This is a genomic window from Cupriavidus sp. 01T418, assembly GCF_056398885.1.
The window spans coordinates 1-49,279 of record NZ_JBFTQG010000050.1 but is presented as its reverse complement, the minus strand read 5'-3'; the positions used below and the strand labels follow the sequence as shown (position 1 = coordinate 49,279).

The 49,279-nt window shown below is 65.1% G+C and carries 48 protein-coding genes and 1 pseudogene; 25 read left to right on the top strand and 24 right to left on the bottom strand.

The features are described 5' to 3' along the window. A complete protein-coding gene (locus tag AC1DQ3_RS30845; RefSeq protein ID WP_477123918.1) occupies positions 1–1,785 on the top strand; it encodes an acyl-CoA dehydrogenase in 1,785 nt (594 codons plus the stop codon). A 96-nt stretch (positions 1,786–1,881) separates the two neighbouring features. Here AC1DQ3_RS30845 and boxA read toward each other — a convergent pair whose 3' ends face one another. The 4 genes and pseudogenes from boxA to AC1DQ3_RS30825 all read right to left on the bottom strand — a co-directional run. Beyond that, positions 1,882–3,162: a benzoyl-CoA 2,3-epoxidase subunit BoxA gene (gene boxA / locus AC1DQ3_RS30840; RefSeq protein ID WP_477123917.1), complete on the bottom strand. Its 1,281-nt coding sequence runs from the start codon at positions 3,160–3,162 to the stop codon at positions 1,882–1,884. 99 nt (positions 3,163–3,261) lie between these two features. Continuing rightward, positions 3,262–4,689, bottom strand: coding sequence for a benzoyl-CoA 2,3-epoxidase subunit BoxB (gene boxB, locus AC1DQ3_RS30835; RefSeq protein ID WP_477123920.1), 1,428 nt, complete (start codon positions 4,687–4,689; stop codon positions 3,262–3,264). Positions 4,690–4,795: 106 nt separating this feature from the next. Continuing rightward, positions 4,796–6,454 (bottom strand): 2,3-epoxybenzoyl-CoA dihydrolase, encoded by a 1,659-nt coding sequence (boxC, locus tag AC1DQ3_RS30830; protein ID WP_477123916.1) that lies wholly within the window; start codon positions 6,452–6,454, stop codon positions 4,796–4,798. A gap of 116 nt (positions 6,455–6,570) precedes the next feature. Further along, positions 6,571–6,690 (bottom strand): annotated as a pseudogene (locus AC1DQ3_RS30825) (transcriptional regulator); the annotation flags it as partial. Between the two features lie 245 nt (positions 6,691–6,935). Between AC1DQ3_RS30825 and AC1DQ3_RS30820 the strand changes: the two are divergent. The 6 genes from AC1DQ3_RS30820 (at position 6,936) to AC1DQ3_RS30795 (ending at position 14,020) form a co-directional block, all read left to right on the top strand. After that, positions 6,936–7,400: a DUF4863 family protein gene (locus tag AC1DQ3_RS30820; RefSeq protein WP_477123915.1), complete on the top strand. Its 465-nt coding sequence runs from the start codon at positions 6,936–6,938 to the stop codon at positions 7,398–7,400. Positions 7,401–7,410: 10 nt separating this feature from the next. Continuing rightward, positions 7,411–8,955, top strand: coding sequence for a 3,4-dehydroadipyl-CoA semialdehyde dehydrogenase (locus tag AC1DQ3_RS30815; RefSeq protein ID WP_477123914.1), 1,545 nt, complete (start codon positions 7,411–7,413; stop codon positions 8,953–8,955). Between the two features lie 56 nt (positions 8,956–9,011). Continuing rightward, positions 9,012–10,583 (top strand): benzoate-CoA ligase family protein, encoded by a 1,572-nt coding sequence (locus AC1DQ3_RS30810; RefSeq protein WP_477123913.1) that lies wholly within the window; start codon positions 9,012–9,014, stop codon positions 10,581–10,583. 381 nt (positions 10,584–10,964) lie between these two features. Further along, on the top strand, positions 10,965–12,200 hold the full coding sequence (hpnI, locus tag AC1DQ3_RS30805) for a bacteriohopanetetrol glucosamine biosynthesis glycosyltransferase HpnI (RefSeq protein ID WP_477123912.1): 1,236 nt from the start codon (positions 10,965–10,967) through the stop codon (positions 12,198–12,200). Between the two features lie 10 nt (positions 12,201–12,210). Then, a complete protein-coding gene (locus AC1DQ3_RS30800; RefSeq protein WP_477123911.1) occupies positions 12,211–13,197 on the top strand; it encodes a lysylphosphatidylglycerol synthase domain-containing protein in 987 nt (328 codons plus the stop codon). A gap of 31 nt (positions 13,198–13,228) precedes the next feature. Continuing rightward, complete coding sequence (locus tag AC1DQ3_RS30795) at positions 13,229–14,020, top strand: hypothetical protein (protein WP_477123910.1); 792 nt, start codon at positions 13,229–13,231, stop codon at positions 14,018–14,020. A 214-nt stretch (positions 14,021–14,234) separates the two neighbouring features. Here the strand turns inward: AC1DQ3_RS30795 and AC1DQ3_RS30790 are convergent, their stop codons facing one another. After that, positions 14,235–15,488, bottom strand: coding sequence for an MFS transporter (locus AC1DQ3_RS30790; protein WP_477123909.1), 1,254 nt, complete (start codon positions 15,486–15,488; stop codon positions 14,235–14,237). Between the two features lie 96 nt (positions 15,489–15,584). Between AC1DQ3_RS30790 and AC1DQ3_RS30785 the strand changes: the two genes are divergently transcribed. Then, entirely contained in the window at positions 15,585–16,547 is a 963-nt protein-coding gene (locus AC1DQ3_RS30785; protein ID WP_477123908.1) for a LysR family transcriptional regulator, read from the top strand. Positions 16,548–16,597: 50 nt separating this feature from the next. Here the strand turns inward: AC1DQ3_RS30785 and AC1DQ3_RS30780 are convergent, their stop codons facing one another. Together AC1DQ3_RS30780 and AC1DQ3_RS30775 are read right to left on the bottom strand one after the other, a co-directional pair. Further along, positions 16,598–18,652 carry an NAD(+) synthase gene (locus AC1DQ3_RS30780; protein WP_477123919.1) on the bottom strand — a complete coding sequence of 685 codons (2,055 nt, stop codon included), beginning with the start codon at positions 18,650–18,652 and terminating at the stop codon, positions 16,598–16,600. A 443-nt stretch (positions 18,653–19,095) separates the two neighbouring features. Then, the gene (locus AC1DQ3_RS30775) at positions 19,096–19,419 is read right to left on the bottom strand and encodes a hypothetical protein (protein WP_477123907.1); all 324 of its coding nucleotides are present in this window, start codon (positions 19,417–19,419) and stop codon (positions 19,096–19,098) included. A 102-nt stretch (positions 19,420–19,521) separates the two neighbouring features. Between AC1DQ3_RS30775 and AC1DQ3_RS30770 the strand changes: the two genes are divergently transcribed. The 3 genes from AC1DQ3_RS30770 (at position 19,522) to ada (ending at position 21,940) form a co-directional block, all read left to right on the top strand. Continuing rightward, entirely contained in the window at positions 19,522–19,740 is a 219-nt protein-coding gene (locus tag AC1DQ3_RS30770) for a hypothetical protein (protein ID WP_477123906.1), read from the top strand. A 174-nt stretch (positions 19,741–19,914) separates the two neighbouring features. Further along, positions 19,915–20,673, top strand: coding sequence for a 2OG-Fe(II) oxygenase (locus AC1DQ3_RS30765; RefSeq protein WP_477123905.1), 759 nt, complete (start codon positions 19,915–19,917; stop codon positions 20,671–20,673). A gap of 166 nt (positions 20,674–20,839) precedes the next feature. Continuing rightward, the gene (gene ada / locus AC1DQ3_RS30760; RefSeq protein ID WP_477123904.1) at positions 20,840–21,940 is read left to right on the top strand and encodes a bifunctional DNA-binding transcriptional regulator/O6-methylguanine-DNA methyltransferase Ada; all 1,101 of its coding nucleotides are present in this window, start codon (positions 20,840–20,842) and stop codon (positions 21,938–21,940) included. Here ada and AC1DQ3_RS30755 read toward each other — a convergent pair. The 4 genes from AC1DQ3_RS30755 to AC1DQ3_RS30740 are packed head-to-tail and all read right to left on the bottom strand — an operon-like array spanning position 21,918 to position 26,230. Further along, entirely contained in the window at positions 21,918–22,784 is an 867-nt protein-coding gene (locus tag AC1DQ3_RS30755; protein WP_477123903.1) for a carbohydrate ABC transporter permease, read from the bottom strand. The two genes, ada and AC1DQ3_RS30755, sit on opposite strands and share 23 nt — an antisense overlap. A 1-nt stretch (position 22,785) precedes the next feature. Beyond that, positions 22,786–23,718 carry a carbohydrate ABC transporter permease gene (locus AC1DQ3_RS30750; protein WP_477123902.1) on the bottom strand — a complete coding sequence of 311 codons (933 nt, stop codon included), beginning with the start codon at positions 23,716–23,718 and terminating at the stop codon, positions 22,786–22,788. Then, on the bottom strand, positions 23,715–24,770 hold the full coding sequence (locus AC1DQ3_RS30745) for an ABC transporter ATP-binding protein (RefSeq protein WP_477123901.1): 1,056 nt from the start codon (positions 24,768–24,770) through the stop codon (positions 23,715–23,717). Before AC1DQ3_RS30745 ends, AC1DQ3_RS30750 begins: the two co-directional genes overlap by 4 nt. 50 nt (positions 24,771–24,820) lie before the next feature. After that, positions 24,821–26,230, bottom strand: a complete 1,410-nt coding sequence (locus AC1DQ3_RS30740; RefSeq protein ID WP_477123900.1) for an ABC transporter substrate-binding protein — start codon at positions 26,228–26,230, stop codon at positions 24,821–24,823. A gap of 327 nt (positions 26,231–26,557) precedes the next feature. Between AC1DQ3_RS30740 and AC1DQ3_RS30735 the strand changes: the two genes are divergently transcribed. Together AC1DQ3_RS30735 and tdh are read left to right on the top strand one after the other, a co-directional pair. Beyond that, entirely contained in the window at positions 26,558–27,760 is a 1,203-nt protein-coding gene (locus tag AC1DQ3_RS30735) for a glycine C-acetyltransferase (protein ID WP_477123899.1), read from the top strand. Between the two features lie 24 nt (positions 27,761–27,784). Further along, entirely contained in the window at positions 27,785–28,840 is a 1,056-nt protein-coding gene (gene tdh / locus AC1DQ3_RS30730; RefSeq protein WP_477123898.1) for an L-threonine 3-dehydrogenase, read from the top strand. A gap of 24 nt (positions 28,841–28,864) precedes the next feature. Here the strand turns inward: tdh and AC1DQ3_RS30725 are convergent, their stop codons facing one another. Continuing rightward, positions 28,865–29,302: a universal stress protein gene (locus AC1DQ3_RS30725; protein WP_477123897.1), complete on the bottom strand. Its 438-nt coding sequence runs from the start codon at positions 29,300–29,302 to the stop codon at positions 28,865–28,867. Positions 29,303–29,603: 301 nt separating this feature from the next. Between AC1DQ3_RS30725 and AC1DQ3_RS30720 the strand changes: the two genes are divergently transcribed. After that, complete coding sequence (locus AC1DQ3_RS30720) at positions 29,604–30,746, top strand: Leu/Phe/Val dehydrogenase (RefSeq protein WP_477123896.1); 1,143 nt, start codon at positions 29,604–29,606, stop codon at positions 30,744–30,746. A gap of 576 nt (positions 30,747–31,322) precedes the next feature. Here AC1DQ3_RS30720 and dgcN read toward each other — a convergent pair. The 3 genes from dgcN to AC1DQ3_RS30705 all read right to left on the bottom strand — a co-directional run bounded on the left by dgcN (position 31,323) and on the right by AC1DQ3_RS30705 (position 34,278). Continuing rightward, on the bottom strand, positions 31,323–32,588 hold the full coding sequence (gene dgcN, locus AC1DQ3_RS30715; protein WP_477123895.1) for a diguanylate cyclase DgcN/YfiN: 1,266 nt from the start codon (positions 32,586–32,588) through the stop codon (positions 31,323–31,325). A 2-nt stretch (positions 32,589–32,590) separates the two neighbouring features. Further along, the gene (gene yfiR / locus AC1DQ3_RS30710) at positions 32,591–33,181 is read right to left on the bottom strand and encodes a regulatory sequestration protein YfiR (RefSeq protein WP_477123894.1); all 591 of its coding nucleotides are present in this window, start codon (positions 33,179–33,181) and stop codon (positions 32,591–32,593) included. A gap of 191 nt (positions 33,182–33,372) precedes the next feature. Then, a complete protein-coding gene (locus tag AC1DQ3_RS30705; protein ID WP_477123893.1) occupies positions 33,373–34,278 on the bottom strand; it encodes an ATP adenylyltransferase family protein in 906 nt (301 codons plus the stop codon). A 128-nt stretch (positions 34,279–34,406) separates the two neighbouring features. On the opposite strand from AC1DQ3_RS30705, the gene AC1DQ3_RS30700 reads away from it, so the two are divergent. Next, complete coding sequence (locus AC1DQ3_RS30700; protein WP_477123892.1) at positions 34,407–34,790, top strand: hypothetical protein; 384 nt, start codon at positions 34,407–34,409, stop codon at positions 34,788–34,790. An 18-nt stretch (positions 34,791–34,808) separates the two neighbouring features. Here the strand turns inward: AC1DQ3_RS30700 and AC1DQ3_RS30695 are convergent, their stop codons facing one another. The 3 genes from AC1DQ3_RS30695 to AC1DQ3_RS30685 all read right to left on the bottom strand — a co-directional run bounded on the left by AC1DQ3_RS30695 (position 34,809) and on the right by AC1DQ3_RS30685 (position 37,051). After that, a complete protein-coding gene (locus AC1DQ3_RS30695; RefSeq protein WP_477123891.1) occupies positions 34,809–35,189 on the bottom strand; it encodes a DUF427 domain-containing protein in 381 nt (126 codons plus the stop codon). 172 nt (positions 35,190–35,361) lie between these two features. Further along, a complete protein-coding gene (gene purT / locus AC1DQ3_RS30690; protein WP_477123890.1) occupies positions 35,362–36,567 on the bottom strand; it encodes a formate-dependent phosphoribosylglycinamide formyltransferase in 1,206 nt (401 codons plus the stop codon). Positions 36,568–36,724: 157 nt separating this feature from the next. Continuing rightward, entirely contained in the window at positions 36,725–37,051 is a 327-nt protein-coding gene (locus AC1DQ3_RS30685; protein WP_477123889.1) for a hypothetical protein, read from the bottom strand. A 157-nt stretch (positions 37,052–37,208) separates the two neighbouring features. Between AC1DQ3_RS30685 and AC1DQ3_RS30680 the strand changes: the two genes are divergently transcribed. After that, a complete protein-coding gene (locus AC1DQ3_RS30680) occupies positions 37,209–38,003 on the top strand; it encodes an SDR family NAD(P)-dependent oxidoreductase (RefSeq protein WP_477123888.1) in 795 nt (264 codons plus the stop codon). Positions 38,004–38,062: 59 nt separating this feature from the next. Here AC1DQ3_RS30680 and AC1DQ3_RS30675 read toward each other — a convergent pair whose 3' ends face one another. Beyond that, positions 38,063–38,617 carry a YbhB/YbcL family Raf kinase inhibitor-like protein gene (locus AC1DQ3_RS30675; RefSeq protein WP_477123887.1) on the bottom strand — a complete coding sequence of 185 codons (555 nt, stop codon included), beginning with the start codon at positions 38,615–38,617 and terminating at the stop codon, positions 38,063–38,065. A 194-nt stretch (positions 38,618–38,811) separates the two neighbouring features. Between AC1DQ3_RS30675 and AC1DQ3_RS30670 the strand changes: the two genes are divergently transcribed. The 4 genes from AC1DQ3_RS30670 to AC1DQ3_RS30655 all read left to right on the top strand — a co-directional run bounded on the left by AC1DQ3_RS30670 (position 38,812) and on the right by AC1DQ3_RS30655 (position 42,490). Beyond that, entirely contained in the window at positions 38,812–38,979 is a 168-nt protein-coding gene (locus AC1DQ3_RS30670; protein WP_477123886.1) for a hypothetical protein, read from the top strand. Between the two features lie 422 nt (positions 38,980–39,401). Further along, the gene (locus AC1DQ3_RS30665; RefSeq protein ID WP_477123885.1) at positions 39,402–41,057 is read left to right on the top strand and encodes an AMP-binding protein; all 1,656 of its coding nucleotides are present in this window, start codon (positions 39,402–39,404) and stop codon (positions 41,055–41,057) included. A 260-nt stretch (positions 41,058–41,317) separates the two neighbouring features. Next, on the top strand, positions 41,318–42,067 hold the full coding sequence (locus AC1DQ3_RS30660; protein WP_477123884.1) for an SDR family oxidoreductase: 750 nt from the start codon (positions 41,318–41,320) through the stop codon (positions 42,065–42,067). A 99-nt stretch (positions 42,068–42,166) separates the two neighbouring features. Beyond that, positions 42,167–42,490 (top strand): putative quinol monooxygenase, encoded by a 324-nt coding sequence (locus AC1DQ3_RS30655; protein ID WP_477123883.1) that lies wholly within the window; start codon positions 42,167–42,169, stop codon positions 42,488–42,490. Positions 42,491–42,538: 48 nt separating this feature from the next. Here AC1DQ3_RS30655 and AC1DQ3_RS30650 read toward each other — a convergent pair whose 3' ends face one another. Next, positions 42,539–42,676, bottom strand: a complete 138-nt coding sequence (locus AC1DQ3_RS30650; protein WP_477123882.1) for a hypothetical protein — start codon at positions 42,674–42,676, stop codon at positions 42,539–42,541. A gap of 183 nt (positions 42,677–42,859) precedes the next feature. On the opposite strand from AC1DQ3_RS30650, the gene phaP reads away from it, so the two are divergent. Beyond that, entirely contained in the window at positions 42,860–43,402 is a 543-nt protein-coding gene (phaP, locus tag AC1DQ3_RS30645) for a TIGR01841 family phasin (protein WP_477123881.1), read from the top strand. 195 nt (positions 43,403–43,597) lie between these two features. On the opposite strand, the gene AC1DQ3_RS30640 is transcribed toward phaP, so the two are convergent. Next, the gene (locus AC1DQ3_RS30640; protein ID WP_477123880.1) at positions 43,598–43,744 is read right to left on the bottom strand and encodes a DUF3096 domain-containing protein; all 147 of its coding nucleotides are present in this window, start codon (positions 43,742–43,744) and stop codon (positions 43,598–43,600) included. Between the two features lie 119 nt (positions 43,745–43,863). Beyond that, positions 43,864–44,289: a phasin family protein gene (locus tag AC1DQ3_RS30635; protein ID WP_477123879.1), complete on the bottom strand. Its 426-nt coding sequence runs from the start codon at positions 44,287–44,289 to the stop codon at positions 43,864–43,866. Between the two features lie 285 nt (positions 44,290–44,574). Here AC1DQ3_RS30635 and AC1DQ3_RS30630 point away from each other — a divergent pair, with 285 nt between their 5' ends. The 3 genes from AC1DQ3_RS30630 to AC1DQ3_RS30620 are packed head-to-tail and all read left to right on the top strand — an operon-like array spanning position 44,575 to position 47,541. Then, the gene (locus AC1DQ3_RS30630; protein ID WP_477123878.1) at positions 44,575–45,732 is read left to right on the top strand and encodes a CaiB/BaiF CoA transferase family protein; all 1,158 of its coding nucleotides are present in this window, start codon (positions 44,575–44,577) and stop codon (positions 45,730–45,732) included. 49 nt (positions 45,733–45,781) lie between these two features. Next, the gene (locus AC1DQ3_RS30625) at positions 45,782–46,753 is read left to right on the top strand and encodes a Bug family tripartite tricarboxylate transporter substrate binding protein (RefSeq protein ID WP_477123877.1); all 972 of its coding nucleotides are present in this window, start codon (positions 45,782–45,784) and stop codon (positions 46,751–46,753) included. Between the two features lie 11 nt (positions 46,754–46,764). After that, on the top strand, positions 46,765–47,541 hold the full coding sequence (locus tag AC1DQ3_RS30620; protein WP_477123876.1) for an enoyl-CoA hydratase: 777 nt from the start codon (positions 46,765–46,767) through the stop codon (positions 47,539–47,541). A 181-nt stretch (positions 47,542–47,722) separates the two neighbouring features. On the opposite strand, the gene AC1DQ3_RS30615 is transcribed toward AC1DQ3_RS30620, so the two are convergent. Together AC1DQ3_RS30615 and AC1DQ3_RS30610 are read right to left on the bottom strand one after the other, a co-directional pair. Beyond that, entirely contained in the window at positions 47,723–47,953 is a 231-nt protein-coding gene (locus AC1DQ3_RS30615) for a hypothetical protein (RefSeq protein ID WP_477123875.1), read from the bottom strand. 59 nt (positions 47,954–48,012) lie between these two features. After that, positions 48,013–48,291, bottom strand: coding sequence for a DUF3562 domain-containing protein (locus AC1DQ3_RS30610; RefSeq protein ID WP_477123874.1), 279 nt, complete (start codon positions 48,289–48,291; stop codon positions 48,013–48,015). A 494-nt stretch (positions 48,292–48,785) separates the two neighbouring features. Here AC1DQ3_RS30610 and iscB point away from each other — a divergent pair. Beyond that, on the top strand, positions 48,786–49,279 hold a 494-nt coding region (gene iscB / locus AC1DQ3_RS30605), incomplete at its 3' end, for an RNA-guided endonuclease IscB (RefSeq protein ID WP_477123873.1).

Here is a 49,279-nt window from a genome sequence, read left to right as displayed (position 1 = left end):
ATGACCTACCGTGCCCCGCTCAAGGACATGCTGTTCGTGATGAACGAACTGGCCGGCCTTGAGGCCGTCAGCCAGTTGCCCGGCTTCGAGGACGCCACGCCGGAGACGGCGCAGGCGGTGCTCGACGAGGCCGCCAAGTTCAACGAACAAGTGGTGGCGCCGCTCAACCGCATCGGCGACACCGATCCCAGCAGCTGGAAGGACGGCGTGGTCACCACCACGCCCGGCTTCAAGGATGCGTTCCGCCAGTTCGGCGAAGGCGGCTGGCAGGGCGTGCTGCACCCGCAGGAATTCGGCGGCCAGGGCCTGCCCAAGCTGATCGCCACCGCCTGCAACGAGATGCTGAACACSGCCAACCTGTCGTTCGCGCTGTGCCCSCTGCTGACCGATGGTGCCATCGAAGCCTTGCTGACCGCGGGCAGCGACGCGCAGAAGTCCACCWTCCTGCCCAGGCTGATCTCCGGCGAATGGACCGGCACCATGAACCTGACCGAGCCGCAGGCCGGTTCGGACCTGGCCGCCGTGCGCACGCGCGCCGAGCCGCAGGGCGACGGTACCTAYAAGGTGTTCGGCACCAAGATCTTCATCACCTACGGTGAGCACGACATGGCGCRGAACATYGTCCATCTCGTGCTGGCGCGCACGCCGACGGCGCCCGAGGGCGTCAAGGGCATCTCGCTGTTCATCGTGCCCAAGTTCCTGGTGAACGAAGACGGCTCGCTCGGCGCGCGCAACGATGCGCACTGCGTGTCGATCGAGCACAAGCTGGGCATCAAGGCCAGCCCCACCGCCGTGCTGCAGTTCGGCGACCACGGCGGCGCCATCGGCACGCTGGTGGGCGAGGAGAACCGCGGCCTGGAGTACATGTTCATCATGATGAACTCGGCGCGCTTCTCGGTCGGCATGCAGGGGATTGCCGTGTCCGAACGCGCCTACCAGCAGGCGGTGGCCTTTGCCCGCGAGCGCGTGCAAAGCCGGCCGGTCGACGGCTCGGCGCGTGAAGCCGTGACCATCATCCACCACCCGGACGTCAAGCGCATGCTGATGACCATGCGCTCGCTGATCGAAGGCGCGCGCGCGGTGGCATACGTGGCKGCGGCGGCATGCGATACGGCGCACCAGCATCCGGACGACGCGGTGCGCAGGCAGAGCCAGGCCTTCTACGAGTTCATGGTGCCCATCGTCAAGGGCTGGAGCACCGAGCTGTCGATCGATGTCACCAGCCTGGGCGTGCAGGTGCAYGGCGGCATGGGCTTTATCGAGGAAACCGGCGCGGCCCAGCATTATCGCGACGCCCGCATCCTGCCGATCTAYGAAGGCACGACYGCGATCCAGGCCAACGACCTGGTCGGCCGCAAGACCATGCGCGATGGTGGCGCGGCCGCACGCGGCATCTGCGCGCGGATCGCCGAGACCGAGGCGGCGCTGGGCCAGCATGGCGGTGCCGCATTTACCGCGGTGCAGGCGCAACTGGCCAAGGGGCGCGCGGCGCTCGAAGCGGTGGTGGAGTTCGTGGTGGCCAATGCCAAGTCGGACCCGAATGCCGTGTTTGCCGGCAGCGTGCCTTACCTGAAGCTGTGCGGCATCGTGTTCTCCGGATGGCAGCTCGGCCGTGCGATGCTCGCCGCCGACGCGAAGCGTGGYGAGGATCCGTCCTTCAGCGATGCCAAGATCGCGACCGCGCATTTCTTCGCGGAGCACATCCTGTCGCAGGCATCGGGCTTGCGCGATGCGGTCGTGTCGGGCGCGGTGCCGGTCAATGCGCTGAGCGAAGCGCAATTCTGAGATCGTCCCGGTCCATGCATGAAAAGGGCGGCCCCGCGGGGCCGCCCTTTTTTCCTCCAAAAAAAGCGGGAGAGGAGAGCAAGCCGGCGGATGGAATCAATACGTCTCCAGATGCAAGCGCCCATCCTTCTTCAGCGCGGCGCCGACTATCTCCCACGACAACCCCGCCTGTTCCGCGACATCCTTCAACGCCAGCACCACGCCCTCTTCCATGCTCTTCAACCCACAGACGTAGAAGCAGGTGTTGGGATCGGCAAGCAAAGGCCCCAGGTCCGCGGCGCGCTCCCGCATCACGTTCTGCACATAGCGCCTGGGTTGCCCAGGCGTGCGCGAGAAGGCGAAATTGGTATCGATGAAATCCTTGGGCAGGCTCTGCAACGGCCCAAAGTAAGGCAGTTCCTCCTGCGTGCGCGCACCGAAGAACAACATCAGCTTCCCGCCCTCGAACTTGCCTGACTTGCGCAAGCGCCGACGCCATTCCGTCATGGCGCGCATAGGCGCACTGCCCGTGCCAGTGCAGATCATCACGATATTCGAGCGGGGGTGATTCGGCATCAGGAAGCTCGAACCAAACGGCCCGATCACCTCCACCTTGTCGCCCACCTGCAGATCGCACATATAGTTCGACGCCACGCCACGCACCGGATTGCCCTGGTGATCCTCCAGCACCCGCTTGATGGTGAGCGAGATATTGTTGTATCCGGGCCGCTCGCCATTGCGCGCGCTGGCGAGCGAGTACTGCCGCGCATGGTGCGGCCGCCCGCTGGCATCGACACCCGGCGGCACGATGCCGATCGACTGGCCTTCCAGCACCGGGAACGGCGACGTACCGAAATCCAGCACGATGTGGTGCGTGTCGTACTCGCGGCCTACCTCAGTCACGCGTACATTGCCGGTCACGGTAGCGGTGATCGAGCGGGACGCGGCCTTGGCGCCGTAAAGATTGGTGTAGGCGTGCGCGGCGGACCAGGGCGGCACGCTGGCACCATACTGCGCGCTGTCGAATACGTCCTCGCCAGTCACGGCGGCAGGCAGCGACACCGCCGCCGCTTCGAGCACCGGCTCGGCATCCGCCGCCACGCCCTCCGCGGCCAGTTGCTCGGCCGACAATTCGTCTGGCAGCGTGTCCCAGCCAAGTTGCTCCGTCATGCCGTACGCCTTGACGCGCGGCATGGTACGCCAGTTGTCGATCGACCCGGTCGGGCAGGGCGAAATGCAGGCCATGCAGGCGTTGCACTTGTCCGCATCCACCACGTAGTTGCGCGAATCGTGGGTGATGGCCGAGACCGGGCAGGTGGCCTCGCAGGTATTGCAGCGGATGCAGATCTCGGGGTCGATCAGGTGCTGCCTGATGACCTGGATGTCGGACATGTCCATGGCGAACTCCTGGTGATGCGACCCCTGTGGCCGGGGCCTTTTGCCGCGGAGCCGCGGGGCTGGCTCCTGCCTTCTTTCTAGGCTTGCCGCGCTTTAGCTTTAGTTGAAGCGCACGTATTCGAAATCCACCGGCTGGCGGTTGATGCCCATCACCGGCGGCGCGATCCAGCCGGCGAACTTGCCGGGCTCGACCACACGGCCCATCAGGCTGGCCACGAAAGCGCGGTCGGTCTCGCTCGGCAGCCACGTGTCGACGTTGGCCTTCCATTCGGCGTCCGAGATCACCCGGCCGTCCGGCGAGATCTTCACGCCGGAGAGTGCGCCGATATTGCGGTGGAAAGCCTTGTGCGGCACCTTCAGGCGGAACGGGATGCCGGCCTTGTCGAGGACCCGGTTCCAGCGCTCCACACCGGCAACGCTATCCTTGATGTAATCGTCGCGCAAGACTTCGTTGAGCGCGTTGAGCATCGGCACTTCCTTCTCGATCAGCTGGCCGCCGGTGGCCTGCAGGACCTTGTAGGTCTGGCCCTTGAGCACGTGATCGTCGGCTCGCTTGCCTTCCTCGTAGCGGCCCTTGAGGCCCGTGCTGTAGAAAGTGGCGGCGTTGCTCGACTCGTCCGCGCCGAACAGGTCGATAGTCACGCTGTAGTGGAAGTTGAGGTAGCGCTGGATGGTGGGCAGGTCGATCACGCCGGCGGCGCGCAGCCTGGCGGGATCGTCGGTCTTCAGCTCGTTCATCACCTGGCAGGTGCGCTGGATCACGCGCGACACGCCACTCTCGCCGACGAACATGTGATGCGCTTCCTCGGTCAGCATGAACCGGGTCGTGCGGGCGAGCGGATCGAAGGCGCTTTCGGCCAGCGCGCACAGCTGGAACTTGCCGTCGCGGTCGGTGAAGTAGGTGAACATGAAGAACGACAGCCAGTCCGGGGTCTCTTCATTGAACGCCTGCAGGATGCGCGGGTTGTCCTGCTGGCCGCTGCGGCGCTCCAGCAGCGCTTCGCCCTCTTCGCGGCCGTCGCGACCGAAGTACTTGTGCAGCAGGTAGACCATGGCCCACAGGTGGCGGCCTTCTTCCACGTTGACCTGGAACAGGTTGCGCAGGTCGTACATGCTGGGCGCGGTCAGGCCGAGGTGACGCTGCTGCTCCACCGATGCGGGTTCCGTATCGCCTTGCGTCACGATGATGCGGCGCAGGTTGGCGCGGTATTCGCCGGGCACATCCTGCCAGGCGTCCTCGCCCTTGTGGTCGCCGAAATGGATCTTGCGGTTGGCCTCGGCGGGATTCAGGAAGATGCCCCAGCGGTAGTCCGGCATCTTCACGTGCCCGAAATGCGCCCAGCCCTGCGGGTCGACGCTGATGGCGGTGCGCAGGTAGATGTCGAAGTTCTGCGAGCCGTCCGGACCCATGTCGTTCCACCAGCTCAGGTAGTTGGGCTGCCATTGCTCCAGCGCGCGCTGCAGGGTGCGGTCTTCGCTGAGGTTGACGTTGTTGGGGATCTTGTCGCTGTAGTTGATGCTGGACATCATGGTCTCCGAGGCTGGCTATGCGTGGGTGCAGAGAGTGCGATTCCGGGTGCGGCGCTCCACCTGGACACGCGCCGCACGACGATGCTTTGACTACGGAACAACGTCAGACGCGGTTCCAGTCGAATGCGGCCTTGTCGCCCTTGCCGTAGACCTTGAGCGCGCCCTTTTCGCCAACGGCGTTGGGACGCTGGAAGATCCAGTTCTGCCAGGCGGTCAGGCGCCCGAAGATGCGGGTGAACATGTTCTCCTGGCCGTTGAAGCGCAGGTTGGCTTCCATGCCGGTCAGGGCATCGGGGGACATGGACGCGCGCTCTTCCAGCGCGATGCGCACTTCATCGGTCCAGTCGATGTCGTCCGGATTGGCGGTGACCAGGCCAAGCGCGAAGGCGGCATCGGCATCGAGCGGCTGGCCGGCCTTGGCGCGTACCGCGTCCAGCGCGGGTTGCTCGTCGTAGAAGCGGCGGCCCAGGCGGCTTTGTCCCGTCACCATCGGGTACAGCCCGAAGTTGGTCTCGGCCACGGTGATCTTCGGGGCGCGCGCTGCGTCGTCCGGCAGCGCCAGGTGGTAGCTGCGGTCGCAGGCCAGGGCGAGTTCGAGGAAGGTGCCTGAAAAGCACGAGCCCGGCTCGATCAGCGCGAACAGGCTGCGCGAGGACACATCGAACCGCGAGAAAGTGCGGCGCAGCAGGCCGATGGTCTCGCGCACCAGCCAGTGATCCTTGTTGGCGAGCAGCGTGGCGTCCATCGCCAGCACGTTGGCGGCGTCGCCTTCCGTCTTGATCAGCCAGGTACCGATGTCGAGCTCGTTGGTGCGCATCGACAGGATGGCGTCCTCCAGTTCGCGCGCCAGTTGCAGCGGATACCAGGCGGCGCCGGCCTCGGCGATGGCGCCGACGCTTTGCGGCTGCGGGCCCGACGGCGCCTTGACGGTGAAGGTGGCTTTGCGGCCGGCGCGGTCGATCTCGACGGTGACATGGGTGTAGCGCAAGGCATCGCTCTCCACGCTGCGCTTGACCGGGGTCAGCGTCACACCGCCGGCAGCGGCCGGGCGGTCGCTCTGCGCGGCCAGGGCCAGCGCGCGCTCCTGCACTTTCTGCGCGAACACGGCGGGCTTGGCGATATCGTCCACCAGCCGCCAGTCCTTGGCGCGCTGGCCACGCACGCCTTCGGTGGTGGTGCAGAAGATATCGGCGAGGTCGTGGCGCACGTGGCGCTTGTCGGTCACGCGGGTCAGGCCCCCGGTGCCGGGCAGCACGCCCAGCAGCGGCACTTCGGGCAGGCTGACGGCGGAAGAGCGGTCGTCGACCAGGATGATCTCGTCGCAAGCCAGGGCCAGTTCATAGCCGCCGCCCGCGCAGGCGCCGTTGACCGCGGCGAGGAACTTCAGGCCGCTGTGCCTGGAGGAGTCCTCCAGCCCGTTGCGCGTTTCGTTGGTGAACTTGCAGAAGTTCACCTTCCAGGCATGGCTGCTGACGCCCAGCATGAAGATATTGGCGCCTGAGCAGAACACCTTGTCCTTCCCGCTGGTGAGCACCACGGTGCGCACCTCGGGATGCTCGAAGCGGATGCGGTTGACGGCATCGTTGAGTTCGATATCGACGCCGAGGTCGTAGCTGTTGAGCTTGAGCTTGTAGCCGGGACGCAGGCCGGCGTTCTCATCGATGTCCACCGCCAGCGTCGCAACGGGACCGTCGAATGTCAGCTTCAGGTGCTTGTATTGGGACGGGTCGGTCTGGTAGTCGACGCGGGGGGCGGTGGTCATGCGTGTCTCCTCAGCGATGAAGCACAATAGTGCATTGGTCGTGATTCAGTAAACGCACTATAGTTCATGCACTGGATTTCCGTCAAGCAGTATTGTGCATCAGACTGTTGAGAAGCTCAGAGCGGCAGTTGTAAGGCGTAACGCACCCGCTCCCTGAGTGCGAGATAGGTCGGTTCGAGCGACTCCGCACTGGTGTCCACGGAGAAATCCGCCTTGGAGTAGAAGGCCGCGCGGCCTCCGGTCTCGGCGCTGCCGCCGTTGCCGTTGCCTTGCGCGGCATCGGCATCGGCATCGGCAGCGCGACCATCCAGGGAGTCCCGCGCTAGCCCGGGTAACCCGGTTAACCCGGTTAACCCGGTTAACCCGGAATCATGCAATATAGTGCTTGACATGATTTGGTGACGGCCCTATGTTTCATTTATGCACAATAATGCATGAAACGCGGGTATGCAACCCGGCCAAGCCTAACGGAGCGTCTTTCATGTCCCCCACCGATTTCCGCGCGCAGATGGCGCGGCTCACGGCCCGCATTGCCGGCCGTCCTCTCGATGCCGCCCTGGATGCCTGGCTCAACGCCGAGCATGGCGTCGGCAGCACTACCTATGGCGAACTGAAGAACGCCTGCGAGACCGGCGTGGCCGAGGGCTGGCTGTGCGACCGCGAAGGCGGTGGCATCCGCTATGGCCGCATCTTCAAGCCGGCCGCCGACCTGCATGGCTTCTCGGTCGATGTGGTTGACATGAAAGACATCGCCGGCCCGCATCACACCCATCCCAATGGCGAGATCGACCTGATCATGCCGATCGACGCCGAGGCCGAATTCGATGGCCGCCCGGCTGGCTGGCTGGTCTGCCCGCCGGGCAGCGCGCACCGGCCCACCGTCAGCCATGGCCGCGCGCTCGTCCTCTACCTGCTGCCCGAAGGCCGCATCGACTTCACCCGCTGAGATCCGCCACATGACCGAATTGCTATCCAACTATCTCGGCGGCCGCTGGCAAGCCGGCACCGGCACTGGCGCGACGCTGTACGACCCGGTGCTCGGCAATGCACTGGTGCGCGTCGATGCCACCGGGATCGACCTCGCGTCGGGCTTTGCCTTCGCGCGGGAGCAAGGCGGTGCCGCATTGCGTGCCTTGACCTATCGCGAGCGCGCCGCCATGCTCGGTGCCGTCCTGAAGATCCTGCAAGCCAGCCGCGATGCCTATTACGAGATCGCCAGCGCTAACAGCGGCACTGTGCACAACGATTCCGCCGTCGATATCGATGGCGGAATCTTCACCCTCGGCACCTATGCGAAGCTCGGCGAATCGCTGGGCGACCGGCGCTACCTGAGCGACGGCGACGCCGCGCGCCTCGGCAAGGATCCGCTCTTCCAGTCGCGGCACGTGCTGGTGCCCACGCGCGGCGTGGCGCTCCTTATCAATGCCTTCAACTTCCCGAGCTGGGGCTTGTGGGAGAAAGCCGCGCCCGCGCTGCTGTCGGGCGTGCCCGTGATCGTGAAGCCGGCGACGGCCACCGCCTGGCTGACCCAGCGCATGGTCAGGGATGTGGTGGAGGCCGGCGTGTTGCCGCCGGGCGCGCTGTCGGTAGTGTGCGGCAGCCCGTCCGGACTCCTCGACCAGTTGCAGCCGTTCGACGTGGTCTCCTTCACCGGCTCGGCCGCGACCGCCGCGCTGATCCGCTCGCATGCAGCGGTCGCGCAGCGTTCGGTGCGCGCCAATATCGAGGCCGACAGCGTCAACTCGGCCCTGCTGCTGCCCGGCGAGGCCGCGGGCAGCGAAGCGCTCGATCTGCTGGCCAGGGAAGCCGCGCGGGAAATGACCGTCAAGTCGGGGCAGAAATGCACGGCCATCCGCCGCATCTTCGTGCCCGAGGCTTTGTACGATGCTGCCGCCGAGGCCATCGGCGCGCGCCTGCGCAAGGTGACGGTGGGCAATCCCCGCAACGCGTCCGTGCGCATGGGCGCGCTCGTCAGCCGGGCGCAACTCGCGTCCGTGCGCGAAGGGCTGGACTATCTGCAAGCCCGGACCGAAGTGCTGCACGACGGCGCCACGCACGCACTGGTCGATGCCGATCCGGCCGTGGCCTGCTGCGTCGGCCCCACGCTGCTCGGCGCGCGCGACGCCAACGCCGCGGATCGCGTCCATGACACCGAGGTATTCGGCCCCGTGGCCACGCTGCTGCCATACCGCGACGGCGCCCACGCGCTGGCCCTGGTGCGCCGCGGCCAGGGCTCGCTGGTGGCATCGCTGTATGGCAGCGATCCCGCGGCACTGTCTGCCACCGCTGTCGAGCTGGCGGACAGCCACGGCCGCGTCCACGTGATCTCCCCGGAGGTGGCCCAGTTGCAAACCGGCCACGGCAACGTCATGCCGCAGTCGCTGCATGGTGGCCCCGGCCGCGCCGGTGGCGGCGAGGAACTGGGTGGCTTGCGCGCGTTGAACTTCTATCATCGGCGCAGCGCCGTGCAGGCCAGCACCAACGTGCTGGATCGCCTGTAGACGGTCGCCGCGCGCCGCCAGCGAAATCAATAGACCACCGATACGGGGAGACAAGCATGACAGCCGAACCACAAGTCCAGCCGCCGGGAACGCCGTTCAATTTTGCCCAGCACCTGATCGCGTGCAATGCGCAGCGGCCCGGCAAGGTCGCCTATATCGACGACCATGGCCGCATGACTTACGGCCAGTTGGCCGACCGCATCCGCCGGCTCGCCGCCGCGCTGCAAGCGAGCGGCATTCACCGCGAAGAGCGCGTGCTGTTGCTGATGCACGATGGCAACGACTGGCCCGTGTGCTTCCTCGGCGCGATGTACGCCGGCATCGTGCCGGTGGCGGTCAATACGCTGCTGACCGCCGAGGACTACGCCTATATGTTGCGGCACAGCCGCGCGCAGGCCGTGCTGGCATCGGGCGCGCTGCTGCCGGTGCTGCAGGAGGCCATGGCCCATGGTGGCCATGAAGTGGGGCGCGTGATCGTCTCCCGGCCAGCCGGCGCGCTTGCCGACGGCATGATCGCGCTCGATGCGCTGATCGATAGCCACGCGCCGCTGGCGGCGCCGGCCGGCACCGGCCCCGACGACCCTGGCTTCTGGCTCTACTCGTCGGGCTCCACCGGGCGTCCCAAGGGCGTGCTGCACAGCCAGGGCAATCCTTACTGGACCGCCGAGCTTTATGCAAAGCCCATCCTCTCGCTGGGCGAGAGCGACACCTGCTTCTCGGCGGCCAAGCTGTACTTTGCCTACGGGCTTGGCAATGGCCTGACCTTCCCGCTCAGCGTGGGCGCCACGGTGGTGCTGATGGCCGAGCGGCCAACGCCGGAAGCCACCTTCAAGCGCTGGCTGGAAAACCAGCCGACCGTGTTCTTCGGCGCGCCGACCGGCTACGCCGGGATGCTCGCCGCGCCTGGTCTGCCGGCACGCAAGCAGGTTGCACTGCGCCTGTGTTCGTCCGCCGGCGAGGCCCTGCCGGCCGAAATTGGCGAGCGTTTCACCGCGCACTTCGGCTGCGAGATCATCGACGGCATCGGCTCGACGGAAATGCTGCATATCTTCCTGTCCAACCGTCCCGGGCAAGTGCGCTACGGCACCACTGGCTGGCCGGTGCCCGGGTACGCGGTCGAACTGCGCGACGAAGACGGCCGCGCCGTGCCCGACGGCGACGTCGGCGACCTCTATATCCAGGGCCCGAGCGCGGCGCTGATGTACTGGGGCAACCGCGAGAAATCGCGCGAGACCTTTCGTGGCGGGTGGACCAAGAGCGGCGACAAGTACGTGCGCAACGCTGACGGCAGCTACAGCTACGCCGGCCGCAGCGACGACATGCTCAAGGTCAGCGGCATCTATGTCTCCCCCTTCGAGGTGGAATCCACGCTGATGGTGCACCCGTCGGTGCTGGAAGCCGCCGTGATCGGCGTGCCCGACGAGGCGGGCCTCACCAAGACCAAGGCGTTCGTGGTGCTCAAGCCCGGCGCGCAGGTGAGCGAGGCGGAGTTGAAGGCGTTTGTCAAGGAACGGCTGGCGCCGTACAAATACCCTCGCATCATCGCGTTCATGGAAACGCTGCCGAAGACGGCCACGGGCAAGATCCAGCGTTTCAGGCTGCGTGAGCTCGAGGGCGTGCCGGCCTGATACGTCGCACCTGCAATCGATAAACGGCAATCATTGACAATCGCATGCATGATTTCTGCAAGCGATTGTCAAATCCCGTTTATTACTAATTTATGACGGGGGTTAGCTTACATTTACATTACAAGACATGTTTAATTTCTTGATCTGGCGGGCGCGTCTTCTTTATCCGTTGCCGTATGATTGAGCCTCATCGAAATCGGCGTACGCAGAATACGGCGATAAGCAGCGGGGGGCCATGCAGATGATTTCCCGGTTCGCCGGCCAGTAGTCACCGAAGGCTACCAGCCATCAGGGAAACTGCGGAAACTGCGGAAACTGCATTGCGCAACAAGGCTATCCCGAGTTCCGGTACGTAAGTCGCCACAAGGGTCAAACACAAACATGAAACGTGCTGCTCTGCTTGCCACGCCGTTCGCCTTGTTGCTTCTGATCGTGCTGGTATCGTCGGGAGCCATGCCGCGCAGCGCCCATGTCATCCATGAGGGATCCCTGTTTATCTGCGATGCCGGCGCGCTCTTCGGCATTTTCTATATGGTGTCGGCGGGTATCCTTGTCCGGCGGTTCTTCGCTCGCGCGCCCGCGGAGCCGGATAGCTTTCCGCCGGTTACCGTCATCAAGCCGCTCCGTGGCAACGAACGGATGCTGCTCGAAAACCTGTCGAGCTTCTGCCAGCAGGACTATCCATGCGCCGTTCAATTCCTGTTCGGAGTGCAAGACCCGGACGATCCCGCGCTGGAAGTATTGAATCAGCTTCGCCTTCTGCACCCTCGTGCTCATATCACCGTGGTGAGCGATTCCCGGTTATACGGGCCCAACCGCAAGATAAGCAACATTCTCAATATGCTGCCGCTGGCACAACATGACGTGCTGGTGTTCGCGGATAGCGATGTCGGTGTCGACCCGGCTTATCTTCGCCACGTTGTGGGCGAATTGCAGAAGCCGCGCGTGGGACTCGTGACCTGTCTCTACCGAGGGCAGCCCGACCCTGGCTTCTGGCCCCGGCTATCGGCAATGGCTACCAACTATCATTTTGTTCCGGGTGTGGTGACCGGCCTCGCGCTCGGGCTTGCGCGCCCATGCTTTGGCCAGACCATCGCAACCCGCAGGGCGACCGTGGAAAAGATCGGTGGTTTCCTGCAATTTGCGCATCACCTGGCCGAAGATCATGCCATCGGCAAAGCGGTACGGGAGGCAGGCGAGAAAGTCGCCATCCCGCCACTTGTTGTCACGCACGCGTGTGTCGAGACCGACGCCACCAAACTGATCGCACACGAATTGCGCTGGAGCCGCACGATTCGGACCATCGACCCGGTTGGGCATCTGGGCTCAGTGCTGACCTATCCTCTGATCTTCGCCGCGCTCGCCGTACTCGATTCCAGCGGCTCGGCCTGGTCATTGGCGCTGGTGCTGGCAGCGGTGCTGGCAAGGCTCCTGCTGAAGTGGCAGATCGACCGTGCCATGCGCCAGCCATGCCGGCACGCCTGGATGCTGCCGCTGTGGGATGTCTTCTCCTTCTGTATCTTCGTAGTCAGCTTTTTCTCCAGACGCGTGGTCTGGCGCGGATTCAGCTTCGAGGTCAGTGGTAGTGGCCTGCTGCATCCGGTCAAAAAGAACTGATACTCGCATCATGAGGTATCTCGGTTCTATCACAGCCTTCATTGGCCTGGTGGCGGCGCTCTGGCTCGTCTGGCATGAAAACCCCGGCCAGGTGTTCTCCCTGATGCATGCAGCGGGTGGCGGACTTGTTCTCGCCGGGCTTGCGCATCTGTTTCCCATGCTGTTCAACGCGTGCGATTGGCAAACCCTGCTTCCGGAAGCGAAGCGGCCAGGACTTGGCCCGATGCTGCGCCTGGTCTGGATTCGTGAGTCGGTGAACGGCTTGCTGCCCGTCGCACGTGTGGGGGGCGAGATTGTCTCGTTCCGGCTGATGCGGCACTGGGGACTACGTGCATCGACAGCCTCGGCGAGCATGATCGTCGATATGCAACTGACCCTGATAAGCCAACTGATTTTTACCATGGTTGGGATCGGCGTCCTGTTGACGGCACACTCTGACTCGAAAGCCCTCCAGCTCGCCGGCAATCTCGCCTGGGGCGTAGTGGCGCTCCTGCCGCTGCTGGTGCTGTTTGCCTTGGTGCAGCACGCGAGTCCGTTTGAACGGCTCGGCCGCGTGCTCAGCAGGATGACCAGCGGCAAACTTGCTGCGCTGACCGGTCAGTCGGCAAGGATCGATCAGTCGATCAAGCTGATCTGGCGCCGCCGAGCCGTCATCGCTCGCTATTTGTTCTTCTGGCAGCCGCTTCAGTACGTTGCGACTGCGCTGGAGCTATGGCTAGCCCTGTATTTCCTTGGGGCACAGGTGAGCATTTTGGATGCCCTGGTGCTCGAAGCCCTGATTCAGGCACTCAGCAGCGCGGCATTTTTCGTACCTGCGGCAATTGGGGTTCAGGAAGGGGGATTCGTCCTGATAGGCGCCGCGCTGGGTCTCGATCCCGCGACTTGCATTGCGCTGGCCGGCGCCCGTCGCATCCGCGACCTGATTATTTTCATCCCCGGGCTGCTTGCCTGGCAAATCTCGGAATCGCGCAGCCGCCCTAGCCGGCTTCGCCCTTGATGCATTCTGCGACGATTCGGAACAGCCCAGAATGCATGCCAGGTCCCACAGATCCGCCGCGCTTTGCTTGTGCTCCGCGTTGCTCGGTGTCCTGAGCACTCCAGCCTACGCAGTGCTACCGGATGAAATCCAGGTCTACACCGGCGATATCAACGCGCCGGGCGAGTTCGGACTCGAACTGCATCTCAACACCACGCCAAGCGGCCATTCGCAGCCGTCCTATCCCGGCGAAGTCACGACGCCGCACGCATGGCGCGCGACCGCCGAATTCTCTTATGGGCTGGCGCCTGCCTGGGAGCTTGGGCTCTACATCCCCACCATGCTCTCACGTGACAACAGCTACTACGTGACCGGACCCAAGATTCGCGTGAAATGGATGCCTATCCGCACTGTCGATGGCGCTGGATACTTCGCTGGCGCGAACGTTGAACTCGCACGCGTTGGTCAGAAATTCGAGAGCGCGACCAAGACCCTGGAGCTGCGGCCAATCATCGGTTATCAGGACAAGACTTGGCTCTTTGCCTTTAACCCCGTGCTGGGATGGGATCTTGCCGGCCCGGACAAAATCGGCGTACCTGGCGCAACCCCTAGCTTCAAGGCGGCCCGGACGGTATTGCCGGGGTTACGCGTGGGCGCCGAATATTATATGGATCTGGGCCGCCTCAATCATCTTGAGACCGGACCAGGGCAAGCGCAAACCGTCTACCTGGCATTCGACGTGAATCGCGGCCCGCTCGTCTTTAATTTTGGCATCGGTCGCGGGCTATCGCAGGCAGCGGACCGCTGGACGCTGAAGTGGATCTTCGAAATACCTTTTTTCTAGGCAGCTGGGCCGGAAAAGACCTCGCCAGGCTGGTGGGGAACGAGTGCACGCGAACCTGCGCACCGCAATGTGCGGCGACAGACATCCAGCAGCCGACCCCGCCTGTAAACTCGGCGCTGTACGTGAGGGGCCCCTGGGCGCCGTACTTTGGCCTCGCCATGCCCCTTCCCGAACTGGCGAGGCACCTTTCTTCCGCGTTCTCCGGCACCACCGCTCACCGGGCCAGCCGCGCCCCCGGCCACACCCGCACAACCAGCGCCCCGATCGCCGTCGCCGTGGACAACCCCGTGACGGCCATCCAGCCCCATCGCGCCAGCATCAGGCTGCCGAGCGCGGCGCCGGCCGCCATCCCCACGAACATACCCACGAACAGCACCGCGTTCAGGCGGCTGCGTGCGCCGGGCTCGATACCGTAGACAATGGTCTGGTGCGCGACCAGCGTGACCTGCACGCCGAGGTCAAAGCCCAGCGCGCTGGCCGCGATCAGCCATAGCCGTGCGTGCGGCGCCAGCAATGGCGAGATCAGCATCCCTGCGAACGAGACCGCTGCCAGTGCGGCGCCAAGGCGCGTGACCAGCTCGGGGCCCTTGCGGTCGGCGAGCCGGCCGGCCAGCGGTGCGGCGAGCGCGCCGGCGGCGCCGGCCAGGCCGAATGCGCCCGCTGCCGCGCTGCCCAGGTGAAACGGCGCGCCATGCAGCATGACGGCCAGCGTCGACCAGAACGCGCTGAAACCGATCGACAGCAGCCCCTGCGACAGGGTAGCCCGGCGCAAGGCACCGTGCTTGCGCCACAGCTTGGCCAGCGAGCCCAGCAGCGCGCTATACGACAGATGCGTGGTGGGCTTGAAGCGCGGCAGGCCGCGCCATGCCACCGCGCCGATCAGCGCGATGCTGGCTGCCGCGATCACGAACATGATCCTCCAGCCGAAATGTTCCGCCACAAAGCCGCTGAGCACGCGCGAGAGCAGGATGCCGAGCAGCAAGCCCGTCATCACCGTGCCGACGACCTTGCCCCGGTGCGACTCCGGTGCCAGCGTGGCGGCAGCCGGCACGATATCCTGTGCCATCGTGGCAGCCAGGCCGATCGCCAGGCTGGTGACCAGCAGCAGACCGATGCCGCTGGCAGCGCCACTGGCCAGCAGCGCAACGCTCAGCACGGCGGCCTTGGCCACGATGATGCGGCGGCGGTCGTAGCGGTCGCCGAGCGGGGCCAGCAGCAGGATGCCCAGCGCGTAACCCAGCTGCGTGAGCGTGGGAATCAGCCCCACCGCCGAGCCGGAAGCACCGATGTCCGAACCCAGCACGCCGAGCATGGGCTGGCTGTAGTAGAGCGATGCCACCGCAAGGCCCGCGGCGGCGGCAAGGAGCAGCACCAGCCTCGCCGGCAAGCCGGTGGCGGGTGCCTCGACTGCCGCGGCCATGGCCGGCTGCGGCGTAGCGCTTGCATGCGCAACTCGAATGGAAGACATGGCATAAACCCTGGATCGACAATGAGACTGCAGTTTGACTGCCCACCCGGCTGCACGGTAGTACTACACTTCGCACAATGACTATACGCCCGACGTATGACCGACGTGAAACCTGCCTCCCCCGCCACGCCAGCGCCCACTTCGACCGACCGCATCGAACTGATGCAGACCTTCGTGCGGATCGTCGAAGCCGGCAGCCTCTCGGCGGCGGCCGCACAGATGAACACCACCCAGCCCACCGTGAGCCGCCGCCTGCAGATGCTGGAGCGCTCGCTGGGCCTGCGCTTGCTGCAACGCTCCACGCATGCGATGAAGCTCACCGAGGATGGCGAGCGCTGCTTCGAGCGCGCCAAGGAGCTGGTAGCGGGCTGGGAGGCGTTCGAGTCGGACTTGCGGGGAGCCAGCGATGAGCCGTCAGGCACGCTGCGGGTCGTCGTGCCGCACGCGTTCGGCCAGCAGCAACTGGTCGGGCCGCTGGCCGAATTCCTGCGCCGTCACCCGCGGGTGACGGTCGAGTGGCTGCTGCACGACCGGACCCCGGACTTCATCGGCGAAGGCATCGATTGCGCCATTCATGTGGGCGAGGTCAGCGATCCGTCCGTCGTCGCAATCCGGCTTTCCGAGGTGCCGCGCATCGTGGTCGCGGCGCCATCGGTACTGGAAAACAGGGCGATGCCCGCGCACCCGAACGAGCTTGCCAGCCTGCCCTGGCTGTCACTGCGCACCTTCTACCGCAACGAAGTCACGCTCACCCATGCGGCCACGGGCGAGACCCAGCGGCTTGCCTTGCGCCCGCGCGTCGGCACCGACAGCCTGTATGCGCTGCGCAGTGCCGCGGTCATGGGCCTGGGCGTGTGCGTGGCGTCGGCCTGGCTGCTGACGGACGATATCGCGCAGGGCCGGCTGCTTCACCTGGTGCCGCAGTGGCAGGCCCCATCGCTGCCGATGCAGTTGATCTACCCCTATGCGAGCTTCTATCCTGCCAAGCTGCGGCGCTTCGTGGAGACGATGCGGCAGACGGTGCCGGCGACCACGGCGGGTGGGGGTGAAGGTCTTTGACTTCAACTTCAAATTTTTGAAGTCAGGCAGTCAAGGCTACCCCCCAATCCTCAAACCCCGTCCGGAACCCTCTCCAGATCCCGCATCCAGACAACAGACTCCGAATCACTAGGCGCCCGCCAGTCCCCCCGCGGCGACAACGATCCACCCGACCCCACCTTTGGCCCATTCGGCACGCAAGACCGCTTGAACTGGCTGGTCCGGAAAAACCTGTCAAGAAAGATCCCGAGGTTGCGCTTGATGTCCGCTACCTTGTACTCATTGCGCGCAACATGCAGCCCCTCGGGCCAGTTCCCCTTGTCGCGGTCGCCCCATGCGCTCATGGCAAGGAACGCGATCTTGCTCGGCGTAAATCCAAATCGCAACGTGTAGTACAGATTGAAATCCTGCAGCTCATACGGACCGATGAAATTCTCGGTCTTCTGCTGGGGCGCGTCGGCCGCGTCGCCCGGTACCAGCTCGGGACTGATTTCCGTCCCAAGCACGTCGAGCAATACGTCCGACCCCGCATCGCCGATCTGTCCCGTTTCCGCTACCCAGCGGACCAGATGCGAGATCAGCGTCTTCGGCACGCTGCCGTTCACGTTGTAATGCGACATGTGATCGCCAACGCCGTAGGTACACCAGCCGAGTGCCAGCTCGCTGAGGTCGCCCGTGCCGATCACGATGGCGTGGCTGGAGTTGGCGAAGCGGAACAGGTGGTTGGTGCGCTCGCCCGCCTGCACGTTCTCGAACGTCACGTCGTACACGCGCTTTCCTGACGCATACGGGTGGCCGAGGTCCTTGAGCATTTCGATGCAGCTCGGCCGGATATCGATCTCCTTCGACACGCAGCCCACCACTTCCATCAGCTTGCGCGCCTGGAGCAGCGTGCGGTCGCTGGTGGCAAAGCCGGGCATGGTGATACCGAGGATATTGGTGCGCGGCAGCTTCAGCCGGTCCATGGCCTTCGCGCAGACGAGCAGGGCGTGCGTTGAGTCCAGTCCGCCGGAGACCCCGATCACCACCTTGGAGATGCCGCTGGCCGACAAGCGCTGGACCAGCGCCTGCACCTGGATGTTGTAGACCTCGCTGCAACGCTCGTCCCGGCGCCGGGCGTCGGACGGCACGTAGGGGAATCGTTCGACCGTGCGGCGCAGCGGCAAGGCCTCGTCCACTGGCCTGTCGAGCGTGAACGGAATCACCTTGAACTTCGCGACCTCCGCGCCATGGCGCCGCACCGAATGGCCAAAGGTGGTCTGGTGCATCCGCTCGCGCGACAGGCGCTCCAGGTCGACGTCGGCAAAGGTCAGGTGCGAGCTGTCCGCGAAGCGCTCGGACTCGGCCAGCAGTTCGCCGTTCTCATAGATCAGCGCCTGCCCGTCCCATGCCAGATCGGTGGATGACTCGCCCTTGCCCGCCGAGCTGTAGAGGTAGGCCGCCAGGCAACGTGCCGACTGCTGGCTGACCAGCTGATGCCGATAGCCGGACTTGCCGACCACAATGTTGGATGCCGACAGGTTCACCAGCACGGTAGCGCCCGCCAGCGCCGCGAACGACGACGGGGGAATCGGCACCCAGACGTCTTCGCAGATCTCCACGTGGAAACGGAAAGATGGAATGTCGCGCGCTTCGAACAGCAAGCCCGCGCCAAACGGCACCTTGTTCCCGTCCAGCAGCACTTCGCTGGCCGCCGCGCTGTCCGCCGGGCTGAATTGCCGCGCCTCGTAGAACTCCCAGTAATTCGGCAGGTAGGTCTTCGGGACGACGCCAAGCACCTGCCCGCCGGCAACCACCGCCGCGCAGTTGAACAGTTGGTGTTCGACCCGCAGCGGCAGCCCCACCACCAGCGTGGTGGCGATGGTCCTGGAGGCAGCCGCGATCTCCGCCAGGGCTGCCTCGCACGCGTCGAGCAAGGCGCGCTGGTGAAACAGGTCGTCGCAGGTATAGGCGGACAAGCCGAGTTCCGGGAAGGCCACCAGCGCCGCGCCCTGACTGGCGGCATCCCTGGCCAGGGCGATGGTCTGGGCTGCGTTGAAGGCTGGGTCGGCGACGCGGCAGACAGGCACACCCACGGCCACGCGGGCGAAACCATGGGAATAGATGTTCAGGAACTTGTTCGTCATGTCACTCATGTCAGTCATGTCAGTCGTCCTTGCGCTCCGCGGCGCAGCGGTCCGGCGCAAGCCAGCCGCTGGAGCGGGTTGTGCGGTGCATGTCGCAATTCTACGATGCGCATCCTGCCGGCGCAGAAGTCTGTCGGCAGGCGCGGGGCGGCCCGGCGTACCAGTCCGCGATCAGCCTGCGGGTTGCGTTCAGGTATCTGCGGGGGCGCGGGCGAGCCGATGGCTACGATCCCGCCAGGAACCTGCTGGAAGAATTGACATCCTTATATGAACACCGCCCGGAAGGGGATTCCTGCGGCGCTACGCGATGCGTTGTGCAGTCGCTTCGGCGGGTTCCTGCTTCGCCGGCGCTGAAGCGCTCATGCTGGCGCAGATGCATCATTTCCGGTCGTCTGCGCTGCGCCTCGTCGGGATCGCTTGGGTCACCTTTCGTGGCGGCCAGCCTAATCGCTGGCCTCACTGGCCTCGCTGGCCTTGCCGGAGCTGAGCAAATCGGCGATCGTCGTCGCCGCGGCCGGCGCGAACTGCAACACGCACGTGCGCGTCAGCGCCAGCGTGTACGAGAACGCCATGGCGCGGTCCTCGAACGTGCGGCCGAGCATGAAATGCGCGGCGGGCACCTGGCCGTCGGCTAGCTTCGACAGGCGCACGAGCGCTCCCCACCGGCTGTCCGCCACTTGCAGGATATCCACTTCAATGGCGTATCCCGCCTCGATATACGTCCTGGCAGGTCCTGCCAGCCGGCGGTCCGGTTTGTCGGGCACCATCTCTCGCTCCTCCGCGATTCAGGTCATACATGACAGCGCCGCGCACGCAGGGCATGCGCGTCACCACCAGCCCATGGCGGCGCGACTTCGGCCGTTTTCTCGATGCCGGCCTCTTTCGCCGCGGCCTCCAAGCCGGCGATCTTGTTCGCGCGGCTGACGGAGCGCCCGGCGGGCATGACGAACGCGATGCGCCGGGCCAAGCGCGATCAGGTGCGAGGCGGCCAGCAGGCCCAGCTTTCGAACGTGGTGGGATTGAGCCGCCCGGGGCGTGGCAAGCAGGTATTAAGCGCTTCAGTAAAACGATTTACCAAAACGATTTAGGTGATCATAAGTGAGTGGAAGCCAAATGCAAGCGCGGCGCGTGGGCAGGGCAGTGGGAGGCACATGGCGGAAATCCGACGCTGCCGGAAATTCAAGAGCAAGACACGGAGTGATACGCGCCCGGGGCGCGCCTAAAGTTCGTTCCATCGACCCAAACCGCAAAAGGCCAGCAACATGACCGCAATCCACGCAGCCGCAACCCGCAGTGCGAATTCAGTCGACCAGGAAGCCACCGGCCCGTGCGTGGAAACACTGGACTGGGACGCCATCGCCCAGGAACTGGACACGCACGGTTACGCGATCATCAAGGACCTCCTCACGCCGCACGCATGCGACGCGCTGGCAGCCCTCTACGCCCGCGACATCCTCTTCCGCTCCCGTGTGGTGATGAGCCGCCACGGCTTCGGCCGAGGCGAATACAAATACTTCGGCTACCCCTTGCCGGATCTCATCGAACGCCTGCGTGGCGCGCTATATCCCCACCTCGTCCCGGTAGCCAACCACTGGAACCAGAGCATGGGCATCGACACCCGCTACCCCGCCCGCCACGCCGATTTCCTGAAACGCTGCCACGCTGCCGGCCAGATACGCCCTACCCCGCTGATCCTCCAATACGGCCCGGACGACTACAACTGCCTGCACCAGGACCTGTACGGCGTACACGTCTTCCCGCTCCAGGTGGCAATCCTGCTCTCCGAGCCGGGCCGGGACTTTACCGGCGGTGAGTTCGTACTGACGGAGCAGCGCCCGCGCATGCAGTCGCGCGCCGAGGTGGTGCCGCTGCACAAAGGCGACGCGGTGGTGTTCGCGGTCAACCAGCGCCCGGTGCAGGGCACCCGCGGCAGCTACCGGGTCAAGCTGCGCCACGGCGTCAGCCGCCTGCGCTCGGGCCAGCGGCATACCGTGGGCATCATCTTCCATGACGCGATCTAGATCCCAGTAGATCACCGTAGTTACATGTAATTCCATGTAGTTCCTGGCATCTGCAACGCGGCAATCACCCGCCGAATTCGACCGCAAGACCCGGAGTGCGCGATCCGCTTCGCCGGCTTACAGTAAAACCATGAAACGCAACCGAACCTCTGGCAGAAGGACCACCATGGAAACGCCGCTGAACTCCGCCGAACGCGACCCACGCTGGGCGCGCGTGCTCGCACGCGACCCGGCCGCCGACGGCGCCTTTGTCTATGCCGTGAAGACCACGGGCATCTACTGCCGGCCCGGCAGCCCGTCCCGCCTGCCGCGCCCGGAGAACGTGGAGTTCTTCGATACGCCCGAGGCCGCCGAGGCCGCCGGCTACCGTCCAAGCCAGCGAGCCGCGGCCGATCAAACGGCGATGGCGGCGCAGCATGCCGCCATCGCCGCCGAGGCCTGCCGCGCCATCGAGCGCGCGGACAACCCGCCCACGCTGGACACGCTTGCCGCGCAGGCCGGCCTGAGCCCCTATCACTTCCACCGCGTCTTCAAGGCGGTCACCGGGCTCACGCCCAAGGCCTACGCCGACGCGCACCGCGCGCGCAAGCTGCGCACGCAGCTAGGCCGCGGCGGGTCCGTCACCGAAGCCATCTACGACGCGGGCTTCAACTCCAACAGCCGCTTCTATGAGGCCTCGGACCAGATGCTGGGCATGACGGCAAGCCGGTACCGCGCCGGCGGCGCCAATACCGATATCCGCTTTGCCGTCGGCGAGTGCTCGCTCGGTTCGATCCTGGTCGCCCGCAGCGAACGCGGCGTGTGCGCGATCCTGCTGGGCGACGATCCCGACGCGCTGGCGCGCGCGTTGCAGGACCAGTTCCCCAAGGCCAACCTGATCGGCGGCGACAGCGGATTCGAGCAGTGGATCGCGCAGGTGGTGGGCTTGATCGAGGCGCCGTCGCTGGGCCTGGACCTGCCGCTCGATGTCCGCGGCACGGCATTCCAGGAACGCGTATGGCAGGCGCTGCGGGAAATCCCCCCCGGCACTACCGCCAGCTACGCCGAGATCGCCGCGCGCATCGGCGCGCCCAGGGCCGTGCGCGCGGTGGCGCAGGCTTGCGGCGCCAATCATATCGCCGTGGCCATTCCCTGCCATCGCGTGGTGCGCAGCGATGGCAGCCTGTCCGGCTACCGCTGGGGCGTGGAGCGCAAGCGCGAGTTGCTCGACCGGGAAGCGCAACCGCGAGTGGCGGCGAACCCGCTCACTTCACCGCGCCCACGGTGAAACCCGCGACAAAGCGGTCGACGAACAGGTTGTACAGCACCGCCACCGGCACGCTGACGACCAGGCAGGCGCCCATCAGGGAGCCCCAGAAATAGACGTCCCCACGCACCAGGAAAGTCGGCACACCCACACTGACGGTGTACTGGGACGAACTGGTGATGAAGGTGAGCGCATAGACGAATTCCTGCATCACCAGTGTCAGCGTGAATATGACCACGGTCAGGATGCCGGCCGACGACAGCGGCACCACCACCTTGAGGAAGGCGCCGAAGCGGCTCAGCCCGTCCATCATCGCCGCCTCTTCGATATCGCGCGGCACCGCCTTGAAAAAGCCCATCATCAGCCAGGTGCAGAAAGGCACGGTGAAACTCGGGTACACCAGCACCAGCGACCACAGCGAATCCTGCAGGCCGAGCGCGCCGATGATGCGGGAGAAGGGAATGAACAGGATGGTGGGCGGGATCAGGTAGGTCAGGAAAATGGCGATCGCCAGCTGCCGCCCGCGGCTGCCTGCCAGGCGGGCCAGGCTGTAGCCGGCCGGCACCGCCAGCAGCAGGGTGATGGCCACCACCATCGCCCCCACCAGCAGCGTATTGGCGATCCAGCGCAGGTACTGGGTCTCCAGGAACAGCACGCGCAGGTTGTCCAGGGTGGGCGGCTGGTTGAACAGGAAGGGGTTGTTGGCCGTGTTGATCAGGTCGTGGACATCCTTGAAGGTGGTGATCAGCATCCAGTAGAAGGGAAAAGCACAGAACCCCGCGAAGACGGCAAGGATGGCGACATGGCCGAAGCGCGCGCCCCAGCGCGCGCCACGGAGCTTCCAGGGACTTGCATCTGCCCGCATTTCAGGCTACCTCCGCGCGGTTGGCGACGGTCAGCATCAGGGCCACCACCGCGACCAGCAGCGGGAACAGGAACAGCGAAATCGCCGCGCCCTCGGCCAGGTCGCCGCCCTGGATGCCCGTGAAAAATGCCAGGCTGGCCAGCACCTGCGTGGTGTCGTAAGGCCCGCCGCGCGTCAGCACGAAAATGATGATCATGTCGGTGAGCGTAAACACGATGCCGAACAGCAGCGCCACCAGCATGATCGGCATCACCAGCGGGATATTGATGCGCAGCAGGTGGCGCCAGAAGCCGGCGCCGTCCATGGCGGCAGCATCGTGGATATCCTGCGGGATGCCGTGCAGGCCGGCCAGGATGATGACCGTGGCCAGCGGCAGCAGGCGCCAGACATCCACCAGGATCACCGACGCCATGGCCAGGTCCGGCTGGCCCAGCCAGATCGGCCAGGTATTCGGGCCAAACAGGCCAAGCGCGCGCAGTGTCCAGTTGATGATGCTGTAGACCGGATCGAAGATCCACAGCCAGCCGATCGAACCCAGCGAGATCGGCGCCACCCACGGTAGCAGGATCAGCAGGCGCACCAGCCATTTGCCGCGAAAGTCGCGCAGCAGTGCCAGCGCCAGGATCTTGGCCAGGATCACCACCAGCGCCTGCGACACCAGCGTGAACACCAGCGCATTGCCCAGCGAGCGCCAGAAGGTGGGGTTCTGCACGATGCGCCGGAAGTTCGCGAGGCCAACGAGATGCATGGCTTGGCTGCCCACCGTGATATCTGACAGGCTGTAGTAGATCGACAGCAGGAAGGGAAAACCGAGCAGCAGCGCGATATAGATGAGCGCGGGCGCCAGCATCAGGGCACCGAGCCAGCGCTCGCCCTCCAGCGCATGCCAGGCGCCGGCCTGTGGCGCAAGCGCGGCGGGAGACCGGGCGCTCATGCCGGTCTCGCCGACGGCGCCACGGACGGCGCTGCGCCCAGGCTGGCACCGGAACGCGGATCAAAGCGCCTTAGGTCGGCACGCCGCACCACGAACGGGTAGCGCGCCCCCGCCTCCAGCGGGAAGGTGACCGTGCAGGGAATCCGCGAAATGACCTTGGCGGGCGGCAGCGGTGGCTCCAGCAAGCCATAGACCAGCCGGTCGGAACCGAGGTTCTCGATGCGGGTGATCTGGAACGGGAAGGGTTCCAGCGCTTCATCGGCACCGTGGACGCCGCGTGGCAGGAAGTGCTCCGGCCGGAAGCCCGTCACCACAGCGTCCGTGTCGACCAGGTTCATCGGCGGCGAGCCGATGAAGGTGGCCACGAAGGTATCGGCCGGCTGCTCGTACACTTGCTGCGGCGTGCCGAGCTGGTGCACGCGGCCGTGGTCGAGGATGGCCACCCGGTCGCCCAGCGCCAGCGCCTCGATCTGGTCGTGCGTCACGTAGATCGTGGTGGTCGCCAGGCGCCTCTGCAGCCCCTGCAATTCCTCGCGCGCGGAGGTCCTGAGCTTGGCGTCGAGATTGGAGAGCGGCTCGTCCAGCAGGAAGGCCACCGGATCACGCACCACCGCGCGCGCCAGCGCCACCCGCTGACGCTCGCCGCCGGAGAGCTGGCGCGGCTTGCGCGCCAGCAGCTGGTCGATGCCGAACAGCGCGGCGGCCCAGTTCACCTTGCGCGCGATCGCCTCCCGCGGCATGCGCTGCGCTTCCAGCGGGAAGGCGATGTTGGCGGCCACGCTCAGGTGCGGATAGAGCGCGTAGCTCTGGAACACCATGGCCATGTTGTGCGCGCGCGGCGGCAGCCCGGTGACGACACGGCCGCCCACCAGGATGTCGCCGGAGGTAGGCGCTTCCAGCCCTGCGATCAGGCGCAGCAAGGTGGTCTTACCCGAGCCGGACGGGCCCAGCAGCACCAGGAACTCGCCTTCGCGCACGGCAAGGCTGATGTCGTCGACGGCGTTGCCGCCGTCGAAGCGTTTGGTGAGCGAGCGGGTTTCCACCGTAGCCATGGCTTATCGGCCCACGTCCATCCCGATGCCGCCGGCCCGGCGGGGGCGAGTCATATCAGCCCTTTGTCCCGCCACTTGGCGAAGATCCGCTTGCACGTGGCTTCCGCGGCGCGGATGGCACTCTCCGGCGTTTCGTCGCCGGTGGCGGCCTTGGCGAACATGGTGTTGAGCACCCAGGTATTGAAGATCTCATCAATGGCCGCATTGGCATAGCCGGGATAGCCGACGTTGGTGGCCTGGTCCATCAGGGCGCCCAGCACCTTGTACTTGTCGCGCGGCTTGGCCTTGGGGTCGTCGGCGATCAGCTTCTGCAGGTCCGGCACCGTGCTCGGGAAGCACGGGAAGTTGTAGAACTCGCTGCCGAGGAAGCCCTGGCGGAAGTTGTCGATATAGTCCACCAGGAACTTCCTGGCACCAGCTATGTTCTCGGCGAATTTCCAGATCACGTAGCAGTCCATCACGTGTTCCATGCCGATGCGGCGCACCGGGCCACGCAGGGCCTGGGTGAGCCAGATATCAGGCGTGACCGGGATGCTCTTGTTCTCGCCTTCGCGCGTGATGGAGATGGCGTTCAGGCAAAGCGCGATCTTGCCCGCCAGCATGGCGCGGTTGTTGGACGACGGATCCCACGCCAGCACCTCCGGCGTCATGGTTTCCTGATACAGCGCCTTGACGAACCTGACGGCCTCCAGCGTGTTCTTCGAATTCAGCACGACGGTATGACGCTCATCCTGGATCGAGCCGCCGAAAGCGAAGAGGATGGTGCGCATGGCCATCGCGGTGTCGAGTTCGGCCGACAGGCCAATGCCCACCGGCAGGTTGCGCTTCTGCTTGATCTTGCGGCCAGCGCTCAACACATCGTCCCAGCTGTCCGGCGGTGCCATGCCGATGTCGTCCCACAAGTCCTTGCGGTAATTGATCGGGTCCGGCACGAAGCTGTCGGAGAAGCCGAAGTATTTCCTGGTCTTCGGGTTATACGTACTCCTGATCGCCAGCTCGACCGGCTTGCCATGCTTGCGCTGGCATTCCTCGTAAATCTCGCGGTGGTCGATGACTTGCTCCTCGTACACTGGTGCCGGCGACAGGAACATGAACAGGTCGTGCCCCTTCTGCGCAGATACCTCGGCCGCGGCCCGCGTGGCCAGCGCGGGAATTCCCACGTGATCGACGATGACCTCGGTATCGTTGCGCTGGCCCCATTCCTTCACGTAGGTGTTGTCGAACCACTTGTCGTATCCCGGCACGAAGTGGTTCCACTGGAGGATCTTCAAGGTGTGCCTGGCCGCCTGAGCCCGGCGTGGCAGCACAAACGGGCCAACGCCCACTGCAAGCGCGGTCGCCGCCGCAGCCTGGATCAGGCGCCGCCGCCGCGGGTTCCGGCAGGTAAGGATGCCAGTGGGTTCGTGCCGGCGCGAATAGATGATTCGCCCGATGGGTGCAATCCGTGCGTCTTCGTTCATGGCCGCCTCCGCAAGCAAGCCGGTAGCCGGCACGCGCGCCGATCGCGGCGGCGTGCGCGAGCTGATTTAAGGATAGGATTTGCCGAAGCTGAGGAAAAGAGTCAAAGGCTTGATTTCATTGCGTTTACGATCCAACCGATCCAACCGGTCCGGCCCCGGAAAGGGCGGGCCGCTGCCGCATGGCAGCATCGACAGCCGGCGCCAGCCACCATTTGCGCAGCGCAGCACAAAACACACGCGCCGCAAAACCGGTATTCCCCCGGCTTTCGCCATACCATGGAGGCTGGCGTCAGCCACGCCGCCCAACAACCAAGCCAGGGGCTTCCCATGCGCGACCGCTATCTCACCCACCTCCGCGAAACGCTGGACACCATCCACACCGACGGCTTCCACAAAGCCGAGCGCGTCATTGCCAGTCCACAGGCAGCCGACATCCGGCTCGCCGGCGGCGAACATGTGCTGAACTTCTGCGCCAACAATTACCTGGGCCTGGCCGACGATCACCGCCTGATCGAAGCAGCCCGGCGCGGCCTGGAGCAGGATGGCTTCGGCATGGCTTCGGTGCGCTTCATCTGCGGCACGCAGTCGGTCCACAAGACGCTGGAAGCCGTGCTCGCCAAATTCCTGCACACCGGCGACAGCATCCTTTATTCGAGCTGCTTCGACGCCAACGGCGGGCTCTTCGAGACCCTGCTCGACGACCAGGATGCCGTGATCAGCGACGAACTGAACCATGCCAGCATCATCGACGGCGTGCGCCTGTGCAAGGCAAAGCGCTACCGTTACCGCAACAACGACATGGGCGACCTGGAGGCCAGGCTGCGCGAGGCGCACGCGGCCGGCGCGCGCTTCATGCTGATCGCCACCGACGGGGTGTTCTCGATGGACGGCATCGTCGCGGACCTCAAATCCATCTGCGACCTGGCGGACCGTTACGGCGCCCTGGTGATGGTGGATGACTCCCACGCGGTCGGCTTTGTCGGCGAGCACGGGCGTGGCACGCCCGAGTTGTGCGGCGTGGAAGGCCGCGTGGACATCATCACCGGCACCTTTGGCAAGGCGCTGGGCGGCGCGTCCGGAGGCTATGTGGCGGCGCACCGGGAAATCGTGGAACTGCTGCGGCAGCGCTCTCGCCCCTATCTCTTCTCCAACTCGCTGGCGCCAAGCATCTGCGCCGCCACGCTGAAAGTGCTGGAGCTGCTGTCCAGCGAGGAAGGCGCCGCGCTGCGCGCCCGCGTGCGCGAGAACGGCGAGCATTTCCGCCGCGAGATGACGGCGCTGGGCTTCACGCTGGTGCCAGGCCGGCATCCCATCATCCCGGTGATGCTGGGCGATGCCGGGCTGGCGTCGGGCATGGCCGATGCCTTGCTGGCAGAGCATGTGTATGTGGTCGGTTTTTCCTTCCCGGTGGTGCCCAAGGGCCGGGCTCGCATCCGCACGCAGATGAGCGCGGCGCATACGCCCGAGCAGATTGAACGGGCAGTGGCGGCGTTTGCCAAGGTGGGCAGGAAGTTCGGCGCCATCGCCTAAGCTTGGAACCAGGAGGCACCCGCCATGAAAGCCCTCGCCAAACTCGAACGCGCCCCCGGCCTGACGCTGACCGAGGTCCCCGAGCCGGAAGTCGGCCACAACGATGTGATGATCCGCATCCGGCAGACGGCCATCTGCGGCACCGACATCCATATCTGGAAATGGGACGAGTGGGCGCAGAACACCATTCCCGTGCCGATGCAGGTGGGGCACGAGTACGTTGGCGAGATCGTCGCCATCGGGCAGGAGGTGCGCGGGCTGGCAATTGGCGACCGTGTCTCCGGCGAGGGGCACATCACCTGCGGCTTCTGCCGCAACTGCCGCGCCGGGCGCCGCCACTTGTGCCGCAATTCGGTGGGCGTGGGCGTGAACCGCCCCGGCGCGTTTGCCGAATACCTGGTGATTCCCGCCTTCAACGCCTTCCGCATTCCCGACGACATCCCGGACGAGATCGCCGCCATCTTCGACCCCTTCGGCAACGCTACCCATACCGCGCTGTCTTTCAACCTGGTGGGCGAGGACGTGCTGATCACCGGCGCCGGCCCCATCGGCATCATGGCCGCCGCCATCGCGCGCCACGTGGGCGCGCGCAATGTGGTGATCACCGACGTCAACGCGTACCGCCTCGCACTGGCGCGCAAGATGGGCGCCACGCGCGCGGTTAACGTGCAGCATGAAAACCTCGGGGACGTGGCCGCCGAACTGCAAATGACGGAGGGCTTCGACGTAGGCATGGAGATGTCCGGCGTGCCGACCGCCTTCTCCACCATGCTCGAACATATGAACCACGGCGGCAAGATCGCCATGCTGGGCATTCCGCCGTCGAAGATGGCCATCGACTGGAACCAGGTGATTTTCAAGGGACTGGAGATCAAGGGCATCTACGGCCGCGAGATGTTCGAGACCTGGTACAAGATGGTGGCCATGCTGCAAAGCGGGCTCGACCTGACGCCGATGATTACGCATCGCTTCGGCGTGGGCGACTTCGAGGCCGGTTTTGCCGCCATGCTGTCCGGCAATAGCGGCAAGGTGGTACTTGACTGGACGGCATCGGGCCGGCCGGCCCTCGATCCTGCCTAGCGGCGCATGCGCGCTCAAGTATCGCTAGCGATACACCAGCACAGGGATGCTGCTGTGCGTCAGCACCTTGTTGGTCTCGCTGCCGATCAGCACGCCCTGCAAGCCGCGCCGCCCGTGCGAGGCCATCACGATCAGGTCGCACCCCCTTTCCCGGGCAGCCTGGATGATGGCCTCATAGGGGTGGTCATGGATGACGGAAAGCGTCTCGCAAGACACGCCCGCCGCCTCGGCTTGGGCAGCCAGGGTTTTCAGGTATTCCGCCGAAATGCTGGTGGCTTCCTGCACGAACCGCGTACGGGTATCGGCCAGTAGTTCCACCTGGTAGGTGTAGACATGGAAGTCCGGGATCACCCGGATTACCGTGACCCGCGCTCGCGCTTCCCGGGCAAACACCAGGGCCTTGCTGAAAGCGGCTTCGGACAGGGGCGAGCCGTCGACGGGCAGCAGCAGATGCTGGAACATGGTGCCCTCTCCTGGCACGCGAAGCGCGGAGGCTGCCGCGCAGGTTCCTGCTCACGCTTCGCTCGGGTTGAGGATTATCTTGGTCCAAGTATAGGTGCGCCATCGGTGTGCCGGTACCGCACGCACACGCCGCCCCCTTCATCCGGCTGCGATTTCCCGGTAACATCCAGCACCGGTTCCGCGCCACGGCGCGGCCCCAAGCGTTAACCCGAGGCCGGGCCGCCACACAATGGCAACCCGGTCTTGTCAAGACGGCAGCCGCCCGATGGCTGCCGTTGCAACTGCACTGCCTTGCAACCCAATGCGGTGTACCCGGAAGGCGAAGCTACCCCTTTGCATTCCAGATCTTCATGGAGAAGACGCTTTGACTGAACGCACCACCCCAGAGGCCGCCGGCCGCCTGTTCGGCACTGGCGAAGGCCCGACCCACGAGCGCGTCACGCTCGCCACCGATCCCGAGTCCGGCCTGCAGGCCATCATCGCCATCTACAGCACCAGCCTTGGCCCCGCTTTCGGCGGTTGCCGCTACTGGACCTATGCCGCCGAGAACGACGCCCTGACCGACGCCCTGCGCCTGTCGCAGGGCATGGCCTACAAGAACGCGCTTGCGGACCTGCCCTTCGGCGGCGGCAAGGCCGTCATCCTGCGCACGCCGGCACAGCATGACCGCGCCCAGCTGTTCCGCGCCTTCGGCCGGCTGGTCGAATCGCTGGGCGGCAGCTACATCACCGCGGAAGACGTCGGCACCACGGTGGAAGACATGGTTGCGGCCCGCACGCAGACGCGCTACATCAGCGGTATGCCGCGCGAAGGCACCTTCGGCGGCAACCCCTCGCCCAAGACCGCCTATGGCGTGTTCGTCGGCATTGAGGCCGCCGTGCGCTACGTGCTCGACCGCAACAGCCTGCAAGGCGTGACCGTCGCCGTGCAGGGGCTTGGCTCGGTCGGCTGGGATCTGTGCCGCAGGCTGCATGAAGCCGGCGCCGGGCTGATCGTGGCCGACATCAATGGCGCCAAGGCCGAGCAGGCGCGCGAGCAGTTCGGCGCGCATGCCGTGTCGACCACCGCCATCACCAGCGTCGCCGCGGATGTCTTCGCCCCCTGCGCGCTCGGGGCCGTGATCACCCCGGCCGTTGCCGAGCAGTGCGAGTTCAAGATCGTCGCCGGCGGCGCCAACAACCAGCTCGCCTCGCTTGAAGAAGGCGACACCCTGCAGCGCCGCGGCATCTTCTATGCGCCGGATTTCCTGATCAATGCCGGCGGCATCATCAGCTGCGCCCGCGAGTATCTCGGTGGCGCCGATGAAGCCGCTGTGCTCGCCGAAGTGGCCCATATCCGCGAGCGTGTGTTCGAGCTGGCGCAGCGGGTGGAGAAGACCGGCCAGGCGCCCGCGCGCGAGGCGGTCAGCTGGGCGCAGGAGAAGATCGAGCGGGGCATGCGCTAGCCATTCCCGCGTTGCCCCCGGGGATTTTTCGACCGATGGTTTGCTCCCTCTCCCGGTTGCGGGAGAGCAACCGGGGGAGAGGGGGTGCCAACCGGCGCGAATAAAAGCGATACCGCCCGATCAAAATTCGGTGTGGCCGTGTGGAGCGCCCGAGGGGCGGGCCACACCCACCCGCGATGCGAAGCGAGCCGTGAGGGGTCACCAGGCCGTATGGGGCGCCTCGTCGGCAGGCAAAAAGAGCGGAAAAGAGGGACCCATGTTTGAGTATCGCCTTAAGGCGATGCGAGTTTGGGTCCCGGCCGCTCTTTTTGTCTGCCGACGAGGGGGGGTCGCCCCATCCGGCGCGCCTTTTTTGCATACTTTTTTGGCAAGACAAAAAAGTAGGTCGCCGCCCCGCAGGGGTGGTGAAACTGCCTTTGACTTTAGGCTTTTGACTTTAGGCTTTTGAAGTTAAGTAGCCGTATTCTGCAACACCCCCTCCCGCACCTGCTCTCCCGCAAGCGAGAGAGCTACGGCAGTGCTGGAATTAGCCCAGCGATGGAATCGACCCACACGAAAGTCGGATGAACCTCTTTTTTATGTCTGTCCGGACTGGACCGGTGCCAGGTCCGGCACCGCGCATTGCCAGCTCCCCCCCGATCTGCGCTTGGCCTGATACATGGCCTCGTCCGCCGTGCGCATCAAGTCGGCGGCCGTTTGCGCGTGCACGGGGAACACGGACAGGCCGATGCTCAACGAGGCGACGATGCTGGTCCCGCTCGACAGTTGAACCGGATCGCGCATGCGCAGCAGGATATGCTCCGCGATCTGGATGATGTCGGCCGGCTTGCGCAGCGTCGTGAGCACCGCGAATTCGTCCCCGCCCAGCCGGGCCACGGCGTCGCCCTCGCGCAGGCAGGAGCGGATGCGCTGGGCAATGCCGAACAGCACTTCGTCCCCCGCGGCGTGGCCGAAGCTGTCGTTGATCCCCTTGAACGCGTCGCTATCCAGGTACAGCACGCCGGCATGCGTCTTCGCGGTCGAGGCAAGGCGCACGGTCCTTTGCAGCGCGTCCTCGAACGCTGCCCGGTTGAGCAGGCCCGTCAGGCTGTCGTGGCTGGCGCGGTGTGCCAGCGAACGGTTCTCGTGCTGGAGCTGGTTCTGCCAGGTCTCCAGTTCGTCGAGCAGGCCGTTGAAGTCCTCGCCGAGCGCGTTGAGTTCGGCGATATGGGCAGGTGGCGTGCGCTGGTCGAAGGCACGGTCCGAGCGTACCGCATGGGCTACGCGCATCAGGTTGCGCACCGGATCGATGATGTGGACCAGCATGCGGCTCGACATATAGTGCGCGCTGACGGCGGTAAGCAGCAGGCAAGCCAGCAAGCCCACCAGGCCGCTGAACACAAAGCGCAGCAGGTTGGCGGGATCGCCCGTCAGGCGAACGGTGCCGACCACCTGCGTCTCATGAAAAATCACCTGCTCAACCGGACCCAGGGACATCAGGCCGCTGGCCACGCGCTGCAGGCCGGCAAAACGCTCACCGGCAGGACGTTGCCATTCGGCCAGCAGCCGGTGGTCCTTGTCGTAGACGTGCGCCTGGGCCACCTCCGTCGCGGCGATCGCCACCAGCGCGTCCTTGGCTGCCGCCTGGTCGCGGAACACCACCGGCGCCTCCAGCGTATAGGCAACGGAGCGCGCGACCAGATGCAGGTTGTGGTCGGCATAGACGCGCAGCGCCGCCAGGCCGAGCGCGGTCAGCGAGATGCCGGCCGTGCAGACCGCGATCAACGCCACGTTGAAGTGGATGCGGCGCAGCGTGTTGTACAGCGTCGGACGCGATACCGGGGCGTCGGAGCGGAGTCGCATGATCACGATGGCGGCCCCCGGCGGCGGCCAAGCTGCAGCACGCCCGGATGGATATGAATTCCGCTACGGGCAACCGAATCCAGGTTGACGCGGAAAGTGACGCGGCCATCGACAACATTAAGGCAGAACATGCTGCCGACCTCGCACTCGAAGTCTTCCTCCGTGATGACCAGCACCGGGCGCCCGCTCAACTCCGTTGCCACCTTCTTGCGCCGGGCATCCGTCATGGCGCCCAGGTAGACCGAATCGCAGCCCGCGGTCGACCCGGCCTCCAGCAGCTCGATGCGCCTGGCCTGCACGGAGCGCCCGCTCGCCAGGATCGCGCCTTCCGAAAGCTTGGTGGCGTAGCGAGCGGACCCATCCACGCACAGGCGCAAGACATCCGGCTCCGCGGGCCAGCGGGCATAGCCGAGCAGGCTGAATACCACCCGCGCCACCGCCTCGGAGCGTTGCGGCGGGGCAGTGTCCGCGGCGGTGCCCTGCGACTGCACGCACAAGATCGCGGCAAGCAGCGCTAGCAGGAAACGAGAGGAGGAGGCGCGCTGCCGGCCGGTGCACGGACTGGCCGGGGCGGTAGCCAATTCAAGAGGCAAGAGTTCGGGCCTACCAGGTTGTACATGTTGGGCACATTGCATCACACGGCAGCGATGCGATTTGACTTGGCCAGCATCCATACTCCGTGGTCCCGCCCGATGTGGATGCCATCACCGGACAGAGTTGCCAGCCCAAACCCTATAACGGCGTTCCTGGATCGATATTTACCCTTTATTTCCCGGACACGCCTTCACACCGGCCCCAACTCCGTGACCCTTCGCAACATGGCCATCGGCCCAAGCCGCTCCACGGTTCGCATCTGCGCCTCGTTCCGCACAAAAAACGACCCTGCAAACCCAAGCGTATTCACCGATATCCCCTCCACGCACTCCGCCGACCTCGGCACGAGCAGCATCCCAAGCGGGGTGACCAGTAAGTTGTACGGCTCCGACGGCTGCGCTTCGCCGTTGACCTCGATCGTCCGCACGCCGACCGCGTCGAGCAGCGCCAGGTAGCGCGCGTGCGCGGTGCCCGCCAGCCCCGGGGCGCGCGCGCCGGACAAGACCAGCGGAGCGAACGCATGGGCAAAAGCCAGCCCCGGCACGGTGCCGACCGCGCCATCGATGCGCGCCGACGCGAGCAAGGGCGCGATGGGCATTGCCGGGCCCTCGGCGGCCAGCGGCAGCGGCACCATCTGCAAGTGCTTGTGGCGCTGGCTAGCGCCGGCGGCGGCGCCGCCGTTGTAGAAGCCCAGGCTATCGAACTCGCCCATGCAAGCCAGCAACGCCTCGAAATCCGCCAGGTCGAGCAGCGAGTCCTGGGATGCAAAGCGGCGCGTGACAATGAGAAGGTGATGATCGATGACGTTGAACTTGTTCAGCAGCGCAACGTGGGTCTCCGAGATATCGGCGACGAACAGGTCCAGGTCGTAAGGAAGGAATGGGTTGAACTCCGCGCCGGGGTCTCGTTGCCGGGCCTTGTCCTGGTCCTTGCGCGTGAGGCTGGAAACCTGGCGGACAAGAAAACGCACGCCGCCATCCTCGATGGCCGCCTGGACTGTCTCGATCGGACGCAACGCCCCGCAGCGCAACGCGTGCGCGGTCTGGCGCAGGATGGCCGGCCACAGCGTACCGGGCTGGAGTGATCGTTCAGGCATGATCTGGCGGTAAGGATGCAGTGACTATAGCCACACCGGGCAGCAAATCCCATCCCGCACACGCTGAAAGCTGGGCCCCCTTGCCTACAATGCCTGGGAGACCGGCCTCAAGGACACGGACGACACCAATGAACGACGCCGAAACACCGCATTCAACCGGCAAACGCCGGTCCCTGCCCGCTCGCGTCTACCTGCTCGGCGCCGTCATCCTGGCCGCCGGCTGGATCGCCGGCATCCTGAGCTATCTGCGCGCCGCGGACGACACCAGCGGCGACCTGGCCTATGGTCCCGGCTGGGACCGGCAATACGAATTCCAGCTGGAACGCATCGGCGGCAAGGCCGCGGTACTGGCGGCCGAGTTCTCGCAGTGGTTTGCCGATCTATGGCATGGCAGGCGACTGGCGTTTACCGTGGCGATCCTGTGCACGGGCGCCGCGTTTTTATGCTTCCTGGTGGCCCGGGAGCTTGCCCTGGCCGCGGCGCACGAGCGGCCTGGCGACCGCGACGGCTGACTGCGCTACCTGACTGCGCTACGTTGCCCGCTCCTCGATGGCGTCGACGCGGCTCGGATAGAACGCCAGGTGATCCTTGATCGCCGCCACCGCGGGGTAAGGTGCCTCATAGGCCCACACCGCGTCGACCGAGCGCTCGCCCCCGGAGGGGATGYTGTAGTAGGCGCAGTCACCCTTGTACGGGCAGTAGGTGGCGTGCCCGGTGCGGGCGAGCAGCGACATGTCGACATCCTTGCGCGGGATGTACTGCACCGGCGGATACGATGCTTCCCGCAGCGTCAGGGCCTCCCGCGTATCGGCGATCACGACGCCACCGACGGACACCACGACGCGCGACGGGTTAGCCTCGATCGTGATCGGGTGATCGGGCCCCGGGATCTTGATGGTCTGGCTGGCCATAAGCTGGTTTCCTCCGGGCAATCGCCAAATTCCCAATACTACGCGTGAAACAACGACGCTGCCGGGCCTCGATGTGCGCCCTGCACCGCCCTGGGCAAGCAGTTGCTCGCTCGCTTGCTTGCTTCCCGCTATGCCACCCCGCACGGCACCATGAAGGCAAGTCAGCGCTGGCTCAGCCTGCCGCCCGCGCCTTGACGCGCCCCGCCGCCTCTTTCGCACGCGTGCGGGCGGTTTCCACATCCGCGTCATACGCCAGTGCCACGCCCATGCGCCGCCTGGTGAAGCTTTCCGGCTTGCCGAACAGGCGCAGCTCGGTCTGCGGCACGCGCAGTGCCTCGTCCACGCCGTCGAAGACCACGCCTTGCGCATCCACGCCGCCATAGATCACCGCGCTGGCTCCCGGGCTCTTGAGCTTGGTGCTGACCGGCAGGCCAAGGATGGCCCGCGCATGCAGCTCGAACTCGTTCTGCCATTGGGTGATCATGGTCACCATGCCGGTGTCGTGCGGACGCGGGCTGACTTCGCTGAACCAGACCTGCTCGCCCTTGACGAACAGCTCCACCCCGAACAGGCCCTGGCCGCCGAGGTTGGCGGTGACAGCCTGCGCGATCTGCTGCGACTTTTGCAACGCGGCGGGATGCATGGGATGTGGCTGCCAGCTTTCCACGTAGTCGCCGCTGACCTGCACATGGCCGATCGGTTCGCAGAACTGCGTTTCGACCTGGCCGTCCGCGCCGATCGCGCGCACCGTCAGCAGCGTGATTTCATAGTCGAAATCGATAAAGCCTTCCACGATCACCCGGCCGTGGCTGACCCGGCCGCCGGCCATGGCGTAATCCCATGCCGCATTGACGTCCGCGGGGCCGTCGATCTTGCTCTGGCCCTTGCCGGAACTGCTCATCACCGGCTTGACCACGCACGGGTAGCCGATGCCGCGGTCGATGGCGGCCTGCAGCTCTTCCAGGGAATCGCAGAACTGGTACGGGCTGGTAGGCACGCCCAGCGTCTCGGCGGCCAGGCGGCGGATGCCTTCGCGATCCATCGTCAGGCGCGCCGCGCGCGCGGTGGGAATGACGCGCACCACGCCGCTGGCTTCCAGCGTCTCCAGCATCTGCGTGGCGATGGCTTCGATCTCCGGCACCACCAGGTCCGGCTTCTCGGCCTCGATCAGCGCCTTGAGCTGCGCCGGATCGCTCATGGCGATGGTGCGCGCATGGTGGGCAACCTGCTGGCCCGGCGCGTTTTCATAGCGGTCCACCGCAATCGTTTCAACGCCAAGCCGCTGCAGCGCGATCAGGACTTCCTTGCCAAGCTCGCCGGAGCCCAGCAGCATGACTTTGGTCGCGCAGGGCGAGAGAGGGGTGCCGATAGTGCTCATGTGAAATCAGGGCCTGAAGATCAAGGAAAAACAGGGATTGTACGTGCAGGGAAAGGGGCCGCCCAGGCTGGCGCGCATGCGGGCCGGGGAAACCAGGCCCGCGCCACATGGTTGCGGCGTTCCCGCCATGCCGGCAGGCCCTTGCAAGGCAAGGCCCTTAGCGCAGCAGCTTGCGCACGTCCTGTTGCCAGCCTGGCTCACCGCAACCGGATGGGTTCTCGGGCCCCATGAGCGTGAAATAGCCCCGTCCCTTCATGCACGATTCATAGGCCCGCACTTTGGCGCATTGCCCAGTGCCGGCCTGTTGCGAGACGGCCTTGCATTGCGCGATCGAGCGGTCCATCGGACCGAAGTCGAGGGAATCGGGATTCCCCGCCGTGACGCTATCGGCGCCGCCGGCCGAGAACTCGACCGGGCCGGTGCAGCCGGCCAGCGCCACGGCTGCGGAGAATGCGACAGCGGGAACAGACCAGCAGGATTTCATCGCCCGGCCTCCGATGGATGATGCTGGTGGATGATACGCCGATCGTCCGATGACGCCAAAAGGTCATTTGGCCCGCGCCTGCTTGCTCATTTGCGCGGAGCCAATAGACTGGGTCCATCGGCCTCCGTCCCGGATACCGGCCAACCAAGGATTGACCATGAAGATCGACCTCTCGGGCAAGATCGCCCTCGTTTCAGGATCCACTGCCGGCATCGGCTTTGCGGCCGCAAAAGGGCTCGCCGGCGCGGGCGCGCGCGTCATCATCAACGGACGCAGCGAGGCCACGGTGGGCAAGGCCCTGGAAACGCTGCGCGGCGCCGTGCCTGGCGCCGACGTGGCGGGCTTCGTCGGCGACCTGGCCGATGCCGAGGTTTGCCCGCGGCTGGTAGCGGAACATCCCCGCGTCGATGTGCTGGTGAACAACCTGGGCATTTTCCAGCTGCAGGATTTCTTTGAAACGCCCGATAGCGAGTGGACCCGCTTCTTCGAAACCAATGTCCTGTCCGGCGTGCGCCTGTCGCGGGCCTATGCGCAGTCGATGGCCGAGCGCAAATGGGGACGCATCGTGTTCGTCTCGTCGGAGTCGGGACTGAATATTCCCGCCGACATGATCCACTATGGATTTTCCAAGACCGCGCAGCTCGCCGTCTCGCGCGGGCTGGCCAAGCGGCTCGCCGGCACCGGCGTGACGGTCAACGCCGTGCTGCCCGGCCCCACGCTGTCCGAAGGCGTCACTGACATGCTCAAGGAGGAGATGGCAAGCACCGGCAAGTCCGCCGAGGAAGTGGCCGCGGAATTCGTGAAGGCGCACCGCTCGTCCTCCATCATCCAGCGCGCGGCCACCGTCGAGGAAGTCGCCAACATGATTGTGTATGCCTGCTCGCCACAGGCGTCGGCTACCACCGGCGCCGCGCTCCGCGTGGATGGCGGGGTGGTCGACACGATCGCCTGACCGGCTGGCTGTCGTATTCGCCGATTGCCGCGAAGTCAAGGCGCGGCAACCTGGCGGCCTTAGCGGCTGTACCGGCCAATCACGCTTTGGCCGCCGAGCGCGTGGCCTGTTAGCGCCGTCATCAGTTCGTCCCTGGTCAGCCCCGGCGGCAGCGCGTCGGGGGCGAGATCCGTCGCGATCACAGTCAAGGTGTAATGGTGCGGCGCATCACCCACCGACGGACAGGGTCCGCGATAGATTTTCTCGCCCCTGACGTTCTTGCCGACGGTGGCGCCATGGCCATCGGCCTGGCCTTCGCCCTCCTTGAGCTGCCCACGATCGGCGGCGATGTTGTATGCGACCCAGTGCGATACGCCAAGCCCCAACGCCCCATCGGGATCCGAAAGCAGCACGGCAACCGACTTGGTACCGGCGGGAAGATTCGACCACGACACCTGCGGCGACACGCCTTTGCCGCCGCAATCGTTCGTATTGTTGCCATGCAGCACAGGTATCGTAGCGCCGTCCGCGAACGATGCGGAGGTCACCTGCATGCCTGCCGCATGCGCAATGCCAACACAGGCGCAAAGCAATGCGCCAGCCAGTGAAGCGAAAGGTGTTCTGGCCATTTTCATATTTTCCCTTTCATTGAAATGAGTGGAATGTATGCCGAATACGCCGGCTAATGTGCGCGTATACCCTCTGGCTTTCGCGATTTCCCCGCATTACCATGGACTTGATCGTACACAAGGTTGTTAATGCGTACGGATGAAGCTGGTCGATGTCATTAGATATAACGTTAAAAATATAACGACTAAAGGAGACATCCATGCAAGATTATCAAAGCCTTGTCTTCATGTGCGCTATTGGCCTGGTGTGCCTGTATGTCTTGCTCGGTACGCTGGCCCAATCCAATGCGATCAAATTTGGCGCTCCAGCCATCGTCTCGGCGCTGATGCTGGCATTCTCCGTCTCGCCGTGGCACGTCGTTGGATAAATCCGCCCGGGCGATAGTGCCCGGCGCATCCTTTGCGCAGCCCGTGCAGGCCTGCACGGGCTGCCGTGTCAACATGCACGCGGAACCCGCGCCCGATTAACCGCTCGTCTCCCGATTGTCCGGTGGCGTGCCCGTCATCGTGACGGGTTGCATCAGCCAGTACACGTGGTGCGATGCGGCATTGCCCAAACTGCGCGACACGGTCTTATCCCGGGGAGCCTGGCTATCCCTGCCAGGGCCGTTGGACACGGCGCCCGACCACATCATCGCCGCGCAGCAGCGCCGGTGGCGCGCACTGGCAAACGGGTTCAGCCAGGCTGGGCATTCTGGCCATTGCCGGCCACGCCGGCGTGGCCCAGAATTTCTCCAGACGCAGGCCGGACAGACGGCAGCCATTCACAAAAGAAGATCAGGAGACCAACATGCGCGACTACGCCGAGGCCATCGCTGGCTTTTCGTATGAGGCTGCGATCGCGCAGCACCTGAGCGGCAGGCTCGATGCCATCAACGCCTGCGTTGAATGCTGCGACCGCCATGCCTTGCCGGGACGCATCGCGCTGTTCTGGGAGAGCCGCGATGGCACCAGCGAGACCTACACCTTCACCCAGTTGCAAAAGCTCTCCGCCCAGTTCGCCAGCTTCCTCAAGGCGCAGGGCATTGGCCCGGGCGACAGGGTGGCGGGCCTGCTGCCGCGCACGCCGGAATTGCTCGTCACCATCCTGGGCACCTGGCGGGCAGGCGCGGTCTACCAGCCGCTGTTTACCGCCTTCGGACCGAAGGCCATCGAGCACCGGCTGCAGGCCTCGGGCGCCCGCCTCGTGGTCACCGACGGCGCCAATCGCGGCAAGCTGGCCGACGTGGCCAACTGCCCGCCTGTGCTCACCGTCGGTGGCGCCAAAGGCCGCGGCCTCGTGCACGGCGACTTCAGCTTCTGGGCGGAGCTCGATCGCCAGCCCGCCGTTTTCGAGCCGGTCCCGCGCACCGGCAACGATCCGTTCCTGATGATGTTCACCTCCGGCACCACCGGCCCCGCCAAGCCGTTGCTGGTACCGCTCAAGGCCATTGCCGCGTTCGCGGGCTATATGCGCGACGCGGTCGACCTGCGCCCCGAGGATGCCTTCTGGAACCTGGCCGATCCGGGCTGGGCCTATGGCTTGTATTACGCGGTGACCGGACCGCTGGCGCTGGGGCATCCCACCACCTTCCACGACGGCCCGTTCAGCATCGAGAGCACCTGCCGCGTGATCGAGAAATACGGCATCACCAACCTGGCCGGATCCCCCACCGCCTATCGCCTGCTGATCGCGGCGGGGCAAGCCGTGGCCGGTCCGCTGCGCGGCAAGCTGCGCGCGGTCAGCAGCGCGGGCGAGCCGCTCAACCCGGAAGTGATCCGCTGGTTTGCCAGCGAACTTGGGGTCACCATCCACGATCACTACGGCCAGACGGAGCTGGGCATGGTGCTGTGCAATCACCACGCGCTGCGCCATCCGGTGCATCCGGGCGCGGCCGGCTTTGCCAGCCCCGGCCATCGCGTGGTGGTGGTGGACAACGAAGCGCGCGAGTTGCCGGCCGGCCAGCCCGGCACGCTGGCGCTGGACCTGGAGCAGTCGCCGATGTGCTGGTTCGCCGGCTATCACGAAACACCAACCGGCTCGTTCGTCGGCAAGTATTACCTGACCGGCGACACCGCCGAGCTGAACCCGGATGGCAGCATCAGCTTTATCGGCCGTGCCGACGATGTCATCACCACCTCCGGCTACCGGGTCGGTCCGTTCGACGTGGAGAGCGCGCTGATCGAACATCCGGCAGTGGTCGAGACCGCGGTAATCGGCAAGCCCGATCCTGAGCGCACCGAGCTGATCAAGGCCTTCGTCGTGCTCGACCCGCAATACCGGCCAAGCCCGGAACTGGCCGAAGCGCTGCGGCTGCATGTGCGCAACCGCCTTGCCGCGCATGCCTATCCGCGCGAGATCGAGTTCGTGGCCGAATTGCCGAAGACGCCCAGTGGCAAGGTCCAGCGCTTTATCCTGCGCAACCAGGAAGCGGCGCGGCAACGCGAGGCGCAAGGGCAGGCATAGCGTCGCCGGCAGCGGCAACGGCAACGGCAACCAACGACAATGCATGAAGGGCGCTGCGCGGCAGCGCCCCTTTTTCCACCACCACTTCGCGCTGTTCTTCCCTCCTGGGCCTCGCCCCGTGTTAACGGAAGCGCCTCCGGCAAGACGCCCCGACACGTCCAATTCCATCGAACGAGAGCATCGTCTCCTTCGCATGGCTTATTGCCCTGCTCCGTCCATACTCCATTCACACCACCACACGACGTTCTCAGGAGAACACCATGCATCGCTTCGAAGGAAAAACCGTACTGGTCACCGGCGGCAACAGTGGAATCGGCCTGGCGGCCGCGCAAGCATTCGCCGCGGAAGGCGCTCGCGTGATCATCACCGGCCGCGATGCGGCGACGCTGGAAGCCGCCAAGCCCACGCTCGGCGCCAACGCGCTGGTCATCCGCAACGAGGCCGGCACCGTCGCAGCGGCGCGCGCGCTCGCGCACCGTCTTGCCGACGAGGACATCAGGCTCGACGCCGTATTCATCAACGCAGGCATCGCCAGGTTCGCGCCGCTGGCCGACGTCGACGAAGCCCTGTGGGACCAGACCTTCAATACCAATGTGAAGGGCCCCTTCTTCCAGATCCAGGCGTTGACGCCCTTGTTCAACAAAGGCGCATCGATCGTGCTCAATGGCTCGATCAACGCACATATCGGCATGCCGGCATCGTCGGTTTATGCAGCCAGCAAGGCCGGCATCATTTCGCTGGCCAAGACGCTCAGCGCCGAACTGCTGCCGCGTGGCGTGCGCGTCAACGTGATCAGCCCGGGCCCGGTCAGCACGCCGATCTACGGCAAGCTCGGCCTCGATGCAGACACGCTGGCCACCACCGCCGCCCAGATCAAGAACCAGATTCCGCTCGGCCGCTTTGGCGACCCGAAGGAAATCGCGGCAACCGTGCTGCACCTCTCGTCGGCCGAGTCCGCGTTTATCGTCGGCACCGAGATCGTCGCCGACGGCGGCATGAGCCAACTGTAAATAAACTGTATGGCTGGCATTGCCCCGCCCGCGCATGCGCATGCGCACCCTGGCGGGCAAACGGGCACGCCAGCCTACTTCGCCAGAAAGAGTCCTGCCATGAGTGAAACCATCGCCTTTATCGTCCATCTGCCGGGCAACCCGGAGCACCGGGACGAACTCGAATCCGGCCTGCTTGCCGTCCTGGAGCAAATGGCCAAGGAGCCCGATTTCATCAACACCTATCTGCATCGCTCGGTCGAGGATCCGGATACGCTGGTCCTCTACGAGACCTGGGCCTGCAGCCCCCAGTATTTCCAAACGCATCACCTCGCCCGCCCTTACCGCCAGGCGTACGAGGCGGCGCTGCCCCGCCTGCTCAAGCGGCCGCGCACGCTGGAGTTTCTCCAGCCCCTGCGCGCCTTCGAGAAGCCCGCCACCTAAGGACAAATGGCGCGGCCTGTCAGCCCGGTTTCCTGGCTCGGGCAGAAGTCATGATGTCATTCGAATGAAACAAAGACGCCGGACAATGGCAGCCTGATCCGCAAGCACAGTGCCGCCGGGAGCATCCCCCACAAAGCGGGGGATGTCGATGTCGACCTTGCTGCACAGCAGCAGCAAGGATGCCATTTTTATCCGGGTATCTCCCTAGGGGCTATCCAAATAGAGGTCTTTAGAATTTGGCCTTGGATGGTGCGCTGCGCAAAACGGTAGCGCCGCCGCCCTTTCGAATCAGATATTCGCCCCGGTCAGCCCGACATCACATCCCGTGCATGCCGACCTGGCAGCCGGGCGATTCACAGGAGAACACGCATGTTCGTTTTTTCGTCCGACCAGTTCGCTGAAGCCCAGAAGGCCCATTTCGCCAACCTGTTCGCGCTGACGAATACGGCTTTCGAGGGTTTCCAGAAACTGGCCGAGCTGAACCTGCAAGCGGCGAAATCGACCCTTGCCGAAAGCCAAGTCAACATCCAGGCTGCCTTGTCCGGTGGCGAACTGAAAGACGTCTTCAACGCGCAGGGCAAGTTCGCGCAGCCGGCGGCTGAGAAGGCACTGGCCTATGCGCGCAACGTGTACGAGATCACATCGAGCACGCAGGCCGAACTCGCCAAGACGGTGGAAGCGCAGTACGAACAGCACACCCGTAGCGTGCAAACCTTCGTCGACACGTTCGTGAAGAACGCGCCGGCCGGCTCGGAAGCGATTACCGCCCTGCTGCAGCAGACGGTTGCCGCCGCCAACAACACCTACGAGTCGGTGCAGAAGGCCACCAAGCAAGCCGCTGAAACGGTCAAGTCCAACTTCGAAGCCTCGACCAGCGCGGCCCAGCAGGCTCGCCGCACGGCCAAGCAGTAAAAGCATGCGCCGCTGCGTGGTGCGGGATACCGCGCTGCGCGGCGGTTCGCATGGCCCCGGTCCTGGCATCACGCCAGGGTCCGGTAATCCGCCTTGAGCCTGTTCGCATGTGCCCGCGCACGGGACGTGTCGATCAGCGTATCCCCGCTTGCCGATAGCGCAAGCCGCTTCGAAAACCGTGTCGAAAAGCGGTAGTCAGCGCAGATGCCCGCCAAATAGCCCAAGCAGTCCAATCACGATCAGATAGAGCGCCACGATGTAATTCAGCAGCCGTGGCATGACCAGGATCAGGATGCCCGCAATCAGCGAAATCAGCGGGCTGAGGTTCGAGATGGCTATCATCAGGGTTCCCCTTCAGTACTCTTGGCGCCAGGACATGAAGAAGCGGCGCGGCTCGCCAGCGCGGGACCGCAAGCGATCCTTGCTGGCGAAGCCGTCCGCAACAATCTGGTCGCCGAGGCTTACTTGGCCTTGCCTTTCATCAGGTTCTTCGCCTCTTCGATATTCTGCTCCGCGCGCTTGGTGATCACGGCCAGTGCTTCGGCCTGCGATTTCTGCGCCATTTCGGCCAGTTCGCGCATGTTATTGAACGCTGTCTGCAGGCCCTGCTGCACGAACTCGCCCTGCTTGGCCATGGCCTCGGCCGGATTGCCGCCGCCGGTCATCTTCTGCGCCGCGGCCTGGATTTCCTGCATGGTCTTGCTCAGGATCTCCGTCTGCTTCTGCACCAGTGCCTGCATGCCTTCGTAGGCAACCTTGTTGGCCTCCGTGATGGCTTCGATATCCTTGCGCCGCGCTTCGATCACCGAAGTCATGTCGACGCCGGGGAGCTTGTACTGCTCGAGCAGCTTGCTGAAATCGGTGAACGGATTGGACGGTGTAGTCATGGTGCATCTCCTCGCTGGGGTAGGTGGAGCAGGGAACCGGCCGCGCCGGACCAAGCATGATACTGCCCGATTGCCAGCGCGGTAGCCTCCTAAGTGTAGCGCGCGTGCCACCGCATCCGGAGATGAATGCGGCAGCGGCACGCGCCGCGCGCCCGGCAGTGCACCATGGGCCACCCCGCCCCGTTCGATTTTGGCGAACGCCTCTTTCAAAACTATGAACTGGCCCACCGCAGGGGCCGACGATACACTCGCCCGCACTTTCACTACCTGTCTTGCGGAGACCCTATGCTTCATCAGGCCCTGGCCGGCATCAAGGTGCTGGATTTGTCCCGGATACTGGCTGGCCCCTGGTGCACGCAGAATCTCGCCGACCTTGGCGCCGAGGTCACCAAGGTGGAACGCCCCGGCCACGGCGACGACACGCGCGGCTGGGGCCCGCCTTACCTGCAGGGATCCGGTGAAGACGGCGAGGACCGCCTCTCCGCCTACTTCATCTGCTGCAATCGCGGCAAGCAATCCGTGGCCATCGACTACGCCACACCCGCAGGCGCCGCGCAGATCCGCCAGCTCGCGCTGCAAGCGGATGTGCTGGTGGAGAACTACAAGGTTGGCACGCTGCGCCGCTACGGCCTGGACTATGAAACGCTCAAGGCGCTCAACCCGCGCCTGATCTACCTGTCGATCACCGGCTTCGGCCAGAGCGGCCCGATGGCTGACAAGCCCGGCTATGACTATGTCTTCCAGGGCATGGGCGGGCTGATGAGCTACACTGGCCACCCCGATGGCGAGCCGGGCGCCGGCCCGCTGCGCACCGGCGTGGCGGTGGTGGACCTGACCACCGGCATGTACGCCACGTCGGCCGTGCTGGCTGCCCTGCTCAAGCGGCACGCCACCGGCGAAGGCGAGTACCTGGATATCGCGCTGCTCGACGTCGCCGTGGCGCTCAACGCCAACCAGGCGGCCAACTACCTCGTCTCCGGCAAGGCGCCCCTACGCAGCGGCAATGCCCATCCCAACTGCGCGCCATACGAAGTGTTCCGCTGCGCGGACGGCCATCTGATCCTTGCCATCGGCAACGACGCGCAGTTCGCGCGCTTCTGCGAAGTGGCAAGCCTCGGCGCGCTGGCGGCGGACCCGCTCTACGCGAGCAATTCCGGCCGCATCGCCAACCTGCCTGCGCTGCGCAAGATACTGGCCGGCGTATTCCCCACGCGTGACCGGCAAAGCTGGACGCAGGCCTTCGACGCGGCCGGCGTGCCCTGGGGACCGATCCATTCGATGGAAGAAGTCTTCGCGCATCCGCAGGTGGCGCACCGCCAGCTCTTGCAGCAGGCCGAGCACCCGGTACTGGGCCGCGTGCCCATGATCCGCAACCCGATGCTTGCCAACAGTGGCGCGCACCCGCTCGCACCGCCGCCGCTACTCGACGAACATGGCAGCTGAAGCCCGCACCGACAACGCACCAGAACACAAACCCTTCCGGAGACATAGCTTGAACACACGCACCTTCGCCGCCACCCTGATTGCTGGCCTGGGCCTTGCCAACGGCGCGCAGGCCTCGGCCTATCCCGACAAGCCCGTCAAGCTGATCGTTCCGTACGCGGCTGGCGGCACCACCGATATCATCGCGCGCATTGTCGGCACCCGGCTCGGCGCCGTGCTCAAGCAACCCGTGGTGGTGGAGAACCGTCCCGGCGCGGGTGGCGCGGTAGGCAGCGCCTATGCCGCCAAACAGCCGGCCGACGGCTATACGCTGGTCATGGAAGTGGAAAGCTCGCACGCGGTGAATCCCAACGTGTACGCCAAGACGGCATACGACCCGGTCAAGGATTTCGAGCCGATCAGCAACCTGGCCGATGTGCCTAATGTGCTGGTGGTCAACCCTGCCTTCCCGGCACAGGACCTGCCCGCCTTTATCAAGTTTCTCAAGGCCAATCCGGGCAAGTACTCCTTTGGCTCTTCCGGCAATGGCGGCCTGAGCCATATGAACGGCGAGCTGTTCATGAACGAGACCGGCACCAGGATGCTCCACGTGCCCTACAAGGGCCTGGGCCCGGCGCTGAACGATGCGGTCGCGGGACAGATCCAGGTCGTATTCGACAACATCCCCTCCTCCTCCGGCCTGATCCAGGGCAACCGCCTGCGCCCGCTCGCGGTGGCCGCCAAACAGCGCCTGAAGGTGCTGCCCAATGTGCCCACCTACGCCGAAGCCGGGCTGCCGGCCATGAACAATCCCTCCTGGTTCGGCCTCGGCGCGCCGGCGGGCACGCCTGCGGCGATCCTGGATACGCTCAACGACGCGGTGCGCCGGGTGTTGGCCGATCCGGAGGTGGTGAAGGCCATCGAGAAGCAAGGCGCCATTCCCGCCCCGATGACGCGCAAGGCGTTCGCCGAACTGATCCGCGGCCAGAACGCGCACTGGAAGAAGGTCGTCGAGGACATTCATTTCGCCAAACTGCAATAGGACGAAGAGCCATGAGCCAAGCAGATACCAAGAATTACGCCGGGGTTGATGTCAACACCCTTGGCATCGCCACCCTCACCATCCGCGAAGCGGGCTCGCTCAACATCCTGAGCACGCCGGTGATCGCCGCGCTGACCCAGGCGGTGAATGAACTGGCCGGCCGCGACGAGATACGCGTACTGATCGTGCAAGGCGCCGGAGAAAAGAGCTTTATCGGCGGCGCCGATATCAAGGAAATGGCCGCGCTCACGCGCGAAAGCGGCGAGCGCTTTATCAGCGGCCTGCGCGGGCTTTGCGATGCGCTGCGGCACTTTCCCGTGCCCGTGATCGCGCGCATGCCGGGATGGTGCCTTGGCGGTGGACTGGAACTGGCGCTGGCTTGCGATATCCGCATCGCCGCGGACAACGCCCACCTTGGCATGCCCGAGGTCAAGGTAGGCATCCCCTCCGTGATCCACGCCGCGCTGATGCCCAGGCTGATCGGCAATGCGCGCGCCGCGTGGATGATGCTGACCGGCGAAATCTCCGACGCGCGCGAAGCGCTGGCCTGGGGCCTGGTGAACAAGGTCGTGCCATTGGCGGAACTGGATGCTGAAATCGAACGCGTGGCTACGCTGATGGCCGGCTTTGGGCCCACCGTGGTGCGGCAGCAGAAGCGGCTGTTGCGGGAGTGGGAGGAGGCGCCGGTCGACGTGTCCATCAATCACAGCGTGGCGGAATTTGGGAGTGCGTTCGAGACAGGAGAGCCGCAGCGCTATATGGGTGCGTTTCTGGAACGCAAACGGTAGCAAACCGCGGGCGATCGGAGCGGGGGCCCGCACCGGACAGAGTCAGTCCGGCGCCATGGTTGGCGTTCGCCTGACGTGAACGTCCTGATCGACCTTTGCCCGCCTTGGCGGGCGTACCTTCTCTAAATCCGTTGGGGCAGGTGCGCCGGGTCGACCTACGTCCTGACAGCAAGACATCCGTCTATCCGTGCCTTGCCAAGTCCTCGAACTTGGCGAACACGCGAGCCTGGACAGCCTCCATGACTGCGAGGATCTCCGCATCCGCGGGTGCACTGGCTGTCACCCCAGTGGCGTACTTCGGCTTTGAACCAATCGGATAGAAGACAAAAACCGTATTGAACCTGCCAGCCGATTCCTTCTTAAGGCGCCGGTTGAGCGCCTTCAGGTACTGCTTCTTGGTTGCCTTTGACATAGTCTCCAGGGCTCTCTCAGCTCTCTCAGTACTGTTTGCCTTTGCAAAAAAACGGGGGCTCAAGCAGTCGTGGCCTTTAGTCCCCACCGGTGTCGGAGTGCTTCCATGGCTCTCTTCTCGGTCAAGAGTAAAACATAGTCCAGGAACTTCGCATCGGTCACGAGTGCGTCCCAGGCGTTCCAGAACTCCCACTGGACGACTTCCTTCGGCACATTGTGGTGTTCGGCGATACGCTCGATCGCTTCGGCGACGGACAAAGGGCGCGTGGGGCCGCCAGAGTCCGCACTAGACCCGCAAGTTGCCGGATTTTCCGGCGCGGCTCCGTTTAAGTGCCACATGACCAACTTTCCGCGATATAAGCGCCAGCTTGAGTTTAGGCAACGCACACCCTGCTTGCCTGCCGGCCCGGGCGACCAGCCTGAAAGCACTCGCGGCGATGTGGGTAGCCGGCCACTGCCGGGGATCGCATTCCCGGCCTCCGCGCTTTCGAATACACTGTGCGCTCGAACGACGACGGACACATGCCACTCGCTTTGGAGACCGACGCGTCAACTACCCCGGCCTAAAAGGCCGGGGCTTATAGAGGCAACTCAACAAGCTCGGGTTGACCAGGCAAAGCGGTACCCAACCCGCTACGTTGCGAATAGGTGCAAGACCAACGTTGGGATGCTTCCTCAGTTCCAACCTCTTGAAGCCCCGGTTGCAGACAAGCGACAGGGTACGCACGAAACGGATCGGGGCAGATCGCCGGTTCGCAACATTGCCGAGGGGAGACCTCCCGCAGGGGAGGCGTCACCAGGCCCGTAAGGGCAACTTTTCAGGAGAGATTGCCTTGGCAGTCTTTGTGCTGGACAAGCGCGGCAAGCCGCTCATGCCGTGCAGCGAGAAGCGCGCCAGGCTGTTGCTGGCGTGCGGCCGCGCACGCGTGCACCGTGTGATGCCCTTCGCCATCCGCCTGGTGGATCGGCGGCAAGCGGACAGCGCTTTGCAACCGGTTCGCCTCAAACTCGATCCAGGCAGCAAGGGAACCGGCGTGGCCATCGTGCGCGAGGTCGAGGCCGGCGGTGACGAGACGGCTCGGCATGCTGCCGTGCTGTCTCTCGCCGAACCGATCCACCGCGGCGCGCAGATCAGCCTGAGCCTGACCGCACGGCGGGCCATGCGACGTGGCAGGCGTGGCCGCAAGACCCGGTATCGTGCCGCTCGTTTCGATAACCGGCGCAAGCCCGTTGGCTGGCTGGCGCCGAGCCTGCAACACCGTGTGCAGACCACGATGGCTTGGGTGCGCCGTTTCCGGGCGCTCGCGCCGATTACCGCCATCAGCAC

What these genes read in the sequence shown, in the direction of transcription:
- AC1DQ3_RS30705 (WP_477123893.1), bottom strand. Translation starts at nt 34,278, where the DNA reads ATGCCTGAACGATCACTCCAGCCCGGTACGCTGTGGCCGGCCATCCTG.
- AC1DQ3_RS30680 (WP_477123888.1), top strand. Translation starts at nt 37,209, where the DNA reads ATGAAGATCGACCTCTCGGGCAAGATCGCCCTCGTTTCAGGATCCACT.
- AC1DQ3_RS30615 (WP_477123875.1), bottom strand. Translation starts at nt 47,953, where the DNA reads ATGTCAAAGGCAACCAAGAAGCAGTACCTGAAGGCGCTCAACCGGCGC.
- AC1DQ3_RS30720 (WP_477123896.1), top strand. Translation starts at nt 29,604, where the DNA reads ATGCGGTGTACCCGGAAGGCGAAGCTACCCCTTTGCATTCCAGATCTT.
- AC1DQ3_RS30670 (WP_477123886.1), top strand. Translation starts at nt 38,812, where the DNA reads ATGCAAGATTATCAAAGCCTTGTCTTCATGTGCGCTATTGGCCTGGTG.
- boxB (WP_477123920.1), bottom strand. Translation starts at nt 4,689, where the DNA reads ATGTCCAGCATCAACTACAGCGACAAGATCCCCAACAACGTCAACCTC.
- AC1DQ3_RS30770 (WP_477123906.1), top strand. Translation starts at nt 19,522, where the DNA reads ATGCCGGCCTCTTTCGCCGCGGCCTCCAAGCCGGCGATCTTGTTCGCG.
- AC1DQ3_RS30620 (WP_477123876.1), top strand. Translation starts at nt 46,765, where the DNA reads ATGAGCCAAGCAGATACCAAGAATTACGCCGGGGTTGATGTCAACACC.
- boxC (WP_477123916.1), bottom strand. Translation starts at nt 6,454, where the DNA reads ATGACCACCGCCCCCCGCGTCGACTACCAGACCGACCCGTCCCAATAC.
- AC1DQ3_RS30820 (WP_477123915.1), top strand. Translation starts at nt 6,936, where the DNA reads ATGTCCCCCACCGATTTCCGCGCGCAGATGGCGCGGCTCACGGCCCGC.
- AC1DQ3_RS30755 (WP_477123903.1), bottom strand. Translation starts at nt 22,784, where the DNA reads ATGCGGGCAGATGCAAGTCCCTGGAAGCTCCGTGGCGCGCGCTGGGGC.
- AC1DQ3_RS30785 (WP_477123908.1), top strand. Translation starts at nt 15,585, where the DNA reads ATGACCGACGTGAAACCTGCCTCCCCCGCCACGCCAGCGCCCACTTCG.
- AC1DQ3_RS30775 (WP_477123907.1), bottom strand. Translation starts at nt 19,419, where the DNA reads ATGGTGCCCGACAAACCGGACCGCCGGCTGGCAGGACCTGCCAGGACG.
- AC1DQ3_RS30745 (WP_477123901.1), bottom strand. Translation starts at nt 24,770, where the DNA reads ATGGCTACGGTGGAAACCCGCTCGCTCACCAAACGCTTCGACGGCGGC.
- AC1DQ3_RS30795 (WP_477123910.1), top strand. Translation starts at nt 13,229, where the DNA reads ATGCATGCCAGGTCCCACAGATCCGCCGCGCTTTGCTTGTGCTCCGCG.
- AC1DQ3_RS30640 (WP_477123880.1), bottom strand. Translation starts at nt 43,744, where the DNA reads ATGATAGCCATCTCGAACCTCAGCCCGCTGATTTCGCTGATTGCGGGC.
- AC1DQ3_RS30800 (WP_477123911.1), top strand. Translation starts at nt 12,211, where the DNA reads ATGAGGTATCTCGGTTCTATCACAGCCTTCATTGGCCTGGTGGCGGCG.
- AC1DQ3_RS30790 (WP_477123909.1), bottom strand. Translation starts at nt 15,488, where the DNA reads ATGTCTTCCATTCGAGTTGCGCATGCAAGCGCTACGCCGCAGCCGGCC.
- AC1DQ3_RS30685 (WP_477123889.1), bottom strand. Translation starts at nt 37,051, where the DNA reads ATGAAATCCTGCTGGTCTGTTCCCGCTGTCGCATTCTCCGCAGCCGTG.
- AC1DQ3_RS30665 (WP_477123885.1), top strand. Translation starts at nt 39,402, where the DNA reads ATGCGCGACTACGCCGAGGCCATCGCTGGCTTTTCGTATGAGGCTGCG.
- AC1DQ3_RS30610 (WP_477123874.1), bottom strand. Translation starts at nt 48,291, where the DNA reads ATGTGGCACTTAAACGGAGCCGCGCCGGAAAATCCGGCAACTTGCGGG.
- AC1DQ3_RS30815 (WP_477123914.1), top strand. Translation starts at nt 7,411, where the DNA reads ATGACCGAATTGCTATCCAACTATCTCGGCGGCCGCTGGCAAGCCGGC.
- AC1DQ3_RS30635 (WP_477123879.1), bottom strand. Translation starts at nt 44,289, where the DNA reads ATGACTACACCGTCCAATCCGTTCACCGATTTCAGCAAGCTGCTCGAG.
- AC1DQ3_RS30750 (WP_477123902.1), bottom strand. Translation starts at nt 23,718, where the DNA reads ATGAGCGCCCGGTCTCCCGCCGCGCTTGCGCCACAGGCCGGCGCCTGG.
- tdh (WP_477123898.1), top strand. Translation starts at nt 27,785, where the DNA reads ATGAAAGCCCTCGCCAAACTCGAACGCGCCCCCGGCCTGACGCTGACC.
- AC1DQ3_RS30630 (WP_477123878.1), top strand. Translation starts at nt 44,575, where the DNA reads ATGCTTCATCAGGCCCTGGCCGGCATCAAGGTGCTGGATTTGTCCCGG.
- phaP (WP_477123881.1), top strand. Translation starts at nt 42,860, where the DNA reads ATGTTCGTTTTTTCGTCCGACCAGTTCGCTGAAGCCCAGAAGGCCCAT.
- boxA (WP_477123917.1), bottom strand. Translation starts at nt 3,162, where the DNA reads ATGGACATGTCCGACATCCAGGTCATCAGGCAGCACCTGATCGACCCC.
- AC1DQ3_RS30735 (WP_477123899.1), top strand. Translation starts at nt 26,558, where the DNA reads ATGCGCGACCGCTATCTCACCCACCTCCGCGAAACGCTGGACACCATC.
- AC1DQ3_RS30810 (WP_477123913.1), top strand. Translation starts at nt 9,012, where the DNA reads ATGACAGCCGAACCACAAGTCCAGCCGCCGGGAACGCCGTTCAATTTT.
- AC1DQ3_RS30660 (WP_477123884.1), top strand. Translation starts at nt 41,318, where the DNA reads ATGCATCGCTTCGAAGGAAAAACCGTACTGGTCACCGGCGGCAACAGT.
- AC1DQ3_RS30675 (WP_477123887.1), bottom strand. Translation starts at nt 38,617, where the DNA reads ATGAAAATGGCCAGAACACCTTTCGCTTCACTGGCTGGCGCATTGCTT.
- hpnI (WP_477123912.1), top strand. Translation starts at nt 10,965, where the DNA reads ATGAAACGTGCTGCTCTGCTTGCCACGCCGTTCGCCTTGTTGCTTCTG.
- AC1DQ3_RS30700 (WP_477123892.1), top strand. Translation starts at nt 34,407, where the DNA reads ATGAACGACGCCGAAACACCGCATTCAACCGGCAAACGCCGGTCCCTG.
- purT (WP_477123890.1), bottom strand. Translation starts at nt 36,567, where the DNA reads ATGAGCACTATCGGCACCCCTCTCTCGCCCTGCGCGACCAAAGTCATG.
- AC1DQ3_RS30650 (WP_477123882.1), bottom strand. Translation starts at nt 42,676, where the DNA reads ATGGCATCCTTGCTGCTGCTGTGCAGCAAGGTCGACATCGACATCCCC.
- AC1DQ3_RS30780 (WP_477123919.1), bottom strand. Translation starts at nt 18,652, where the DNA reads ATGACGAACAAGTTCCTGAACATCTATTCCCATGGTTTCGCCCGCGTG.
- ada (WP_477123904.1), top strand. Translation starts at nt 20,840, where the DNA reads ATGGAAACGCCGCTGAACTCCGCCGAACGCGACCCACGCTGGGCGCGC.
- AC1DQ3_RS30765 (WP_477123905.1), top strand. Translation starts at nt 19,915, where the DNA reads ATGACCGCAATCCACGCAGCCGCAACCCGCAGTGCGAATTCAGTCGAC.
- AC1DQ3_RS30740 (WP_477123900.1), bottom strand. Translation starts at nt 26,230, where the DNA reads ATGAACGAAGACGCACGGATTGCACCCATCGGGCGAATCATCTATTCG.
- AC1DQ3_RS30655 (WP_477123883.1), top strand. Translation starts at nt 42,167, where the DNA reads ATGAGTGAAACCATCGCCTTTATCGTCCATCTGCCGGGCAACCCGGAG.
- AC1DQ3_RS30725 (WP_477123897.1), bottom strand. Translation starts at nt 29,302, where the DNA reads ATGTTCCAGCATCTGCTGCTGCCCGTCGACGGCTCGCCCCTGTCCGAA.
- dgcN (WP_477123895.1), bottom strand. Translation starts at nt 32,588, where the DNA reads ATGCGACTCCGCTCCGACGCCCCGGTATCGCGTCCGACGCTGTACAAC.